Source organism: Stenotrophomonas lacuserhaii, assembly GCF_014836545.1.
GTDB lineage: Bacteria > Pseudomonadota > Gammaproteobacteria > Xanthomonadales > Xanthomonadaceae > Stenotrophomonas > Stenotrophomonas lacuserhaii.
Map to the genome: position 1 here is coordinate 238,928 of NZ_JACSQS010000001.1, position 57,671 is coordinate 296,598.

48 protein-coding genes, 1 tRNA gene and 1 pseudogene (1 of these 50 cut by a window edge) are annotated in these 57,671 nt (G+C 67.9%); 26 read left to right on the forward strand and 24 right to left on the reverse strand.

From position 1 onward, the window contains the following. A tRNA-Ala gene (locus tag H9654_RS01205) sits at window positions 1-76 on the reverse strand. A gap of 228 nt (window positions 77-304) precedes the next feature. Beyond that, window positions 305-388: pseudogene (locus H9654_RS17695) on the reverse strand (heavy metal-responsive transcriptional regulator); the annotation flags it as partial. 196 nt (window positions 389-584) lie between these two features. Between H9654_RS17695 and H9654_RS01210 the strand changes: the two are divergent. The 3 genes from H9654_RS01210 (at window position 585) to dsbG (ending at window position 3,392) form a co-directional block, all read left to right on the forward strand. Beyond that, on the forward strand, window positions 585-1,628 hold the full coding sequence (locus H9654_RS01210; RefSeq protein WP_182655751.1) for a GlxA family transcriptional regulator: 1,044 nt from the start codon (window positions 585-587) through the stop codon (window positions 1,626-1,628). A 100-nt stretch (window positions 1,629-1,728) separates the two neighbouring features. After that, window positions 1,729-2,526: a TlpA family protein disulfide reductase gene (locus H9654_RS01215; protein WP_318241099.1), complete on the forward strand. Its 798-nt coding sequence runs from the start codon at window positions 1,729-1,731 to the stop codon at window positions 2,524-2,526. A gap of 29 nt (window positions 2,527-2,555) precedes the next feature. Further along, window positions 2,556-3,392 (forward strand): thiol:disulfide interchange protein DsbG, encoded by an 837-nt coding sequence (gene dsbG / locus H9654_RS01220; protein ID WP_191768356.1) that lies wholly within the window; start codon window positions 2,556-2,558, stop codon window positions 3,390-3,392. A gap of 482 nt (window positions 3,393-3,874) precedes the next feature. On the opposite strand, the gene H9654_RS01225 is transcribed toward dsbG, so the two are convergent. After that, window positions 3,875-4,381 carry a hypothetical protein gene (locus tag H9654_RS01225; protein WP_191768358.1) on the reverse strand — a complete coding sequence of 169 codons (507 nt, stop codon included), beginning with the start codon at window positions 4,379-4,381 and terminating at the stop codon, window positions 3,875-3,877. A gap of 316 nt (window positions 4,382-4,697) precedes the next feature. Here H9654_RS01225 and H9654_RS01230 point away from each other — a divergent pair, with 316 nt between their 5' ends. Further along, on the forward strand, window positions 4,698-7,484 hold the full coding sequence (locus tag H9654_RS01230) for a beta-glucosidase (protein ID WP_191768360.1): 2,787 nt from the start codon (window positions 4,698-4,700) through the stop codon (window positions 7,482-7,484). A 118-nt stretch (window positions 7,485-7,602) separates the two neighbouring features. On the opposite strand, the gene H9654_RS01235 is transcribed toward H9654_RS01230, so the two are convergent. Further along, on the reverse strand, window positions 7,603-8,688 hold the full coding sequence (locus tag H9654_RS01235; protein ID WP_191768361.1) for an alkene reductase: 1,086 nt from the start codon (window positions 8,686-8,688) through the stop codon (window positions 7,603-7,605). Window positions 8,689-8,881: 193 nt separating this feature from the next. Between H9654_RS01235 and H9654_RS01240 the strand changes: the two genes are divergently transcribed. The 3 genes from H9654_RS01240 to lldD all read left to right on the forward strand — a co-directional run bounded on the left by H9654_RS01240 (window position 8,882) and on the right by lldD (window position 11,359). After that, on the forward strand, window positions 8,882-9,640 hold the full coding sequence (locus H9654_RS01240) for an SDR family NAD(P)-dependent oxidoreductase (RefSeq protein WP_191768363.1): 759 nt from the start codon (window positions 8,882-8,884) through the stop codon (window positions 9,638-9,640). Window positions 9,641-9,709: 69 nt separating this feature from the next. Then, window positions 9,710-10,159, forward strand: a complete 450-nt coding sequence (locus H9654_RS01245) for an MgtC/SapB family protein (RefSeq protein WP_042613935.1) — start codon at window positions 9,710-9,712, stop codon at window positions 10,157-10,159. Window positions 10,160-10,219: 60 nt separating this feature from the next. Continuing rightward, on the forward strand, window positions 10,220-11,359 hold the full coding sequence (gene lldD, locus H9654_RS01250; RefSeq protein ID WP_191768372.1) for an FMN-dependent L-lactate dehydrogenase LldD: 1,140 nt from the start codon (window positions 10,220-10,222) through the stop codon (window positions 11,357-11,359). Between the two features lie 20 nt (window positions 11,360-11,379). Here lldD and H9654_RS01255 read toward each other — a convergent pair whose 3' ends face one another. Together H9654_RS01255 and H9654_RS01260 are read right to left on the reverse strand one after the other, a co-directional pair. Continuing rightward, entirely contained in the window at window positions 11,380-11,682 is a 303-nt protein-coding gene (locus tag H9654_RS01255) for an I78 family peptidase inhibitor (protein ID WP_182655758.1), read from the reverse strand. A gap of 60 nt (window positions 11,683-11,742) precedes the next feature. Continuing rightward, a complete protein-coding gene (locus H9654_RS01260) occupies window positions 11,743-12,372 on the reverse strand; it encodes a hypothetical protein (RefSeq protein WP_191768374.1) in 630 nt (209 codons plus the stop codon). A gap of 80 nt (window positions 12,373-12,452) precedes the next feature. Between H9654_RS01260 and H9654_RS01265 the strand changes: the two genes are divergently transcribed. Beyond that, window positions 12,453-12,734, forward strand: a complete 282-nt coding sequence (locus tag H9654_RS01265; RefSeq protein WP_225211785.1) for an amidohydrolase family protein — start codon at window positions 12,453-12,455, stop codon at window positions 12,732-12,734. Window positions 12,735-12,743: 9 nt separating this feature from the next. Here the strand turns inward: H9654_RS01265 and H9654_RS01270 are convergent, their stop codons facing one another. Next, window positions 12,744-13,616 (reverse strand): LysR substrate-binding domain-containing protein, encoded by an 873-nt coding sequence (locus H9654_RS01270; RefSeq protein WP_191768375.1) that lies wholly within the window; start codon window positions 13,614-13,616, stop codon window positions 12,744-12,746. Between the two features lie 127 nt (window positions 13,617-13,743). On the opposite strand from H9654_RS01270, the gene H9654_RS01275 reads away from it, so the two are divergent. After that, complete coding sequence (locus H9654_RS01275; protein WP_191768377.1) at window positions 13,744-15,216, forward strand: amidohydrolase family protein; 1,473 nt, start codon at window positions 13,744-13,746, stop codon at window positions 15,214-15,216. 15 nt (window positions 15,217-15,231) lie between these two features. Here H9654_RS01275 and H9654_RS01280 read toward each other — a convergent pair whose 3' ends face one another. Continuing rightward, window positions 15,232-15,375, reverse strand: a complete 144-nt coding sequence (locus tag H9654_RS01280) for a hypothetical protein (RefSeq protein ID WP_191768378.1) — start codon at window positions 15,373-15,375, stop codon at window positions 15,232-15,234. 695 nt (window positions 15,376-16,070) lie between these two features. Between H9654_RS01280 and H9654_RS17915 the strand changes: the two genes are divergently transcribed. Both H9654_RS17915 and H9654_RS01290 read left to right on the forward strand, forming a co-directional pair. Further along, window positions 16,071-18,839: an ATP-binding protein gene (locus H9654_RS17915; protein ID WP_191768380.1), complete on the forward strand. Its 2,769-nt coding sequence runs from the start codon at window positions 16,071-16,073 to the stop codon at window positions 18,837-18,839. Between the two features lie 34 nt (window positions 18,840-18,873). Then, window positions 18,874-22,296: a hybrid sensor histidine kinase/response regulator gene (locus tag H9654_RS01290; RefSeq protein ID WP_225211786.1), complete on the forward strand. Its 3,423-nt coding sequence runs from the start codon at window positions 18,874-18,876 to the stop codon at window positions 22,294-22,296. 20 nt (window positions 22,297-22,316) lie between these two features. Here H9654_RS01290 and H9654_RS01295 read toward each other — a convergent pair whose 3' ends face one another. After that, window positions 22,317-22,967: a response regulator gene (locus H9654_RS01295; protein ID WP_191768382.1), complete on the reverse strand. Its 651-nt coding sequence runs from the start codon at window positions 22,965-22,967 to the stop codon at window positions 22,317-22,319. Between the two features lie 120 nt (window positions 22,968-23,087). Between H9654_RS01295 and H9654_RS01300 the strand changes: the two genes are divergently transcribed. Continuing rightward, entirely contained in the window at window positions 23,088-23,762 is a 675-nt protein-coding gene (locus H9654_RS01300) for a response regulator (protein WP_191768384.1), read from the forward strand. A gap of 107 nt (window positions 23,763-23,869) precedes the next feature. Continuing rightward, on the forward strand, window positions 23,870-24,058 hold the full coding sequence (locus tag H9654_RS01305; RefSeq protein WP_191768386.1) for a hypothetical protein: 189 nt from the start codon (window positions 23,870-23,872) through the stop codon (window positions 24,056-24,058). Window positions 24,059-24,106: 48 nt separating this feature from the next. Here the strand turns inward: H9654_RS01305 and H9654_RS01310 are convergent, their stop codons facing one another. The 13 genes from H9654_RS01310 to H9654_RS01370 all read right to left on the reverse strand — a co-directional run bounded on the left by H9654_RS01310 (window position 24,107) and on the right by H9654_RS01370 (window position 36,692). Beyond that, window positions 24,107-24,808, reverse strand: a complete 702-nt coding sequence (locus tag H9654_RS01310; protein ID WP_191768388.1) for a DUF2968 domain-containing protein — start codon at window positions 24,806-24,808, stop codon at window positions 24,107-24,109. Window positions 24,809-24,906: 98 nt separating this feature from the next. Next, window positions 24,907-27,033 carry a TadG family pilus assembly protein gene (locus H9654_RS01315; protein WP_263614975.1) on the reverse strand — a complete coding sequence of 709 codons (2,127 nt, stop codon included), beginning with the start codon at window positions 27,031-27,033 and terminating at the stop codon, window positions 24,907-24,909. Between the two features lie 50 nt (window positions 27,034-27,083). Beyond that, on the reverse strand, window positions 27,084-27,536 hold the full coding sequence (locus H9654_RS01320) for a DUF3613 domain-containing protein (RefSeq protein ID WP_191768391.1): 453 nt from the start codon (window positions 27,534-27,536) through the stop codon (window positions 27,084-27,086). Beyond that, entirely contained in the window at window positions 27,533-28,420 is an 888-nt protein-coding gene (locus tag H9654_RS01325) for a tetratricopeptide repeat protein (protein ID WP_191768393.1), read from the reverse strand. The genes H9654_RS01320 and H9654_RS01325 overlap by 4 nt, the downstream gene beginning before the upstream one ends. Window positions 28,421-28,425: 5 nt before the next feature. Next, entirely contained in the window at window positions 28,426-29,355 is a 930-nt protein-coding gene (locus H9654_RS01330) for a type II secretion system F family protein (protein WP_191768395.1), read from the reverse strand. 31 nt (window positions 29,356-29,386) lie between these two features. Further along, entirely contained in the window at window positions 29,387-30,361 is a 975-nt protein-coding gene (locus H9654_RS01335) for a type II secretion system F family protein (protein WP_318241100.1), read from the reverse strand. Between the two features lie 2 nt (window positions 30,362-30,363). Then, entirely contained in the window at window positions 30,364-31,710 is a 1,347-nt protein-coding gene (locus H9654_RS01340) for a TadA family conjugal transfer-associated ATPase (RefSeq protein ID WP_191768399.1), read from the reverse strand. Next, window positions 31,695-32,939: a P-loop NTPase family protein gene (locus H9654_RS01345; protein ID WP_191768401.1), complete on the reverse strand. Its 1,245-nt coding sequence runs from the start codon at window positions 32,937-32,939 to the stop codon at window positions 31,695-31,697. Before H9654_RS01345 ends, H9654_RS01340 begins: the two co-directional genes overlap by 16 nt. Before the next feature lie 23 nt (window positions 32,940-32,962). Then, entirely contained in the window at window positions 32,963-34,288 is a 1,326-nt protein-coding gene (locus tag H9654_RS01350; RefSeq protein WP_191768403.1) for a type II and III secretion system protein family protein, read from the reverse strand. Between the two features lie 17 nt (window positions 34,289-34,305). Then, window positions 34,306-35,349 (reverse strand): Flp pilus assembly protein CpaB, encoded by a 1,044-nt coding sequence (gene cpaB, locus H9654_RS01355; protein ID WP_191768405.1) that lies wholly within the window; start codon window positions 35,347-35,349, stop codon window positions 34,306-34,308. Between the two features lie 20 nt (window positions 35,350-35,369). Continuing rightward, complete coding sequence (locus H9654_RS01360) at window positions 35,370-35,852, reverse strand: TadE/TadG family type IV pilus assembly protein (protein WP_191768407.1); 483 nt, start codon at window positions 35,850-35,852, stop codon at window positions 35,370-35,372. Continuing rightward, window positions 35,849-36,394 (reverse strand): A24 family peptidase, encoded by a 546-nt coding sequence (locus H9654_RS01365; protein ID WP_191768409.1) that lies wholly within the window; start codon window positions 36,392-36,394, stop codon window positions 35,849-35,851. Before H9654_RS01365 ends, H9654_RS01360 begins: the two co-directional genes overlap by 4 nt. 109 nt (window positions 36,395-36,503) lie before the next feature. Then, window positions 36,504-36,692, reverse strand: a complete 189-nt coding sequence (locus H9654_RS01370) for a Flp family type IVb pilin (RefSeq protein ID WP_191768410.1) — start codon at window positions 36,690-36,692, stop codon at window positions 36,504-36,506. A gap of 585 nt (window positions 36,693-37,277) precedes the next feature. Here H9654_RS01370 and H9654_RS01375 point away from each other — a divergent pair. The 7 genes from H9654_RS01375 (at window position 37,278) to H9654_RS17920 (ending at window position 50,197) form a co-directional block, all read left to right on the forward strand. Next, window positions 37,278-38,267, forward strand: coding sequence for a helix-turn-helix domain-containing protein (locus tag H9654_RS01375; RefSeq protein WP_191768412.1), 990 nt, complete (start codon window positions 37,278-37,280; stop codon window positions 38,265-38,267). Between the two features lie 199 nt (window positions 38,268-38,466). Beyond that, the gene (locus tag H9654_RS01380) at window positions 38,467-43,095 is read left to right on the forward strand and encodes a YadA-like family protein (protein ID WP_191768414.1); all 4,629 of its coding nucleotides are present in this window, start codon (window positions 38,467-38,469) and stop codon (window positions 43,093-43,095) included. A 64-nt stretch (window positions 43,096-43,159) separates the two neighbouring features. After that, a complete protein-coding gene (locus H9654_RS01385) occupies window positions 43,160-44,008 on the forward strand; it encodes an OmpA family protein (RefSeq protein ID WP_191768416.1) in 849 nt (282 codons plus the stop codon). Between the two features lie 131 nt (window positions 44,009-44,139). Continuing rightward, window positions 44,140-44,424, forward strand: a complete 285-nt coding sequence (locus H9654_RS01390) for a DUF6959 family protein (protein WP_042613608.1) — start codon at window positions 44,140-44,142, stop codon at window positions 44,422-44,424. Window positions 44,425-44,486: 62 nt separating this feature from the next. Then, window positions 44,487-45,407, forward strand: coding sequence for a M14 family metallopeptidase (locus H9654_RS01395; protein ID WP_191768418.1), 921 nt, complete (start codon window positions 44,487-44,489; stop codon window positions 45,405-45,407). A 128-nt stretch (window positions 45,408-45,535) separates the two neighbouring features. Next, the gene (gene betT, locus H9654_RS01400; RefSeq protein ID WP_191768873.1) at window positions 45,536-47,515 is read left to right on the forward strand and encodes a choline BCCT transporter BetT; all 1,980 of its coding nucleotides are present in this window, start codon (window positions 45,536-45,538) and stop codon (window positions 47,513-47,515) included. Window positions 47,516-47,653: 138 nt separating this feature from the next. After that, entirely contained in the window at window positions 47,654-50,197 is a 2,544-nt protein-coding gene (locus tag H9654_RS17920) for a methyl-accepting chemotaxis protein (RefSeq protein ID WP_318241101.1), read from the forward strand. A gap of 103 nt (window positions 50,198-50,300) precedes the next feature. Here H9654_RS17920 and H9654_RS01410 read toward each other — a convergent pair whose 3' ends face one another. Both H9654_RS01410 and fabR read right to left on the reverse strand, forming a co-directional pair. After that, entirely contained in the window at window positions 50,301-51,278 is a 978-nt protein-coding gene (locus H9654_RS01410) for a zinc-binding dehydrogenase (protein ID WP_191768420.1), read from the reverse strand. Window positions 51,279-51,407: 129 nt separating this feature from the next. After that, window positions 51,408-52,061, reverse strand: coding sequence for an HTH-type transcriptional repressor FabR (gene fabR / locus H9654_RS01415; protein ID WP_042613603.1), 654 nt, complete (start codon window positions 52,059-52,061; stop codon window positions 51,408-51,410). A gap of 94 nt (window positions 52,062-52,155) precedes the next feature. On the opposite strand from fabR, the gene H9654_RS01420 reads away from it, so the two are divergent. The 6 genes from H9654_RS01420 to H9654_RS01445 all read left to right on the forward strand — a co-directional run. Beyond that, window positions 52,156-53,235 carry a flavin reductase family protein gene (locus H9654_RS01420; protein ID WP_191768422.1) on the forward strand — a complete coding sequence of 360 codons (1,080 nt, stop codon included), beginning with the start codon at window positions 52,156-52,158 and terminating at the stop codon, window positions 53,233-53,235. A gap of 15 nt (window positions 53,236-53,250) precedes the next feature. Further along, window positions 53,251-54,381, forward strand: coding sequence for a fatty acid desaturase family protein (locus H9654_RS01425; protein ID WP_101100623.1), 1,131 nt, complete (start codon window positions 53,251-53,253; stop codon window positions 54,379-54,381). Window positions 54,382-54,463: 82 nt separating this feature from the next. Next, the gene (locus H9654_RS01430) at window positions 54,464-55,492 is read left to right on the forward strand and encodes a glucokinase (RefSeq protein WP_406833441.1); all 1,029 of its coding nucleotides are present in this window, start codon (window positions 54,464-54,466) and stop codon (window positions 55,490-55,492) included. 45 nt (window positions 55,493-55,537) lie between these two features. Continuing rightward, a complete protein-coding gene (locus H9654_RS01435) occupies window positions 55,538-56,542 on the forward strand; it encodes a glycosylasparaginase (protein ID WP_191768424.1) in 1,005 nt (334 codons plus the stop codon). Beyond that, window positions 56,539-57,285 carry a copper homeostasis protein CutC gene (locus H9654_RS01440; protein ID WP_191768878.1) on the forward strand — a complete coding sequence of 249 codons (747 nt, stop codon included), beginning with the start codon at window positions 56,539-56,541 and terminating at the stop codon, window positions 57,283-57,285. The genes H9654_RS01435 and H9654_RS01440 overlap by 4 nt, the downstream gene beginning before the upstream one ends. A gap of 169 nt (window positions 57,286-57,454) precedes the next feature. After that, a protein-coding gene (locus tag H9654_RS01445; RefSeq protein ID WP_101100668.1) for a DUF2975 domain-containing protein crosses the window boundary here: on the forward strand, window positions 57,455-57,671 show its 5' portion. The gene runs 254 nt beyond the window's last position; the window shows 217 of its 471 coding nt (coding positions 1-217); its start codon is at window positions 57,455-57,457; its stop codon lies beyond the right edge, outside the window.

Here is a 57,671-nt window from a genome sequence, read left to right on the forward strand (position 1 = left end):
TGGTGGAGCCAAGCGGGATCGAACCGCTGACCTCCTGCATGCCATGCAGGCGCTCTCCCAGCTGAGCTATGGCCCCACGTCGCTGAGGTGCGAAATCATAGCGATGGGTACTGGGGTTGGCAAGCATTTATTGCAGCTTTCTGCATGCCGATCCAGACACCCGGAAGCCGCTGCGAACGCAGCCGAAGTGCGTTGCTGCTCACCGATACCGAACCCAGGCGCATCGCCACCGCCGCGTACGGCCGAAAGCATCAGCAACACGCCTGTCTTCTCAAGGCAAAAGGCAGCGCAGCGGCGGTCGGTCGGTCGGTAACAGCTGTTGCCGCTCATAACGGCGGACGATATCGATAGGCACGCTGGCACGGCGTGCGGGTTGACCCCTATCCAGAGAGCCCTCCGAATGTGACCACCATCAACTCTTGAGTGAGGTCTAGAGCCCCTAGCCGCTGAAAAGCAAGGCTTCTGACGCAGTTTGCAGCTTTCTTCATAGCCTCGGCCTGTACGCGATTCCTAACCTGCAGCCACCGAAGAGCCACGCCGTCAATGGCGGCGGCTCTGTTCGCGGGAGGCAAGAGGAGGAGCTGATGGACGCAAACAAGAACGAGCTGACAGAAATCGCAGTAGTGGAATACCCGGGTGCTGACCCTTCGGCTGCATCGATGCTGGCCGAGATGGCGCATGTCGGAAACCGGCTGGCGCAGCAACAGGGTCGGCATACGGCCCGCATTCTGGTGTCGCGCTGGATCATGGCCAGCGATGGTGGCGGACCACAGCGGGTAGCCGGCGCGGAGATGCTGGATGCGACCGTGCCTGCGATCATCGCCCTGCCTGGGCAGGTCAGCCAGAACGGACAGATCCGTGATGAGACCGTGCTGCTGGACTGGTTAAGCGCCCACTACGACGGCGGAAGCCTGATGGCGGCGGTGAATGACGGAATCGGCGTGTTGTCACGCGCCGGACTGCTGGCTGGCCGGACGGTTGCCAGCGTGGACGCCACCCGCTTCCCGGGGCTGTCATCGCAGAGCGGAAGCTGGGTTCCCAGTGAACGGTTGCTGGTGGACGATGGCGACCTGCTGACCGTCACCGGATCCCAAGCGTGGCGATTCCTCGCCCTGCGCCTGCTTTACCGGGTGCACGGCCAGGGCGTGATGGCGGCGGTGGCTCACCAGCAGGGCATCGTGGTGCCTGCCGGCATCCAGCAGGACCTGGAGCGCTTCAGTGCCAACTTCGCCCATGGCGATCGCGACGTGCTCAAGGCGCAACGATGGCTGCATACCACGGCCGCGCGCGGTGCCACGCTGGGGGCGATCTGCCAGGCCTCGGGACTGGAGCCGCGCACGCTGCAGCGTCGCTTCCTGAAGGCAACCGGGCTGCGCCCGATCGAGTATTGCCAACGGCTGCGCATCGCCAAGGCACAGCTGCTGCTGCAACTGGGCGGAGCCATCGATGAAGTGGCCTGGGGCGTCGGTTATGCGGACCAAAGCGCATTCCGCCGTCTGTTCCTGCGTATCGTCGGCATGACCCCGGCAACGTACCGGCGCATGGTGGCCGGCAAGCAGCGCGCCGCGCAGTCAGGCCCGTCGCCGATGGGCAGCCCGTTCCGACCCGTCGACCGGCACGCTGCCTGAATGGAAACCTGTCCAGTGGGTTGCTGCGGCCGTGATGGTGAACGACCCTCGTTCCTGCTGAACCTGCCGGACAGGATCCGTTGAAGACACACCTGTGATGATGAGCCTGGGACCAGTGCCACTGCCGGTGGCACTGGCCATCTTTTTCCTGCTGCTGGCGTTGCTGGTGGCGCGCCTGTGGCCGCGCCCGCCCGGCGCGGCATGGCGGCCCGCCACTGCCTTGCTGGTGGACATGTTCCTGCTGGGGCTGCTGGCTGCACGGGGATTGTTCGTGCTGCGCGCCGCACCCTTGTACCTGACCGATCCCGGGTCGATCCTGCGCATCGGTGATGGCGGCTTTGACCCCATTGGATTCTTCGCCTGTGCCGTGGGCTGGGGCGCGTGGAAGCTGCGTCGGCACCGTTCACTGCGCCCGGCCGTCGTTGCCGCCGCGCTGTTCGCCACGGCCGGTTGGTGGGTTGCCACCGCTGGCCTGCAGCATTGGCAGGCAGGGCAGGTCAGCCTGCCGGCGATGGTGCTGCACGACCTGGGTGGCCAACCGGTTGCATTGGCCGCAGGGCAGGGCAGCCCGCTTGTGGTAAACCTGTGGGCCAGTTGGTGTGGGCCGTGCATCCGCGAGATGCCGGTATTGGCAGCGGCACAGCGAGCGCACCCGCAGGTGCGTTTCCTGTTCGTGAACCAGGGCGAGGATGCGGAGACGGTGCAGGACTTCCTGCGCGTGCATGCGCCAGGCCTGCAGGGCGTGCTGCTGGACGAGCCGGCCCGCACGGCTGAGGCGATGGGCGTGCAGGCCTACCCGAGTACCCTGTTCTTCGACCGCGAAGGCGAGCTTCGCGAACTGCACCTGGGCGAACTGACCGCTGCAGGCCTCGAGCACAAACTGCGTCGGCTACGGTAGCCTGCGCGGGCATTCAATCAGGAGTTGTCATGCTTTCCACGTATCTGCGCGCCGCACCAGCGGCGCTGGTGTTGCCGATCCTGCTGGCGGTGTCCGGCTGTGGCCAGGCGCAGGCGCCGAAAACCGCGGCTCAGGCAACGCCTGCCGCTGCGGGTGCCAGTGGGGACGCAACCGGCGTCCCGGCCCCGATCAAGGGCCTGCAGAAGCTCGGTTTCGAAGTGGTTTCAGAGTTCGAAGCGCCTGGCGGCCTGCGCGGGTTTGCCGGTGTGGTCAATGGCCAGCAGCCTGCCGCCGCTTACCTGACTCCCGATGGCAAGCATGTGGTGGTGGGCAGCCTGTTCGATGCGCAGGGCAATGACGTGGCGCGCGATCTGCTGACCGAAAAGGTGGCCGGGCCGATGACCGAGAAGATCTGGTCGCAGCTCCAATCCAGTGCCTGGGTCGCCGACGGCAAGGCCAGCGCGCCGCGCGTGGTGTACACCTTCAGCGATGCCAACTGCCCCTACTGCCACAAGTTCTGGGATGCGGCGCGGCCGTGGGTGGATGCTGGCAAGGTGCAACTGCGCCACATCTTGGTGGGCGTGATCCGCGAAGACAGTCCGGGCAAGGCAGCGGCCATCCTGCAAGCGGCCAATCCGAGCGCTGCCCTGCTGGAGAACGAGCACGCCTTTGACCGCGGTGGCATCAAGCCGGTGGCGATCAGCGCCGATGCGTCGCGCAAGCTGGATGCCAACCAGGCGTTGATGGTCGAGATGGGTTTCCAGGGCACGCCGGGAATCCTGTTCAAGGATGCTGAAGGGCACGTGCAGCGTCGTTCGGGGCTGCCGCAGGGCAACGATCTGGAACTGATGTTCGGGCCGCGCTGATTTTGTGCTGGTTTGCCGGGCCTGCGGCCCGGCACCCGCTTTTCAAGTTGAAGCAACGGCAACGTCAACGGCTGCAGGGCTGGTTGTTGGCGGGGCGGGGTGGCTGTGCAGGACACGGGTCCACGCCATCGCATTCGCGCTGTCGCTCCCTCGCTTTGCTGCGCAAACCGTGGGCCCCTCCTCACCAGCACCCACACCCCGCCGCTTCGCGGCCGCCCCTGACTCAGGGGCTCCCTCCACCCCACACGCTGCAGGGGCCTTCGGCGCTACCGCTTTTCTTCTTCTCTACGCGGGTGGCGGCCACCGGAACCTGTGAGAGGGCCGGGCGGGGAGGCTGTGCGGGGCCTTGAGCGGCAGGAGCCGCGAAGAGCTACATGGACGTACTTGCGCGTGCCCCGCATAGCCTCCCCGCCCGGCCTCAAGCACGTAGCCAGCTGTACGCAGCCACCCGCGAGGGGGTTCCACCCGTTCGACCCACCCGCCTACGGCGCCGAAGGCGTCCCCGGCCGCACGTAGAACGAGCGCCCGGTATCGTCCACGAACATCAGCTCGGGCGCGCCCTGCCACGAAGTCAGCATCGCGCCCGTATTGTTCTGGTGCTTGACCATCAGCGTGGCACCCCGGTCCGGGTTGGCGACCACCTTGAAGACTTCGGTGGCGCCGGTGGCATCGTCCAAGGTCAGGACAGCTTCGCCGCCGACGTCCGCGGTGCCATAGCCGCCGCGTTCGGAGCCGTCCGGGCCGAGCAGTACCAGGCCGGACAACGGGGCGCCACGCGGGCCCAGCGGCTTGCCGCCAGTGGTGGGATCGGGGACCGGGGCGCCCAGGATCAACCGCGCCTGGCCGTTCGCGTCGGTGATGATGAGTCCGCGGGCATGCAGCACCTGGTCGGGCGATTGCGCCCGCTGCTGGCGCCATGCGGTCCAGCCGCAGGCGGCCAGGGCGACCAGGGAGAGCGCGAGGGCGGTGCTGCTCAGGGCACGTGACATGGACGGATTCCTTCCTTGGATCGATCCACGACAATAGCCGATGCACGCGGCGTGCTCCAGTCGTCCATGCGACCTTCGCCGCATGCGACGGAGGTTGACAGCAACAAACCCCCTCGACCACTCTTCACCTGTTGGATTGCCTCGCAGTCCAGGAGCAGGTTGTCACGCCGGACGGAGGGGTCCGTGCGCAGGCCCGCTCCGCCCCGGTCCCTGCAGCATCGCTTCGGCGAGGCCTGTATGCGGGCTAGCGCTGCTCCCTTCGGCGGCACCCTTTCCAGGACCGACTGCGCAGGCATCGGGTTTGAAACGTCTGTCGATGAAAACGATTACAAAGCAGCTCTCCCTTTCCGCCGCCGTTGCGCTGGCGCTCTCCGTTCCGGCCTTCGCTGCCGATACCACGCCTTCCTTCACTGTGTTGGCGCTGGACAAGGCACCGCAGGCCGCCGATGTCGGTTCGCTGGCCACCCAGCTGACGTCGGTGCAGGCCGATGTGGTGACGGTGCTGGACGTGGAGCGTGCGGTCGGGGCGATCGATCCGCTGCAGACGCTGGCTGACCAGCTCGGCTTTGCCTACCGCTTTGTCCAGGCCGAGGTGGATGCCGAAGGCACTGCGCAGGGCCAGGTGATCCTCAGCCGTGTCCCGGTGCAGGCCGAGTCCGGTCCGGACCAGATCGGCCGGGGTTATCTGCGACTGGCCGATGACCGTCATGTGGTGGCGCTGTATGCGCAGGCCGGTGCGGATGCGACGGCGCTGCCGGCCCTGCTGCAGTCCTCGCGCCTGGGGGCGCCGGCGGTGCTGCTGGCGTCGCAGGCGGTGCGGGCCGACGGCTTCGCCGCAACCGCGGTGGACGGCGTGGCCAGCAACGGATTCGCTGAAGGCCGCGCCTCCACGCTTGACCTGCGCGATGGCGCGGGTCGCAAGCTGCAGGCACGGCTGCTGACCTTGCCGTATGCGCAGGGCGCGACGCCGCCGCAGCCGTGGATGGACACCACGCTGGGCGCCGATGAGCGCACCCGCCTGCTGTTGGGTGAGATGACCCAGGACGAAAAATTCCAGATGCTGCGCAGCTACTTCGGGCTGGGCAAGGACGGCGGTCCGCTGCCGAAAGGCGCGGTCGGTTCGGCCGGCTTCGTGCCCGGCGTGGCGCGGCTGGGCATCCCGGCGCAGCAGTCGGCCGATGCCGGCGTAGGCGTGACCAACCCCGGCGGCATCCGCAAGGGCGACTTCGCCACCGCGATGCCGTCCGGTCCATCCACGGCGTCCAGCTGGAACCCGCTGATCGCCTATGTCGGCGGCGCCACGATGGGGCGCGAAGCCTGGCAGCAGCGCTTCAACATCCTGCTCGGTGGCAGCGTCAACCTGCAGCGCGATCCGCGCAACGGGCGCAACTTCGAATACGCCGGTGAAGATCCGCTGCTGGGCGGGGTGATCGTGGGTGAGTCGATCCGCGGCATCCAGAGCCAGCACGTGATCTCCACGATGAAGCACTACGCGCTCAACGACATGGAGACGCGGCGCAACTTCCACAGCGTGCAGATCGGCGACCAGGCGATGCACGAGTCGGACCTGCTGGCCTTCGAGATCGCCATCGAGCTCGGCAAGCCGGGTTCGGCGATGTGTTCCTACAACAAGATCAACGGCATCTACGGCTGCGAACATCCGTACCTGATGAACCAGGTGCTGAAGCAGGAATGGAAGTTCCCCGGTTTCGTGATGTCCGACTGGGGCGGCGTGCACAGCGGCTCGAAGGCGGCGCTGGCCGGCCTGGACCAGCAGTCGGCCGGCGAAGTGTTCGACGCCACCACCTTCTTCGACCAGCCGCTGCGCCTGGCCGTGGCCGGTGGCACGGTGTCGCAGGCGCGGTTGGACGACATGGTGTCGCGCATCCTGCGCACGATGTTCCTGCACGGCAACTTCGACAACCCGCCGCAACACCAGCCGATCGACGTGGAAGCCGGCTATGCCGCGGCCCAGCGCACGGTGGAAGAGGGCAGCGTGCTGCTGCGCAACGAAGGCAACCTGTTGCCGCTGGCCGAGAGCGTGAAGCGCATCGTGATCATCGGCGGTCACGCCGACAAGGGCGTGATCGGAGGCGGTGGTTCGTCGATGGTGGGCATCACCGCCAAGGGCACCAACGCGGTACCGGGCGTGATGCCGACCACCTGGCCGGGTCCGGTGATCTTCCACCCGTCTTCGCCGCTGGAAGCGCTGCGCGCCGAGCGGCCCGATGCCCAGATCACCTATGTGGATGGCCGCAATCCGGCGGCCGCCGCGCGCGCGGCCGCACAGGCCGATGTGGCCCTGGTGTTCGCCACCCAGTGGTCGGCCGAATCGGTCGACTTGCCGGACATGCAGCTGCCCGACCAGCAGGACGCGCTGATCAGTGCGGTGGCCAAGGCCAATCCGAAGACCGTGGTGGTGCTGGAAACCAACGGCCCGGTGCGTACGCCGTGGCTGGCCCAGGTGCCGGCGCTGCTGCAGGCGTGGTATCCGGGCATCCGTGGTGGTGAGGGCATCGCCGCACTGCTCACCGGCAAGGTCAATCCGTCCGGTCGCCTGCCGGTGACGTGGGTGGTGGACGAATCACAGCTGCCGCGCCCGCACGTGCCGGGACTGGGGTTCAACCCGAAGCAGCCGGCGGTGGACATCTTCGATTTCGATATCGAAGGTGCCAACGTGGGTTACAAGTGGGCTGCAGCCAAGGGCCTGGTGCCGACCTTCGCCTTCGGCCATGGCCTGTCCTATTCCAGCTTCGCCTACGAGAACCTGCAGGTGAGCGTGGAAGGCCAGCGCCTGGTCGCCAGCGTGGACGTACGCAACACCGGCGCGCGTGCCGGCGCCGATGTTGCCCAGCTGTACCTGAAGCTGCCACAGGGCCACACCACGCCGATCCGCCTGGTCGGTTTCGACAAGGTCAGCCTGCAGCCGGGTGAGCAGCGCCGGATCCGCATCGAAGCCGAGCCAAAGACCCTGGCTGATTTCGATCCGACCGCGCGGGAGTGGAAGATTGCCGCTGGTGACTACCAGCTGCAGCTGGGTCGCAACGCGGCCGAGCCGCTGCAGGTGGTGGATGTGACGCTGCAGGACACCGTGGTTCGCTGATTGCGGTCAGGGAGGTGACGACCAACGGTCGTCACCCATCTGGAGGTCGTCACCCACTTGGAGGTCGTGACCCACCGGGCGGTCGTCACCCGCCCGGTTGCATGTCAGCCCGTGTTGTTCACAGCGGCGGGTAATCGGTGTAGCCCTTTGCACCGCCGCCATACAGGGTGGCCTGGTCGAGTTCGGCCAGCGGTGCGTCGCGGCGCAGGCGTTCGACCAGGTCCGGGTTGGCGATGAACGCACGACCGAACGCCACCGCATCGGCATAGCCCGATGCCAGCGCGGCTTCGGCCCGCGTCTTGTCGTAACCGTTGTTGGCGATCCATGCGCCGCCGAAACGCGAACGCAGGGCCGCGTAGTCGAACGGGATATTGTCCCGGTCACCGCCGGTGGACCCTTCGATGACGTGCACGAAGGCCAGCCCCTCGATAGCGTCCAGGCGTTCCACGGCGCGTTCGAACAACGGCTGCGGATCGCTGTCGTGGGCATCACCGGCCGGGGTAGTGGGGGACAGCCGCACGCCGGTGCGCGCCGCACCGATCGTGTCGGCCACTGCGCTGACCACTTCGAACAACAGGCGGGTACGGTTCTGGATGCTGCCGCCGTAGGCGTCCTCGCGCTTGTTGCTGCCATCGCGCAGGAACTGATCGATCAGGTAGCCGTTGGCCGCATGGACTTCCACACCGTCGAAGCCGGCTTCGATGGCGTTGTGCGCGGCCTTGCGGTAGTCCTCGATCAATGCCGGGATCTCGTCCAGGGCGAGCGCGCGCGGCGTGGACACGTCTTCGAAACCGTTGGCGGTAAAGGTCTTCGCATCGGCGCGGATGGCACTGGGCGCGACCGGCACCTCACCTTCCGGCAGCAGGCTGGTGTGCGAGATGCGGCCGACGTGCCACAGCTGCAGCACGATCTTTCCGCCGCGGGCGTGGACCTGGTCGGTCACGGCCTTCCAGCCCTGCACCTGTGCGCTGCTGTAGATGCCCGGTGTGTCCAGGTAACCCTGGCCCAGCGGACTGATCTGTGTCGCTTCGGCGATGATCAGCCCGGCGCTGGCGCGCTGCCCGTAGTACTCGACCGCCAGCGGCGTAGGGACGCGGTCCGGCAGGGCGCGATTGCGGGTGAGCGGGGCCATCACCACCCGGTTGGCGAGGGCGATCGCGCCCAGGCGTGTAGCAGAAAACAGCACATTGTCATCGGTTGGCATCAAGCATCCTTCGTTGGGGGAGGAAGGGCCGCATCAGGGCCCGTGCGCCGAGCATAGGACCTGGGTTGTTGCAGCGATGGGAAGGCCTGTTGCACGCGCCGTGGACGCATGTTGCGGGCGCGTCACGAGGCGCGGCGTAACGTTGCCGGTGATGGCTGGACCCCATCCAGACCAACGCAACAGGAGTCGAGCAGTGATTGATTACCAACTCAAGGGCAAGACCGCGATCGTGACCGGCGGCGTTTCCGGGATCGGGCTGGCCGTGGCGGAAATGCTGGCCGCGTCCGGTGCTGCGATTTCGGTATGGGACCTCAGGCAGGAGGCGGTTGACGCCACTGCCGAAGCGCTGCGTGGCAAGGGCGCAAAGGCGCTCGGCATCGCACTGGACGTTACCGACGAGACCGCCGTGGAAGCGGCCGTGGCAAGCACCGTGGCCGAACTTGGCAGCGTGGATATCGCGGTCAACAACGCCGGCATCGGCGGTCCGGCCGCGATCAGTGGGGACTACCCGGTGGAGGGCTGGCGCAAGGTCATCGACGTGAACCTGACCAGCGTGTTCCTGTGCCAGCGCGCGCAGATCCAGGCCATGCGCAAGGCCGGCCGTGGCGGCAGCATCATCAACATGGCCTCGATCCTGGGCCAGGTGGGGTATGCCGGTTCGGTGGCCTACGCGGCGGCCAAGCATGGCGTGGTGGGTCTGACCCAGACCGCGGCCTGGGAGCATGCCGCCGACCAGATCCGCATCAACGCGGTCGGACCCGGTTTCATCAGCACCCCGTTGCTGGAACAGATGGATCCGAAGGTACGGGCCACGCTGGAAGGCCGGCACGCGCTCAAGCGCCTGGGTACGCCTGAAGAGGTCGCCGCGCTGGTGGCCTGGCTGGCCAGCGATGCCGCATCGTTCGCTACCGGCACCTACTACGCCATCGATGGCGGCTACTTGGCACAGTAACCATCGGCTTTCACGGTCCTCGCACGGCATTCCGGCGACCTTCACGATTTGACCAAGGGAAGACGTGCGATGGATTTCAGCCAGGATATCTCCCTGCTGCTGCGGGTAGCCGCGGCCATGCTGTTCGGCGGGGTCATCGGGTTCGAGCGCGAACTGGGCAAGCATGCGGCGGGACTGCGCACGCACATGCTGCTGGCCGGCGCGGCGGCGCTGATCGTCGGGCTTGGCGATTCAGTGGCCGAGCATTTCCAGCAGGACCAGTATCGGGACCTGCTGCAGGTCGATCCGATCCGCCTGATCGAGGCGGTGGTGGCGTGCGTGGGCTTCATCGCCGCCGGCACCATCATCCGCGGTACGCGCGATGGCGAAGTCAGCGGCCTGACCACCGCCAGTTCGCTGATCATGTCCGCCGCGGTCGGCATCGCAGTCGGTATCGGCGCGTATGTGATCGCCAGCGGGGTGACGCTGATGTGCGTGGTGGTGCTGACCGTGATGCGCCGAGTCGAGAAAAAACTGTAAACCGGCGCATTCGCCGAAAGGCGAATTGCCTGGCGGCCCCGTTTGCGCTCACAGTCGGACATGATCATTTCCGCCTCCACCGACTACCGGGCAGCGGCGCAGCGCCGGTTGCCGCCGTTCCTGTTCCATTACGTGGACGGGGGTGCCTACGCCGAGCACACGTTGCGGCGCAACGTGGAGGACCTGGCCGGGATCGCGCTGCGCCAGCGCGTGCTGCGCGACATGTCCGAACTGGACCTGCAGACCGACCTGTTCGGCGAGACGCTGGCGATGCCGGTTGCGTTGGCGCCGGTCGGCCTGACCGGCATGTTCGCGCGGCGTGGCGAGGTCCAGGCCGCACGTGCGGCAGCCAGCCGGGGGATCCCGTTCACGCTGTCCACGGTATCGGTGTGCCCGATCGAAGAGGTGGCCCCGGCGATCAGCCGGCCGATGTGGTTCCAGCTGTATGTCCTGCGTGATCGTGGCTTCATGCGCAATGCGCTGGAACGCGCACAAGCGGCCGGGGTGACCACGTTGGTGTTCACCGTGGACATGCCGGTGCCCGGTGCGCGCTACCGCGACATGCATTCGGGGATGAGCGGGCCGAATGCTGCGCTGCGTCGCGCCGGACAGGTGCTGGCGCATCCGCGCTGGGCCTGGGACGTCGGCGTGCGCGGGCGCCCGCACGATCTGGGCAACGTCTCGGCTTACCGCGGCGATGCCACTGGGCTGGCCGACTATATCGGTTGGCTGGGCAGCAACTTCGATCCGTCGATCAGTTGGAAGGACCTGGAATGGATCCGCGAATTCTGGAAGGGATCGATGGTGATCAAGGGCATCCTCGACGCTGATGACGCGCGCGATGCGGTGCGTTTCGGTGCCGATGGCATCGTGGTGTCCAACCATGGCGGGCGCCAGCTGGATGGGGTGCTGTCGACCGCGCGCGCCTTGCCGGCCATTGCCGATGCGGTAAAGGGCGAGCTGAAGATCCTCGCCGATTCGGGCATCCGTAGTGGCCTGGACGTGGTGCGCATGCTGGCGCTGGGCGCCGATGCGGTACTGCTCGGACGCGCCTTCGTGTACGCCCTGGCCACCCATGGAGAAGCCGGGGTGGCCAACCTGCTGGACCTGGTGGCGAGGGAGATGCGGGTAGCGATGACCCTCACCGGGGCGCGTTGCATCGCCGACATCAGTCCCGACCTGCTGGTCCGCGCGGACTGAAGGCTGCCCCGGTGCTGCGATTACTCGCAGCGCACGGCGGTGATCACGTCCTGCTTGTCGATGAAGACGCGCAGGCGATCGGTTCGCAGGTCTTTGGTGGTGATCGTGCCGGGGCCGATCGGGTTGACCAGCCCGGCGCCGCTTTCGCGCGACAGCCGCCGCATGTTCGCCTCGTTCGCAGGCTGGCCCACGGCCCATCCCAGCGCGCTGGCCTGGCACTGGCCACTGCCGCGCACCTGCGGGCCCGGGCTGCTGGCACAGCCGTTCAGGGCCAGCGTGCCGAGCAGGGCGAGGGGGATCATCATGCCGTGGCGGGTATCCATCAGTGCGCTTCCACAGGGGCGGTGGAAGCACCATAGCACTGCCTGGCGTGATGGCCATGGTCAGTGTGGCAGCGCGCCCTGCAGGTAGCTTTCGATGACATAACTGAAAGGCCGCTGCGCGCTGTCGCGCAGCAGGGCACGCACTTCCAGCACGGTGGCGCCGGCACCCTCGCCGCGAGCGGGCCAGTAGGTTTGATCACGCAGGGTCTGGCGCTTGAAGCCGAGCGCTGCGACCACCCGGCCGAACGGTTCGTCACTGCCATCGAGCACGCTGTTCATCGCAGGCGTCAGCAGCGCGGGCACGTACCAGTTGTCCGCTTCGGACAGCACCCGCGGACCGCAGGCCAACTGCACGCGGCGGTAGCGCAGCGGCGTGCTGGCGTCGACCTGCAGCGCCCTGCGTACGTCGTCGGGCGCATCGCGCTGTACGCCCTGGACCCGTACCGCGCGGACCCGCCCCTTGTCGGCCAGGCCATGTTCGGCGCACCAGGCTTCCAGGGCCGCCGTGGCGCTGCGGCCGGCCAGCACACGCTGGTGCAGTTCCTCCACGCGCTGTTGCGGCGTTGCGGACGCCGTCGGGGCGTTCTGCCCGGTCTGCGCATCGGCCGCGGCCAAGGCGGCAACCGGCGCTGCCGCCAGCAGCGAGGCGGCCTGCCAGCGAAGGCGGTCGGTGCGGTCGAACGGGCCCATGGATCCTGCTGTGGTGGTTGCGTCAGCGCTAGTTTACCCGCTCCTGCGGTCGACCCGCTGCCGGGGCACCGGGCAGTGGCGTGGTGGATGCCACCGGCAACGGCGACCTGCTGCAGCGCGCGATGTTGATCGGCTACCTGTCCGGCTTCCATACCGACGCCGGGCTGCTGCTGGCGCTGGCCATGGTCACCACCCACGCCGCTGCGGTGCTCGGCTTGCTGGAACATGGGCTGCGGGAGGGCTTGCCGGCGACCTTCGTGGCGGTACGCGCCGATCACGGACCGGCAGCGGTGGCGGGCGTGCCGTCGGACCGCGTTTCGATGCGCCGGGGACGCTGGATCCTGCCCCCGCGCAGCGCCTGAGCAGGCCGGTCACCGCGTTTCGCTGTCGACCTGGCGCTTCAGCTCCAGCGCAAGTGCGCGCACGCCGTCGTCGGCGTTGTCACGGTAGAGGATGCCGATTTCGTAGCTGTCGATCACCGGCAGTCCGTGTTCGCCATCGATGATGCGATGGTCGGCGGTCACCGCACGACGTGGCAGCAGGCTGATGCCGATGCCATCGGCCACCGCGCCCTGGATGCCGCTCAGCGAGGAACTGGTGAAGGTGATCCGCCAGCGCCTGCCGAGCGTTTCGATCGCATGGATCATCTCATCGCGGTACAGCCCACGGGGGGGGAAGGTCACCAGCGGCAGCACGTCCTGGCCAGCGCTGGGCGCGGCCCTGCCGTCGATCCAGTGCATCGGTTCGGGCCAGCAATGCACGGCGGGCCGGCTGTTGCGGCGTTGCTTGACCAGCACCAGGTCCAGCTCACCGTGGTCGAAGCCCTGCGCCAGGTCCCGGCTCAGGCCGCTGCTGATTTCCAGTCGGACCTGCGGATTGCTCCGGTTGAAGGCGGCCAGCATGCGCGTGGTGGTCGGGTTGACGAAATCCTCGGGCACGCCGAGGCGCAGCGTCGTGGCCACCGTTGCACCCGCCAGCGCCTGCAGCAGTTCGTCGTTCAAGCCGAGCATGCGGCGCGCGTAGCCCAGCAGCGTCTGGCCGGCGTCGGTAGGCTGCACGTCGCGGTGACCGCGTTCCAGCAGGCGATGGCCGGCCAGCTGTTCCAGGCGGCGCACCTTCTGGCTGATGGTGGACTGGGTGGAGTGCAGTCGGCTGGCGGCCGCGGTGAAACTGCCGCAGTCGGCGACCATGACCAGGGCGCGCAGCAGATCCAGTTCAAACAATGATCTATTCGCCTGGTTCATCGCTGATATTCAGTTATTTTGTTTCCGCATGGATGAAGCGACTTCTACCATGCGCTGACGCGGTGTGCCAGCGCGCATACCCGACTTGATTCCCACGGCCTGCGCGCCGTGCAACCGGATGCCGCCCATGTCTGCTCGAACCGTCTGCCTGCTTGCCTTCGCCCTTGCCGGGGCCGGCGTCCCCGCTGTCCCGCTGGCCTCGCCGAAGGTCGCCGACGTGCTGATCCAGCACGCCACGATCGTCGACGTCGAAGCGGCCACGACCCGTCCCGGACAGAGCGTGGCACTGCGTGGCGAGGACATCGTCGCCGTCGGTGACGATGCCTCCATGGCCTCCCGATGGTCCGCCGCGCGGCGGATCGATGCGGGCAACCGGTACCTGGTTCCAGGGCTATGGGACATGCACGTGCACTTCGGCGGTGGCCCGGCCCTGATCGAGGAGAACAAGGCCTTGCTTCCGCTCTACGTCGCGCATGGCATTACCACCGTACGCGATGCGTCCGGCGACCTGCCGCAGCAGGTACTGCAGTGGCGCGGGCAGATCGCCAGCGGTGCGCTCGAGGGGCCGCGGCTGCTGACTTCCGGGGCCAAGATCGAAGGCCTCGAACCGGTCTGGAAAGGCACGCTGGAAGTGGGCAGCGAGGCGGACGTGGATGCGGCGATCGCGCAGCTGCGTCGCGACCGGGTGGACTTCGTCAAGATCACCGACAGTACGTTGAAGCCCGAGCTGTTCCTGTATGCGGCCAGCGCGGCGCGCAAGGCCGGACTCAAGGCCTCCGGGCACATCCCGATGGCCTTGACGGTGGAGCAGGCCGTCGATGCCGGCCTGGCGTCCATCGAGCACCTGGATTACGCGTTCAAGGCCGGCAGTCGGGAACAGGCCGCCATCGCCGCGGATTTCGGCGCCGGGCGGATCGACCGCGCGCAAGCCAACCAGCGCCTGGATGCCAGCTTTGATCGGGACACTGCGATGTCGGCCTACCGTGACTTCGCCCGTCGCGGCGTCTTTGTCACGCCCACGCTCAACGGCGGACGCATCCTGGATTTCCTCGACCAGGACGACCATCGCCACAATCCCTACCTGGCCTACATCGGGCCCGGGCTGCGCGCCACCTATGCATGGCGCGTGGATCGCGCCGCCAAGGCCACGCCGGCGCAGGTGCAGGCGCGCCACCGGCAGTACCACCAGGTGGCTGCGGTGCTGCCGATGCTGCAGCAGGCCGGGGTGACGATCATTGCCGGTACCGATGCCGGGTTCCTCAACGCATTCAACTATCCCGGCATCGGGCTGCACCAGGAACTGCAGTTGTTCGTGCGCGAAGGACTGACGCCGCCGCAGGCACTGGCGGCAGCTACCCGCGCCGGTCCGGCCTGGTTCGGCCAGATGGACCGTTACGGTTCGGTGGAAGCGGGCAAGGCCGCCGACCTGGTGCTGCTGGACGCCAATCCGCTACAGGACATCAGCGCCACCGAGTCGATCAACACGGTGGTGCTGCGTGGCAAGGTGCACGACCGCGCCGCGCTGGACGCGATGTTGCAGCAGGTGCGCAGCAAGGTGAAAGCCTGGGACGCGGCGCAGGGCGGCGCGCGCGTCGATTGAACCGCGTACCGCGGTTCACTTCGGGTGTTCAACCGCGATGAAGACGATGCTCAGCAGGCGGCCGTGCGGTCGATGGATGTCCGCCACGCTGTCGAGCATGAGCACCAGGACGTTGAGCACGATCACCAGCATCACCGCTGCTTCCAGACGGCGTGCCACGCGGCCACGCTCGGCGATGCGGCGCGCTGCATGCCGGAGGTGCGGGAGCGCGGGATTTGGCGGTCAGGACGGGCAGGGAGGGCAGGGCGGGCAGCTTGGTGGGTTGCGGCAGGGTGCGGAATACAAGAAACACGAAAAGGTGAATCCGCCGCCTTCGCCTCTTGGCCGGCGTTCATCATTGCCGCAGCGTGGAGGCAAGGAGGATCGCCATGCACGCTTCAGCCTGGTGGTTGGCGGTCGGCATCGGTGTCTGCTCGGCTGCCTTTGCAGGCCCGGTCCATCGGTGTGGCAGCGGCGCCGCAGTGCGTTACCAGGACGCAGCGTGCGCGGCGGGCGAGCCGGCGGTGCGGTGGACGCTCCCGGACAGCGCGGCAAGCGGGGAAACCGCGGCCGCAATGCCCGTTGCCCAGCCACGGCCGCCGCCCGTCAGCCGCAGGACGCGTCAGCAACGGCCGGGTCGGCTTGTGTTGATCCCCCTGCAACGCGATCCGCAGGCCTGCAGCCGCGCGCAGCGTGCACGCAGGAACGCCCTGCAGCGGCGACGCCGACGCGAATCCTTCGTCCAACAACGGCACTGGGACGATCGGCTGCGCGATGCCTGTCGATGAAGGTCCAGCGCGCTCGCCGTTTCAGTCGCGTCCTATGGGGATCGAGGACGGGTCCGACTAACGTGCAGGTCATCTCCAAGGAACCCTGTGGCAACCAGGAACGCCGCGCGCTGCGTGGATCCTGCCTGCCTGCACGCCCCCAGCATGATTGCCTGCCTGCGGCCCTTCATCTACCTGTCGCGCCTGCGTGGACGTGATCGACCTGGCGGTGACCTGCGCGTGGTCCATCGGCATACGCGGCGCCTGCTGCTGGCGGCGGGGATACTGCTCAGCATGCTGTCGTGCATCGCACTGGCGATCACCGTGGCGTCCTGCGTGCGTGCCAGGCAGCAGGACCATCTGCACGATTTCCTGCGCGCACGCGCAGCAGTGGACGCGCACCTGCTCCATGACCACGACCACTACGCCAAGCTTGCCCGCTTGACCGCCTACGCATGGCGACGGGGTACGGAAAGGGATCCTGCGCTGCAGGCAGCGGATCTGCGGCGTTACTTCGCCGATGGCCAGACGCTGCGGGTCAAGCAGGGAGCGGGTGCAGCCGTGCAGCTGGTGATTGGACGGGATACGCAGCGATGGCCCGCAACACGGCTGAGGCGCTACCTGGCGCTGTCGCGATCGATGTCGCTTCTTTCGCAGCTGGAGACCGATGGTGCAGCGGCTGCGAGCGTGGCTTACTTCCTCGATCCCAGCGGACACTTTGCCGTGCTCGACGACGGCCTGCAGGACAGTGCGCTGGCCCGTGCGCTGTCCGGCGCGGACCGTGATGCGCCATTCGGCCAGCTGCGCGCGTATGTAAGATCGAGCCTGCCTGGGCCTTTGGGCGGCAGCGTGGCGACACCGGGCCCGACCCACGGCGATCACCGCAACCGCATCGGCATGGCTGCCCATCCCCTCAGCGGAAGGCCGTCGCGGATCACCGCGTTTCCGGTCCATGACGGCACGCGCGCGGTGGGTGTGCTGGTGGCCTTCGAACCCGTCGCAGCGCTTGCCGGCCTGCTTCGCCAGGCAACGGCCGACAATCTGCTGGTGGTTGGCCCCGATGGCGAAGTCATCGTGGGTTCGCGCACGGACGCGCCCGTCGACCTGCTGCACGAATTGAAGGATATCCGCCGATGGCCACGAGCCGGCTCGGGCATCAGCGAGTACCTGCACGAAGGCAGGCTGGGGTTCGCTGCGCCGCTGGCGGGAACCGGCTGGTCGCTGGTCAGCCTGCTGGACGGGCGTGAACTGCTGGCCGAGGCACGGCGCGAGCTGGGCATCGCCGTGGCCGTGTGGGCGCTGGGCATGGCCACGCTCTGGATCCTCCTGGGATGGTTGGACCGACGCGTGCTCGCGCCGGCAGCGCATCGGTCGCGGCAGGTGCATGCCGATGAACAGCTGTTCCGCTCGCTGATCCAGATGACGCCGGCCGGGCTGTGCCTGATAGACACCGAAGGGGCGCAGGCGGTGGTCCAGAATGAGCTGATGCTTCGTTACGCGGCCGCGGCCGAGCGATGCGGCATGGACCTGTATGCCGCCCTGGTGGAGGGCCACACCCGCGCGCGCGGGGTGGGCGGTGAGGGCGATCCGGCGATCGCCGAATTCGAACTGTCTCATCCTGCAGCGGGCCGGGTCGCCGCGCGTCACTTGCTGGTCAGTGCGACCCAGGTCGTCCACGAGCAGCGCAGCGTACTGTTGTGCGTGCTGCAGGACCTGACCGCCCGGGTTGAACTGCAGGACCAGAAGGACCTGCTGCATGACCAGGCAGAATCCGCGCACCGCGCCAGATCGCGCTTCCTGGCCGCGATGAGCCATGAGATACGCACGCCACTGCATGGCATCCTGGGCCATCTGGAGCTGTTTGCGCGCTCGCGGCTGGACAACGAGCAGCACGCGCGCCTGCGTCGCATCACCCAGTCCGCCGATTCGTTGCTGCTCATCATCAGTGACGTGCTTGATCTGGAGCGCGCCGAGGCGAACCAGCTCGGGCTGCAGGTGGTGCGCTTCGAGCCAGCGGTGCTGATCGAAGGCGTAGCCCTGCTGTATGCGCCATTGGCGCTGGGCAAGGGGGTGGACCTGGACCTGCTGGTCGATCCGCTGCTGCCCAGCCACTGCACCGGCCCGATGGCACGCATCGAGCAGGTGCTGCGCAACCTGGTCGGCAATGCCATCAAGTTCACGCCTTCCGGCAGGATCGAGATCCGGCTGCTGCCATCGGCGCAGCCGGGAGCGCTGCGCTGGGAGGTCGCCGATTCGGGAATCGGGCTGACCGAAAGGCAGCAGGAGAATCTGTTCGAGCCTTTCATCCAGGCCGACGACTCCATTGCCGGCCGCTTCGGCGGTTCCGGCCTTGGCCTGTCGCTGTGCCGGCAGTTGTGCCGGCTGATGGGCGGGGACATCGATGTGCACAGCACGCCGGGGGTGGGCAGCGTGTTCGGTTTCGATGTCCCGCTGCTGCCTGCCGAACGTCCCTGCGAGGGAGGGCGGGGTGTGCTCTCAGGTCGCCGGGTGCTGCTGCATTCGACGGTGACCAGTTGGCGCGAAGAGCTGGCGCGGCGGCTGCGCCGATGGGGCGCCGAGGTCCTGGTGCTGGACACGTTGGGGCAGGCGGACAAGGCCGATGACAGCGGACCGTTGCCGCTGGTGATGTTCGAACGCAACCAGCGCGCTACCGGTCCAGCGCGGCACGCCGGGGTCGAGCGTATCGTCCGTGTGCGCAGTGACGGGCCGCTGCGGGCCGCGCTGCGCGAAGGGGTCTGGCAGGTGTCGGCTTATTCGGCCGCATCGCTGCTGGAAGCACTGCTGGAACCGGGACACACGGAGGACGGGTCGGTCGCGATGGATGGGTCGATGGCAACCCCGGCAGCGATCGGCTAGATTCGAGCCGCGCAGGTGCGCAAAGGGAATCGGCTTGGATACGTTGCCAACCAGTGTTGCATCGACCGTGCGGGGACGCTCACTGTTGCCGTCGCTACGCCGCCACCAGCGCAGGCTGTTGTTCGGCGGCGGGGGCGTGGTCAGCCTGTTGATCCTGGCGACCCTGCTGGTGGCCCTGTTGTCCGACGTGGGCGCGTTCCATGCAGCGCAGCAGCAGCGGTTCGCCGAAGCGCGCGCCTCGGTCGACTATTTCCTGTTCCAGCGCGACCGTGCCTATGCCGCCAACATCAACGGCAGCGAGGCCATGTGGAACGGGCAACAGGCACAGCTGCAGGCGCAGGGACGGCCGCTGGCAGACCGCTTCCTCGCCGCTGGCGGCCAATGGGTGGTGCGCGCGGAGGGACGTACCGCCGTGCCGTGGCTGGTACTGGGGGCGAAGGACAACCCGCTGCCACGGCCGCAGCTGGATGCCTACCTTGGCATCATGGTCGAGTACTCGGCCTATACCGCCGCTACCGTGACCGCCTTGCGTGCCTCTGGTCCGGTCACGATGTATCTGTACGAACCGCAGGGACGCCTGTTGGCGGTTGCCGGGGTTGCCGACGAGGCCCAGCTGCTGCGCGCGCTTGGGGTTGCCAATCGTGAAGAAGCCTTCGCCCGGTTGATGGTCGATGAAGAAAGGGCCCGGGCCATGCGGCCGCAGGTGGGTCCAGTGGAAAGTGCCGCCTCCGGCGGCCGCTTGATCTCGCGCTTCGATACCAACCCGATTACCGGCCAGCCGTCGCTGGTCGGCGTGCAGACCCTGCTGCAGGGGCGGGATCCGGCGTTCCGACGCATCGCCTTCGAGCCGGTCGAGACCATCAAGACGCGGCTGGATGAGCGCGTTTCCGGTGCCTACGCCGTGGTCACCCGCGACGGGCGCACGGTGCTGCGCAGTGCCGGCCTGGCGCGTGATGTCAGCCCCGCGCTGGCGCGGCGGATCGCCGGTGCCGTCCCGACGGGGGACGGCCGGCTGCATGTGGGGGGGCAGTTCATCGTGCATGGGCCGGTATATGGGGTGGACTGGACCGTCCTGCACCTCTATGACTGGGTTGATCTGTGGCACGAGAAAGGCACGCGGCTGCTGGGGCAGGCGCTGGCTGCGGCGGTGATCCTGCTGGCGTTGTGGCTGCTGCTGCTGCGGCTGGACCGTCGCGTGTTCACCCCCGCGCTGGCAGACGCCTCCCGCGTGTACGAAAGCGAGGCGTTGAGCAGGGTGATCATCGATACTTCGCCGGTCGGGCTGGTGCTGATCGACCCGTCCAGCGGTGAGCCGCTGGTGGAAAACGAGCCGGCCCGGCAAATGGCCGCACAGGGCGTGGCCGCGGACGGCCAAGCGCTTTACGCGGTGTTGTCCGGGCGCGCGCGTGACGCCGTTGCGGCCGACGGCGATAGCGCCCATGAGTTCCAGTTGAACGCCGAGGGACCTGCCCGGCATGCGCTGAAACTACAGGTGGCGATGGCCCCGGCCATGTTCCGCGACCGTCCCGTGTGGGTCTGTGCGTTGCGCGATGTCACCGCGCAGGCAGAGCTGGAACAGACGCTGCGGGTTGCGCGCAGCGATGCCGATCGCGCGCGCGCGGCGGCCGAGTCGGCATCGCAGGCGAAATCCGCCTTCGTTGCCACCATGAGCCACGAGATCCGCACCCCGCTCAATGGGGTGCTGGGCCACCTGGAGTTGCTGGCGCGTTCGCCGATGCAACCAGCGCAGCAGGAGCGCGTAGAACGCATCCGGCTGTCGGCCGACGCCTTGCTCGGCATCATCAGCGATGTGCTGGATTTCTCCAAGATCGAAGCAGGCCAGCTGGACATCGACCCGGTGGCGTTCGAGCCGCGGCCGCTGATCGAACAGGCTGCGCTGTTGTTTTCCGCACAGGCCCAGCGCAAGGGGGTGAAACTGTACTACGCGCTGGATCCGGCGCTGGACAGCGTGTTCCTGGCCGATGTGCAGCGCATCCGCCAGGTGCTCAACAACCTGCTGGGCAATGCAGTGAAGTTCACCGAGTCCGGCAGGATCGTGGTCAGGGCCGCGCTGGTGGAGCGCCCCACCGCGCCGGATCCTCTACTGCGGCTGCAGGTGGTGGATTCAGGCATCGGGCTCGCCGAAGACCAGCTGGGGCAGTTGTTCCAGCCCTTCCAGCAGGCCGATGCGAGCGTCTCGCGTCGCTACGGCGGCAGCGGGCTCGGGCTGGCGCTGTGCCAGCAGCTGGCGCGCCTGCTGGGCGGCAGCATCGGCGCGGAAAGCACGCTGGGCGTGGGCAGTGTGTTCACCCTGGAGGTACCGGTGCAGCGTGCCGGGGTGCCCGTCCGTCCCGCTGCAGTGCTTGCCGGCCAGCGCATCACGCTGCTGTCGGCCGCGGCGGAATGGCGGCTGGAAATCGGCGGGCTGTTGCAGCGGGTGGGGGCGGACGTGACGGTGCTGGAGCAGCCGCCACTGGAGCCGGTGGCCAGCGAGGGCGCCACGCTGCTGCTGTTCGGCGAGCGGCGCGCGTGGAGCGCCGATGACGAGGCGGCACTGGTCGCACGCCACCGCTATGTGGTGCGTGCCTACGCCAATGGACCCCTCTCGCCGCAGCAGATGGCCGATGGGGTGCATGTCAGCTGCTATGCAGGACAGTCGCTGCTGCGTGCGCTGGGCGCGCTGCACGGCGCTGTTTCGCCCCTGCCGCCCGCACCGCCGGCGGCGGCCGTCAGCGCGCGCGGCAGGGTGTTGCTGGTGGAAGACAATCCGATCAACCGCGAATTGATCCAGCAGCAGCTGGAAACACTTGGATTTACCGTGGACACCGCAGAGGACGGCAAGGAAGGGCTGCTGGCGTGGCGCCAGCATGAGCACCTGGCCGTGCTGACCGACATCAACATGCCGGTGATGGATGGTTACGCGCTGGCGCGTGCGCTGCGGGAACGCGCGGCTTCGCTGCCGATCCTGGCGATAACCGCCACCGCACTTGCCAGCGAGCGCGAGCGCTGCCGCCAGGCCGGCATCACCGACCTGTTGCTCAAGCCGCTCAATCTGGAGACGCTGGGTCGCGTGCTGCTGCAGCATCTCGGTCCGATGCCCGGCATTGCCGTGGAGGCTGCCGTGCGGCCTGCCAGGCCGGCCGACGTCGCCCCGCCGGGCGGCGGGATGGTACTCCCGGACCACCTGCGCCGCACGTTCGTCAACAGCTCCAGGGACGACCTGCAGCGCATCGCGCGTGCCCGCGCCGATCAGGATCAACCCGCCCTGCTGGATCGGGTACACGCGCTCAAGGGCGTGCTGATGATGCTGGGGCAGCGCGGGTTGGGGGAGCGCTTCAGCGAGATCGAAGCGCAGTTGCGCGAGGGCGGACCGGTGGACGCCGCCGCGCTGGATGGGGTGATCGAAGCGCTGCAGGTGCTGGTGGACCAGCAGGCGGCGCAGCTTGGCGCAGGCTGAAGCGGCCTGCGCGGATCGGCTCAGCTGGCGGCCCCCGACAGGCCCAGTTCGACGGCGTATTTGAACAGGTCCGCATCGCGCTCGATGCCCAGTTTGGCCATTCCGTTGACCTTCTGCGTGCTGACGGTCTGCTTGCGGCGGCCGAGTTTTTCGGCAATGGCGTTGACGCTCCAGCCGGCCACGAACAGGGTCAGTACCTCACGCTCGCGTGGCGACAGTGCCAGAGGGGGGCGCTGGGTGCCGCGCGAGGGCAGCAGGGGGGCGATGCTGGGCGAAAGATACCGGCGCCCTACGTGGGCGGCGGTGATCGCAGCGGCGATGTGGCTTACGTCATCGGCCTTGCTCAGGATATGGCTGATTCCCGCTTCGAACAGCGTCTGCACGATCGCGGCCTGGTCCAGGCCCGTGAACACCACGATCTGCAGTTCCGGATAGCGCTCGCGCAACAATTGCAGCAACGGCAGGCCATCGCCATGGGCGCCGCCCGGCATGGCGTAATCGGTGACCAGTACGTCACAGGCTTGTGCATCGAGCAGCGCTATCAGTTCGGTAGAATCGGCGGCGGATCCCACATGGACCAGGGCCGGGATCGAATCAAGGGCGGACTCGACGGCCATCCGGATCAGCGGGTGATCGTCTGCCACGACGACGTGGATCGAATTATCGGCCATTCAGGACTCCAGCTTTCGTGGTCAGCCCCTGCAGATAGGGGGCGCGGCGCAACTATATGACAGCTTCGATTGAAGGTGGCATATAGTTCCCGGAATACCCTCAACCCATGGGCCGATGACGTGCCACTTCGCATAGCGATCGCCGATGACCACCCCGTGCTGCTGGCCGGGATCACCCATCTGCTCCAGTCCGAGGCCGACATTGAGGTCGTGGGCGTGGTGAAGGACTCCACCGCCCTGGTGGCGCTGGTCAGCGGGCACGGGGTGGATGTGGTGGTCACCGATTTTTCGATGCCGCATGGGCAGTACGGTGACGGCATCGCCATGCTGCGGTTCCTGCATCGCCGGTTCCCGCAGACCCGGCTGGTGGTGCTGACCGGGATGGAGAGCCCACTGGTGCTGAACAATATCCTGGCGGCGGGCGTGGAATGCATCGTCAGCAAGAGCGATCCGATCGAGGAAGTGTTGCCGGCGCTGCGGATGGCGTGGGCGCAGCGCGGCTATCTGTCGCCGCAGGTGCGGGCGCGCCTGGTGCCGGAAGCCGGGGCGGATGACGAGGGCCAGCAGTTGTCCAAGCGCGAGAAGGAAGTGCTGCGCATGTATGCCGAAGGGCTTTCGGTGATCGAGATCGCTGCCCGCATCGGACGCTCGCGCAAGACCATCAGCACGCAGAAGGTGTCGGCGATGCGCAAGCTGGGGCTGGCGACTGACGCCGATGTGTTCCAGTACGCCATTGCCCATGGCCTGGTGAATGCCTCGCAGCAGGCCCGGGCGAATGCGGCCGAAGCGGAGTAGCGTTTAGTCCGGGTCCGATACGCGGCGCGTGCGCATGCCTCTATGGTGGCATGCAATGTCGTGGATCAACCGGTGCCGATGTGCTGCCCCTTCCACCCGCCCCTGTCGTGCTGATGCTGGCCCGGTTTTCCGATCTCGACGCGAAAGGGCAGGCTGCCTTCCTTGATGCGCTCAATGCGTATCTGTATGCCTCGCCGCAACAGCGCAGGCGCCTGCGCGATGCCTGGCGCCTGCACGACTACGGTGCATCCTGCGCGGACGACCCGCCCTGCAACGACCCGCCCGGCCTCGGCTGACCCTCGATGGCGCCGTGCAGCGCCATCGTACGGGCCAGCACGGTCGGATCAGTCGACCTGCGGGGCCGACGTCGGCGACGGCGGCGGGGTCGGCGTGGGCAGCGTGGTTTCCGGATTGCCCTGTTGCAGCTGCAACTGCTGGATGCGCTGCTGCAACGTGCCGAGCTGGCTGTTGCTGCTCTGCAGTTCGGTGCTCAGGCTGACCGCCTGCTGCTGTGCCTGCTGCAGCGCGGTGCTTACCTGCAGCGACTGCGCGCGTTCCTGTTCCACCTGCGCCTGCAGGGTGCGCAGGCGCTCTTCGTTGAAGCTGACCAGGCGCTCGGTGTAGCGCTTGCCCGCATCCAGGCGGATGGTGTCGATGTTGACCTGCGCCAGCTGCTCGGTCTGCTGCACGAACGTGCGGTAGACGTGGTCGGCATTCTCCACCGAATCGGTCTTGATCACGCGCCAGAAATTCTTTTCCTGGAACAGCGCCACGTAGTAGTTCAGCGTGCTGGGATTGAACAGCAGGCTGGCACCGTAGTTGCCGTTGTAGGTGGTGCGCAGCTCGGTCAGCTGCTTGGCGTCCATGAGCTGGCGCAGTTCGTCGACCGAATTGCGCGCTACCGGCGCGGTGCGTTCGGTATCCGGCATCGGCGTGCGCTCTGCGCGCGCGGCATGCGCTGCCGGCACCGAAAGGATCATCGCCAGTGCAGCCGCCACGACGCGCGTGCGTCGAATGGGCGCTGCCGTCCCTGAGTCATGTCGCATGTATGGACCACCCACGAGTGGATTGTTGTTGATGTCGATAGTTCCCCGAACGCAGTCTAGCATGCGCGATTCCGTCGCCAATGCCACCGGTGTCGCATTCAGTACACCAGCTGCGCGCTGTTGCACTGGATAGACTGCACGTGCACATCGGTGCGCCCCAGTTCCAGCCCGAGCACAGTGGCCAGGGTGGTGGTGAGCAAGGTGCCGATGCCATTGAGGGCAGGCTTCAGTACGTCCAGCACCGGCTTGAGCAGCGTGCACAGAAGGCCCCTGCAGCTGACCTGGTTGCCCGGCGCGGTGACGCCGCTGCCGAGGTAGGCATCGAGCACGCCTTCCGGTGCGGTCTGCAGATAGGAGGCCAGGTTCTTCTGCACGCAGCTGTTGTAGCCGACCAGGTTGCTGATCAGGCTGTCGCAGCGGTTGATCAACAGGCCGCCGGTGAGCGATCCCAGCAGGCCGTTGAGCACGCCCAGTCCCTCGCCGGTGACGGTGGCCTTGAAGCCGTCCCAGACCGGGCCGGTCCTGAAGCAGGTGTTGAGGCCGAGAAGGTTGCATGCATAGGGGACGCCGTTGGCCAGCTGCCACTCGGCGAACGGTTCGATGCCATTGTGGGGTTGGGTGCGGCGCAGGAAGGTCACGGTGTCGTTGACGTTGTAGCGCCCGCCGCCTGGATTGGCTGCCTTCAGCAGCTGGTCGGCCAGGTTGTCGGCGGCCTGGCTGGTGTTCATGCCGCTGTTGGCCGGGCTGAGCAGGTTGGACAGCACCCGCAGCAGCTCCTCGACGATGCGGCTGACGGCATCGCCGATCAGCAGCGGATTGATCCGGGTGGAGGCGGTCTCGCCCGCGGCGAGGGTGACCTGTTGGCTGTCCTGCAGCGCGTCCAGGCTGAGTTTGTCATTGATCAGTGACGCGCCGAGCAGGGTGATCATCTGCTCGTTCTGCAAGCTGGTGCCGCACACGTTGCGGGTGGAGAAGCGCTCCGCTTCGGCGACCTTGCCCACGCAGCTGCGCAGTACCGAGGAATCCACCCGGATGGTCGCGGTAGGACGTTCGGTGGTGCACTGGAGCGACACCAGCGTGCCCATCGCGTTGGTCACATCGGCGTGCACCGGCAGCTTGACCCGGATGCCGAGGTTGCCGAGCAGCTGGCCCAGTCCCAGGCCCAGGATGCGGATGCCGTTGGTGTCCACGTCGGCGACCACGCGCACCTGCGCGTTGTAAGCCGTCGCGCCCACCCCGCCGATGCCGATCGACGGCGGTTCGACCACGCCGGTTCGCACGCTGACCGCATCGCCGAGCAGGTTCAACTGGTTGATCGACACGCCGCGGCCGTCACTGGCGATGGTGATGCCGGTGGTCAGCAGGTCCAATGCGCTGACATCGGCCTGCAGTGCACTGGAGGCTGACCCATCCGGTGCAGTGACCTTGGCGAACAGGCCGCTGCCGCTGGCGTCACTGCCCAGCTGCACGGCCAGTGCGTCCAGATCAAGTTTCGTGGCGAGCGCGTTTCGCAGCAGGCGGAGGTCGGCGCCGGCCACGCCACTGCGTGCGAGGACGCTGGCGGTGGCATCGACCAGCCGTCCGAGCGAGACCTTGTGCGCAGCCAGCAACGCGTTGAAATCGCCGATGCTGATGTTGGCATCCACCGGGATGCCCAGCGCCTGCAGCAGCCCGCCAGGGGTAACGCGTGCCTGGGCCAGCCCGTCATAGCCGAGCAGGGTGGTCTGGTCCAGGTCCACGCCGACCAGTTTCAGCGTGCTGCCCAGCGGGGTGTTGCCATCGACCCGCAGCAGTTGCGAGCCGACGCTGAACACCGCCGTGGGCGCGCTGCGCTTGGCCACGGCCTGTGCACTGATCTGCGGCAGCGATGCGTTCTGGCCGAAGAACGGGACCACGCTGCGGCTGGCGGACACCTTGACGGCGTTGAGCGGATGGCTCGCCGAGACGCCCGCCACGAAATGATCGAGGGCAGGATGATTGGTGTTCCAACTACCACACTGGATGGCCAGGGTGCCGGCAAAGCGGTTCTGTCGTTCGGCGTTGTTGCGTGCCGCGCTGTTGTCGCTGTAGCTGGCGTTGCACAGGTCCAGGCGTTGCGCACCGGCGATCGCCGAAAGGTCGGCGACCTTCTGCGCGTCGCGCTTTGCCCAGTACAGGTAGCCGATCTCCACCAGGCCGAGCATCGCCACCAGGCCGATCATCACCAGCAGCATCGTCACCGACATGGCGCCGCGCTGCCGGTGTGGGAAGCCGGGCGTGCACGGACGCGGCATGCTCAGTTGCTCCCGCCCGGTGTGCTCTGGCCGACCGTGTTCTCGAAGAACTCGGGGATGTCATGTTCGAAGCTTTTCAGGTAGCGCGCATAGCTGGCGTGGGCCTGGTCACCGAGCACCGGCAGGCCGCGTCCGCCCTGTGCGCCCGATGCCTGCAACCGCAGCAGGTGGCGGGTGGCATCGCCGGGTTCGGGACGCGCTGCGCGCTGCGCCAGGGGCGCGGCGGGGGCATCGACGTAGCGCGGTGGCGGTGGCGGTGCGGCATGCTGCAGGCCGGGTTGCGGCGCAGCGCGGGTCGGGGCGGGGCCGAGCGCTGCAGGGCGGGCTGGCGCCGGCGCGGGTGAGGTGCCGCCGAGCATGCGTCCGGTGACCGGCGCCTGCTGCGCGTGGGCGAGGCCAGCGGCCAGCAGCAGCGACATGGCCAGCCCGCGTGCAAGGATCAGGGAACAGGTCATCGGGTGCTCTCCGTGGCTGGGGTGGGATGGCCGAAGCGTTCGAGCATGGTGGCCGGCAGCGTTGGATCGCCGCGCTCGGCACTGCCTTGGACAACGGCCGAAACCGCGCGGGGATCAACAGGTACGCGGCGCGGCACGCTGTCGGCACGCCCGGCAGCCGCTGCGGGGGCGGGTGGGGTCTGCGCGGGCGCTGCGGCTGCGGTCGCGACGACCGGTCTGCGCTGGCGCAACGCAATGGCCTGCCGTTGCACTTCGGTGCGGGTGGTCTCGCTGACCTTGCCCTGCTGCATTAGGCGTTCGGCGGTGCCGGTGTCGCCGCGCAGCAGCGCCCACACCGCCAGGTTGGCGACCGCGCGGGCATCGTCCGGGGCCAGCTCCAATGCCTGTGCGAGCGGGGCGCGGGCCTGCTCCAGCTGGCCGGCACGCAGCCGCGCATAGCCCAGGTCGCCCAGCACGGAGGTGTCCAGTGGGGTCAGCTGGGCGGCGCGTGCCAGTGCGGCTTCGGCCACCGCATCCTCGTCGCGCTGGGCGGCAATCAGGCCCAGGCCGTGCCACGCCGCTGCGGCCTGCTCGCCACGGGTCAGTCCGTCATAGAGTGTGCCGGCGGCATCCAGCTGGCCGGTGTGGCGCAGCGCATCGGCCTGTAGCAGGCGCAGCGCGGCACTATCGCCGTGGCGCTGGCGGAATGCCTCGATGTGCGCCAGAGAAGCGTAGTACGCGCCCTGTTTCTGCATGCGCCGGATCAGGTCGAGGTAGGTGCCGCGGGTATCCACCGCGTCGGCACCGGGTTCGGCGAGGCTGGGTGCAGCCTGGCGATAGCCGCCCACGGTCTGCGAGCAGGCGGCGAGGGCGAAACAGCAGACAAGGATCAAAGGCCGCAACATGGGCGTTACATCCGGGTAAGGGTTGAGGCCAGCGCCATCAGCGCCGGACCGGAAAGCACCAGCATCAATGCCGGCAGCAGGGTCACCATCATCACCACGGTCATCTTCACCGAGAGCTTGCCGACCTTTTCCTTCAGCGCGTGCCGACGCTGTTCGCGCAGCCGCACGCTGAACTGCTTCAACGGTTCCTGCACCGCGCCGCCGTGCGCATGGACCTGCACGATCAGCTGCACCAGGCTGCGCAGGTCTTCGTCGTCATAGGCTTCGGACAGGCGCCGCAGCGACTGCGGACGGCTGCGGCCCAGGCTGTAATTGACATTGGCATCGTGGATTTCCTGGCCGAGCACCGGCAGCGCCGGACGCAGTTTGTCGCCCAGCGTCTGCAGGCTCTGGTCCATGCTGAAGCCCACGCCCTGCAGCAGGCGCAGCAGGTCGATCAGCATCGGCAGTTCGTTGCCGACGCGCCTGCGCCGTCGTCCGGCCCAGACGCCCAGCACGACCTTCGGCAGCAGCAGCCCGGCAGCCAGTGCGCCGAAGCAGGTCAGCAGGCCGGCCATGCCCTCGACAGGGGCAAGCGCCAGGACCAGCAGCAGTACCGACAGCGCCAGCAGCAGCCGCAGTGCCAGGTACATGGCGGTGCCGCTGCGGGTGTTCCAGCCGCCCAGGTCAAGCAGCATGCGGTCCTCGCTGGCCAGCAGTGCGCCTTCGATGCGGCTGCCGCTGAACTGCGCACCGAATGCTTCCAGCCATGCCCATCGGCTGCGTGCGGCGGGCGGCGCGGCTGGCGTGGCCGCACCGCGCGGTTGCAGAGCCGTTTCCAGGGTGGCTTCGCTACGCTGCAGGCGCGCGCCCTGCACCCAGTACGCCACGCCGAACAGCGCGATACCGGCAGCAAGCAGCACAAGCGCCAGGATCCACAGCATGGCCGGGCTCATCGGTCTGGTCCTGCGGCGTCCGGGGTGCGGTTCATATGGATTTGGCCAGCCGATACAGCAGGAAGCCGCCGACCAGCTCCAGTCCCAGCGCCGCCAGCAGGATCTTGTGGCCCTGCGGCTCGCGCAGCATCGGTTCGAAGAAGCCCGGGCTGACCAGCGCCATCATCAGTGCGCTGATCGGCGGCAGCAGGGCCAGCACCCAGGCGGACATCCGGGTTTCAGACGTGGTCGCCTTGAGCTCCTGCTGGGCCTGGTCCAGGTCTCGCATGAAATCGCTGAGCCGCTGCAGGACCTGGTCGGAGCGGCCGCCGATGCGCACGCACACGCCCAACACCACCGACAGCACCTCCAGCGCTTCCACCCGCCATGGCGCGGCCGCCTGGGCCAGTGCACGGTCCAGATCCATGCCCCCGCGCGCGTTGCGCAGGGTGGTGTCGAGCAGCTCGCGCAGCGGTGCCACGGTCTGCACCGAGGCGGTCTGGAAGGACATCTGCAGGCTGTTGCCCAGTGCGGTGAGACGCACCAGGTTGTCGAGGAAATCCGGCAGCTGGCGGATCAGCTTCTGCTGCAGCTTGCCGATGCGCCGCTGCAACAGCAGCCATGCGACCAGCATGTACAGCAGCAGGGTCAGCGGGAAGGCCCAGCCGGTGCCCAGCCGCATCGCCGCAAAGCCGGCCAAGGCCAGTCCCGGCACCAGCGCCAGCACCGGCGCACGCCAGCCGGGTTTCATCCCGGCGCGCAGCAGGGCGGCATCCCACGGCAGGGAGGGGCGGCCGGCCGCCGTTGCCTTGCCATCGACGGCGGCAGGACCGGCGAGCGCGGCCGGCGCCGCTGAGGGCGCCGCCGCGGTCGTAGCTGCCATCGACACGGCGCTGCGCTGCAGGCGCTGTTCCGCATGGCCGAGCGTGGCCTGCGCACGTGCGCGCCGCTGCGCGCTGCCCAGCAGCAGCATTGCGCCGGCACCGAGCAGCGCGGCAAGGCTCAGCAGCAGCAGGACGCTACCCACCGTCACCACGCCCCGGGGCTGAAGGAGTCGCGCAGCGCCTGCCGGAACGGCTCGAGCTTGTGCGAATGTGGATGGAAGCCGAGACCAATCCAGCGATCGGTTTCACGGCCTGCTTCGTCGATCTGCACCTCGTGGCGGAACATCTCCTGGGTGGAGATCATGTTGTCGCTGACGCCGGTGATTTCCGTGATGGAGACGAGCACGCGGCGTCCGCTGCCGAGGCGCGAGATCTGCACGATGAAATCGATCGCACTGGCGATCTGCCGGCGCAGGCTGTCCTCGCTGCCCTGGAACCCTGCAAAGCCGGCCAGCATCTCGATCCGGTACAGGCAGTCGCGCGGTGAATTGGCGTGGATGGTCGCCATGGAGCCGTCATGCCCGGTGTTCATCGCCTGCAGCATCTCCAGCACTTCGGCGCCACGCACCTCGCCGACCACGATGCGGTCCGGACGCATGCGCAGACTGTTGCGGACCAGGTCGCGGATGCTGACCGCGCCTTGTCCATCGGCACCGCCAAGCCGGCTTTCCAGACGCACCACGTGCGGATGGTTGAGCGAGAGTTCGGCGGTATCCTCCACCGTCAGCACGCGCTCGTTTTCGGGGATGTAATGCGCCAGTGCGTTGAGCAGCGAGGTCTTGCCCGAGCTGGTGCCGCCGGACACCAGTATGTTGCAGCGACCCAGCACCATGGCCTGCAGCAGCGCCTGCATCGGCTTGTCGAAGGTGCCCATCTGCAGCAGCTCCTCCGGCGTGTAGGGATCCTTGCGGAACTTGCGGATCGACACCATCGGACCGTCCACGGCCAGTGGCGCGATGATTGCGTTGAGGCGGCCGCCATTGGGCAGGCGCGCATCCACCATCGGATTGGAGTCATCCAGGCGGCGGCCGAGCGGGGCGATGATCCGGCGCAGGATGCGCAGCAGGTGGGTGTCATCGGTGAAGCGCTGGGTGGCGCGTTGCAGCCGGCCGCCCTGCGAGACGTGCACGTCCTTGTAGCCGTTGATCAGGATGTCTTCGATGGCCGGGTCGCGCAGCAGGTCGTCCAGCGGCCCGAAGCCGGTCAATTCCTTGACCAGTCCGGCAGCGACGTCCTGCATTTCCTGCTCGTTGATGGGGATGCGCCACTCCTGCACGAACGCTGCCGTTTCGCCCTGGGCCCAGCGGCTGACCGTGTCCGGCGCCCACGCGTCGATGTCGATCCGCTCATCCTCGATCCGGTTCAGCAGGTGCTCGTGCGCGGCCGACAGCACCTTCTGGTACTGGTCGGTCTGCGCGAACGGCGTCGCGGCAGGTTCGGCCGGCACCTCGCGGAACGGTGCATTCGGGAAGGGCATCACTTTGTCTTCCATTGCAGGCTACTCAGGGCGGAGGCGAACCGGTCGCGCAGTCCCTGCGCCTCCGGTGGGCTGGTGGTCGGGTCAAAACGGGCAAGCAGCGGCGCAAGCGCCCGCAGGTACGGATCGCGCGGTGCGTCATCGAGCAGCAGGCGGCCCTGGCTGGCACTGGCGCGCAGACGCGGGCGCTCGGGCAGGGTGGCCAGCAACGGCAGCCCGAAGCGTCCGGCAATCTGGGCGGCCGCCATGCCGGCCTCTTCATCGTTGCGGTTGACGATCAGCTTCAGCCGATCGCCTTCGCGCACGCCTGGCGGCAACTGCTTGAGCACCTGGTCCATCGATACCAGGCTGGCGATGGCACCATCGGTGACCAGCCAGATCTCATCTGCATGTTCCAGCAGTGCGCCGGGAATCTGCCGCAACGGCGTACCGCCCAGTTCGCACAGGACGCTGCAGAACAGGCCGCACAGCCGCTTGAGCAACAGGCCCGGATCGCTGGGCGGCAGCGATTCACTGCCCACGGCGCGATCCAGCAGTACCAGCCCACCTGGATGGCGGGCCATCGCGGTGCGCACCAGGGTGGCATCGAGCCGGCTGGCGCTGCGCAGGGCTTCGTCGTAGTGGAAGCGGCTTTCGATGTTGAGGTACAAGGCCACATCGCCCGCCGGTTGGCCCATGTCCAGCAGCAGCACGTCCTGGCTGTTGCCGGCCGCGCGCATCTGCTGCGCCAGCACGCACAGGTGCGCAGCCAGCGTGCTGGTTCCCATGCCGGGGCGCACGCCCAGCATCAGCGTCAGCGGAGCCTTGCGAGCCGCTACCGGGATCGGGGCTGCGGCAGGCGCGGTGGCGCGCCTGAGCACGGCCTGCACCTCTTCGGTATCGGCATCCAGGTCGACGAAGTCGCGCAGCCCGACGCGCAGGGCGGTGACCACGCCCTCGACCTGGTTGACGCTGGTGGCACCCACCGCGACCATCGCCAGTTCCGGGCGCAACTGGCGTATCTGCCGTACCAGTTCGGCCGACGCCGCCGCGCGCGCGGCATGGAAATCCAGCAGCACCAGCGTCTGGGGGCCGACCCGCAACTGCTGCACCGCGCCGGGGAAACCGGCGTCGTGGTAGGTCAACGGCCAATGCGGCGGCAACTTCGCCGCCAGCCGTGACAGCAGCTCCCGATCACTGGCGAACACGACCAGGTTCATCGGCAATCCCGACGAAGGCAGCTGGCGTGCAGTGGCGAAGGGCATGTGCTGGGTGCTCCGGTCATGGATCAGCGCGAGAAGCCGGGGACGGCGTCAGGCCCGGCCGGCCCGATCAGCCAGGATCCCCATACCGGCAGGTTGGCGCGCGCTTCGCGGTCACCTGGCAGCGGCAGTTCGGTATTGCGGGCCAGTGGCTTGACCAGCCGCGGCGTCACGATGATCACCAGTTCCTTGTCCTGGCGCTTGTAGTCCAGGTTGCGGAAGAACGAACCGATGATGGGAAGGTCGCCCAGCAGCGGCAGCTTGTTGACGGTGGAGGCCACGGTGCTGCTGACCAGCCCGCCGATGACGAAACTTTCGCCATCGCCGAGCTCCACCGTGGTATCGGCACGTCGGGTACTGATCGAAGGCACCTGGACGCCGTTGAGGGTCAGCGCGTTGCTGTAGTCCAGGTCGCTCGCTTCGGGCGCCACCTTCAAGGCGATGCGGTCGGCCGACAGCACCGTCGGCGATACCGTCAAGCCGATGCCGAACGGCTTGTAGGTGATGGTGGTGGTGCCCAGTCCCTGTGGCTCCAGCAGCGGCAGTTCACCGCCGGCCAGGAAGCTGGCGCTCTGGCCGGACAGCGCGACCAGCGTCGGTTCGGCCAGCACGCGCGCCATGCCATTGCTCTGCAGCAGGTCGATGTCGGCGCTCCACAGGTCCTTGCTGGAACCGAATACCAGCTTGAACGCCGACTGCAGCGGGGTGCTGCCGCTGTCCCCATCGCCGCTGGCCACGCCACCCGGGCGCGCGATGCCGTACGAGAAGGCGCCGTTCTGGTTCTGGAAGTTGATCCCGATCCGGCGCAGTACGCTGCGGTTGAACTCGACTACTTTCACTTCCACCTGGACCACGCCGCCGATGCCCACGGTGGATACATCGGCAACCCGGCCGTCGGCACCGGTCGCCGCCTCGGCGGCCTTGCGCGCCTGCGCATGATCCAGCAGTGACGGGCTGCTGCCGCTGAGCAGCGCGTCGTTGCCCTGCACGGTCAACGCGGGCCCGCCCTCGATGGCCAAGCCGCCCTGTACCGCGCTGCGCACGTCCACCTGCAAGCGTTGCGGTTCGGACTGGCCGCGCTGCCACAACAGCAGGGTGGTGGTGCCCGGTGCCTTGCCGACCAGCAGCGCCTGGCGGTTGCCGCGCAGCATCACCACGTCGGCCACGCCGGGGTCGGCGATGGCCACCCGTTCCAGGTTGGCCGGCAGCGTCCACGGCCGTTGTTCTCGGGTCTGCAGGACGAAATCCGGCTGGGGCTGGGCCTCCAGGCCGGGAGGGCAGGCCAGTGCGACGGCCAGCAGGGCCAGCAGCAGCGGGCGGCGGAACAGGCGAGGGGTGCAGCGATACGTCATGGTCGGTCTCGTCTCGTTCAGGGGGTGCCGCTACCACGGATGATTTCAATGCCGGCCGGCGCGCGCGGGACGCTGCTGCGGCGTGACGGTGCGGCGGTAGCTGCGACCGGCGCTGCACCGGCACGCACGCTGTTGCGGCCTGCCAGCGCATCGCCGTCCAGCCCGGCGTAGGCATCGTTTTCCGGTTGCGCCAGCGCGGCGGCGCGTTCGCCTTCCAGGCCACGTGCCGCGGCCAGTACCGGCCGGGGCAGGGGGAACAGCGAGGGGTCCGCGATGCCGGTATCGGCAGGATTGCGCAGGGCAAGGAACAACTTGCCCTGCTGCGCGCCGAGCAGCAGGCGGTTGGCATCGGCAACCGGCACGGCCAGCACCGCACTGCGCGCAGGCGCCTCCGGCGTGCCTGACGACGACGCGCTGCCGGCCGCGCTGGAGCCGCGGATGTCGGCTGCACGCGGATCGCCTTCGGTGCTGGCAGTGGCCCCGCCTTCGCCCTGTGGCGATGGCGGCGGCGGGCGCAGATCGTGTGCGCCGTAGCTCAGCACCCGCAGCCGCGACAACAGCAGGCGTGCCTGCGCGGCCTCCTGCTCGCCGTAGCCCTGGCTGCCCTTCAGGTTGAGGAACACATCGACGAAATCGCCGGGCAGGATCCGGTTGCCGGCGGCCGCCAGTTCATCCACCGGCACCGCCAGCGCGCGCTCGCCCGGACGCAGCTGCAGCGAGAAGCCCTGCGCCAACAGGCCCTGCTGCAGCACCGTGCCTTCAGGTACGTCCTGGGTCGGTACAAGCCCGACTACGCTGACCACGTCCAGGTAGGCACCTGCCGGTGGCTGCGCGCGGCGGGCCATGCGCACCTGGCCTGGCTCGATCGGAACGCCTGCGGCCAAGCGGCCGCCGGCCTTCACCACCATGACGCCCTGCGGTGTTTCGCTGGCAGTCAGGGCAGGCGCGGCATTGGGTGCCTGCGTTGTCGCGGCACGACGGCCGATCACGAAGGCAACCACGGCCAGCAGCACGGCGAGGGCGATCAAGGCGATGGCGGCGATGCGGGTGAACTTGAGCATTGAACGTCTCCTTGCGCCTTTCAGTTGCTGCCCAGGTCGAGCTGGGCGACGGCGGTGCTGCTGATGGGTCGATCCAGCACCCAGCCGTACAATTGGCCGGTGCCTGGAAGGAACGGGGTGGCGCGGTAATCGAAGCTCACAGACACCTGCATGCACTGCGCATCTGCCAGCCCGGAACACGGCGCCGCCGGGGAGACCACGATCGGTGCGCTGCTGGCGCTGCTGCAGTCCGGTGTCTGCGCGGCATAGGTCAGCAGCCATTGCATGGAGCGCCGCGCGGCTTCACAGGCCGCCACCCGGCGCTGCTCCAGCGGGGCGAAGCGCAGTGAGGCACGCGCGCCTTCCGAAGAGGCGGTGGCCAGGGTCTGCTGCACCGCCATCAGCATCACCCCGGTGTAGGTGAGCAGCAGCAGTGGGATCAGGCCGAACATCAGCATGAAGGCATATTCGATGGTGACCACGCCGCGTTGCGTGTTGCGCGTTGCGCGTCCGATGCGTTTCATGGCGCGGTCCCCCACAGGGTCCAACCGGTCCAGCCGATGCTGGTCAGGCCAAGATACGCGGCATACGGAATGCCTTGCCGGCCGCCGCGCGCCTGTTGCACCTGATGCAGGGCAGGGGCCAGCACGCGGTGCTGGGTGAGGTTGTGCTGCAGCAGCGTCAGCGGCAGCGGAAGATGCAGGCGCAGGCTGCGCCAGCCGTATACCGCCACCGCGTGCACGCCGGCCAGCAGGCTGGCGCCGATCCAGACCGGCAGCAGCGCCTGCCACCCGAGCAGGAAACCGAGCACGGCGAAGAACTTGACGTCACCGGCGCCCATCCAGCGGATGACGTAGAAGGGAAGCAGGCTGCACAGGCCCAGCAGCAGTCCGGCGGCATGCGGCGCGGCATGGGCGATGCCGTGGTGCATGGCCTGCCAGGCCAGCAGCAGCGTGCCCAGCAGCAGTGCGCCCAGCAGCCAGCGGTTGGGTACGCGTCGTGCGTACAGATCGCTGGCGATGACCCGCATGCTCAACGTGGTTGCCAGCATAGCGAACAGCAACATGTGGCCTCCCTTTCCCTGGAAACGATGCGGGCTTGCAGCTAGCCGCCGCCCCACGCTGCAGGCCGGAGCGTGCAGCGATGGGCTCCACCACCCCGCGAATGGCGGGGAGTCAGGCGGGCGGGGTGGTCGCGGTGGTGACCATGCCCGTCAGGGCGTCGAAAAGGGTTTCGAAGAAGTCCCGGATCGCCGGGCCGGCGACGGCGACCAGGGCGCCGGCGACGAGCGCCGCCAGCAGGCCGTATTCCAGCGCGGTGACGCCGTCTTCTTCTTTCAGGAACGTGCGGATCGATGCATTCATGACGGTTTTCTCCTTATACCTGTCAACGGTTGCATGGCAGTTCCTCTGGATTAACCGGACGTGGCCGGGGTGATAATCAAAAGGCCATGCGAGGGCGCGGCCGACTTAATGCGGCCGTGGATACAGGTGGCAGGTTCCAAGGATCAAACACCGCGCCGCCGCCACCGGCGCCGTCGCTTCCATAGATAGTGGGATGTGCGTCACATCGCCACGTTTCCCCCGGGTAGCCAGATGTCCCCCGGCCAACCACCGTGTTCGTACTGTGCCGTAGTTTCACCCAGCGGCTACATCAATCAATACGCAAATTCGGCACGAATTCGAAATCGGCCGGCCTGCGGTGGCCGTTACCGTGATCATTTCCGTTTGGATCGTATTAAACCAAGCCGGGCATTCGATGGGCGACGGAAAATTGACGCCCGCCACTTAACCGTTAATGTGACGACCGCCACGGAGTTTAGGCAGGTTTACGGCCAGAGATAATCAGGCATACTCGGCGGCAAGAAATGCAAAGGGCTGCAGCAACCGCAGGAATGTTGCTTTCGCAGGCCGCCGTACGGAACCAGGAAAAGGGGGGTCGTCACTGTCATGGCAGATGGTGTGGGAAGCGAGAGCACGGATGGGTTGAGGCCGATGGACCTGGCCACGCTGGGCAACGTGCTGCGCGTGTGCGAGGTGGAACTGGTGCTGCTGGATGGCAACGGACCGCGCGCTGCAGTGGATGCGCGGGTACAGGATGAAGCGTTGTTCTGCCACGCGGTCACCGGCTTCCAGGCACGTGGCCGGTTCATGCTGCCTACCGACTGGGCCCTGCTGGGCTACGTGCATGCATCGGACCCGGCCCTGAGCTGGTGCCACGGTGTGCCACTGACCGCAGGCACGGTGTTGACCGTGTTGCCGGATGGCATCAGCGAGTTCGCGCTCGGCGCAGGCACGCGCCTGACCCTGGTGATGGTGTCCGCGGCGCGGCTGCAACGCAAGCTGGCCGAACTCAGCCTGCGCAGCATGCCACCGTCCGGCCAGGCACTGAATCTGTTCTCGATGGCAGAACATTCGCCGCTCGCCAGCCACTATCGCCAGCTGCAGGATGCACTGGCGGCAGGCGACACTGCGGCAATGGCGGCCGAGGGCAGCGAGCGACTGCTGCACGAGCACGTGCAGGCACTGCTGGCGGCCGGACCGGGCGAGCAGGCGATGAACACCCGTGCGCGGCGTACCCATTACCTGATCGTGCAACGGGCCGAGAACTTCATGCGCCTCAACCTGCGGCGCAACATCTACATGAACGAGATCTGTGACGCGGCGGGGGTCAGTGAGCGTGGCCTGCGCTATGCGTTCGAGGATCTGTTCGGGATCTCGCCCAACCGCTACCTGTCGATGCTGCGGTTGTGCGCGGCGTGCCGCGGATTGTCGATGGCCGACGGTGGCCGGCGGTCAGTCAAGTCGATCGCGCTCAGCTGCGGCCTGTGGGATCTTTCGCGTTTCGCCGACAACTATCGCAAGGTGTTCGGCGAACTGCCACGCGACACGCTGATGCGCGCACCCGGTGCGCCAGGGATCGTCGGGCAACCTGCCTGATACCTGTGCGCGACGCGCGCAGGACCCGCTTGCCGAATTGGTGCATCGCGCTGCCGAATCTGGTCGAGGTCTTGCCGGAATGCGCGCTTGCCCTGCCGGAATGAAGTGCCCCGCCACCATTGCACGCGCTGAAATAGGAGTCACCTGCCAGCAGGCAGATCTCTGACTCACGAAGCGTCGTCCACGGGGGACTGAACTCATGAATCGTATTTTCCGCTTGGTGTGGAGCAGGCAGCTGCGCGCCATGGTCGTGGCCTCTGAACTGGCCACCGGCGCCCACGGCGCCTCCTCGCTCATCGATCAACGTGCCGCGCTGCCGGCCCCCGCGCTCCTGGCCGTTGCCCTGGCACTTGCCTTGTGCGCCGGTACCGCAACCGCTTCGGAGAACAACCAGACCCTGCGCGACCTGCAGGCACTCGCGGCCAAGTACACCCAGCAGGCCCCGGTCAAGGTGGACGCGGACGTGGCGCTGGCCGCCATCGCCGGGCAGCCTGCGGGCAATGCCTTGGCCAACGTCGATGCCAGCGTTTCGTTGGGGGTTGCCCGCCGCCTGCCGGTGGTTCGGCATGTACTGCCGGCGAAGGTGGACGTCGTAGCTGCTGTGCGCACGCCGAACGTCGCCAAGCCTGCACCGTCAGTTGCCGCACAGCTGGGCGTCAATGCGGCAGTGGGCGCAGCGGATGCGCCTTCGGGCACGCTTGCTGCGATCAACGCCTCGGTCGATGCCGGCATCGCCGTCGCACCGACCCCGGCCTCGCTGGTGCAGGCAAAGCTGGCTACCGCAGTGGACGCGGAGGTCGCGGGCAGCCACGCACTGGATGCGAAGGTTGCTGCCGAAGCAGCCGTCCGCCTGGCTGCCAAGGACGAAGAACGGATCGCCACCGATGCCGCGGTCAGCGCCGCGCTGGATACCGGCGTGGCCGGTGGCGTGGGCGTGGGGGGTGAAGCCCACCTGCTGGCGGTGGCCGACCGCAATCCGAAGCTGGCCACCCAGGCGACCGCCGCAGCGCAGGCCAGCGGGCTCAATCTGGGCAGCGTGGTCGGGGGTGTCGGATCGCTGCTGGATGGCGTCGGCAACGCGGTCGGCGGCCTGGTCCAGGGCGACCTGGGCGGGGTCGTCGGCGGGGTCGTGGGGGGCGTAGGCGGACTGGTCGGTGGCGTAACCGATGGCCTCGGCCTGTCATCGCCCTCGGCCATCCCCCCGACCAGCCCGAAGGCGCCGCGCCCGGCCGATCCCAATTCCGGCCTGATCATCGGCAGCGGTGGCCTGGTCGGCACCCTGTCCACGCTGGTCGGCCCGACCGCGCAGGGCCTGCTCGGCGGCGATGGCTACGTCCGCAACGGCAACCTGGCCGTCAACAGTGCCAACGTGCAGCAGACCTATTCGGTCACCAACGTGCTCGGCCTGCCGGTGGTCAACCTGACCCCGGTCGGCACCCTGCTCAACGGATTGGGCGGTGCCACCACCGGCGGCAGTTCGCACCTGACCCTGATCGGCGGAGTGACCTCGGACAGCTACATCTACAACATCAACAACGGCGACCCCAATGGCCTGCTCGGCCTGGTGCTGCCGGGCCAGGCGCCGGACTGGGCCGCCTCGTGCCTGAATGTGCTGGGCGCCGTATCGATCGATTGCTGGGCGGTCAACCCGGCCCAGGACTACCAGGTGCTGGTGGGCGATGGTGCGTATGCCAATGGCTCGCGTGAAGTGGTGATCGGCGCCAACGCCAGCCACCGGCTGCCGATGCAGGATGCCAACCTCGCGTTCCCGGGCATTGACGAGAACGATCCGACCGATCCGACCGGGGTGCCGACCGCCGACTATGCCGCACGCATGGGCCATTCGGTGATCGTCGGCGACAGCGCCAGCGGCACCGCCAACGGCCAGGTGCTGCTGGGTGCCGAAGCCACGTCCGACAAGGCCAACAGCGTGGCGCTGGGCTACCGTTCCAGCGCGCTGCGTGGCGCACAGGCCAGCTACAACGCGTATGGCCTGGACACCGCGCAGGTATCCAGCGGCGAAGTGTCGGTGGGCTTTGCTGGCGGAGAGCGGCAGATCAGCAACGTGGCCGCCGGCAGCCTGGGCACCGATGCGGTCAACGTCGCGCAGCTGCAGGGTGCGGTCGAGCTGATCAACGATGTCGGTGTGATGGCGATCACCTACGACGACGATGGCACCGGCGCGCCGGACTATCGTCGTGCCACCCTGGGCGGCGGCACCGGTACCACCACGCTGGCCAATGTGGCCGATGGCGTGGATGCCAATGATGCGGTCAACGTGGGTCAACTGCAGGCGGTGGAGCAGGGTGCCGTGCGCTACGACGTGGCCGCCGACAACAGCATCGATTACCGCAACGCGACGCTCGGCAATGGCAGTGGCACCACCCGGCTGGGCAACCTCAGCAATGGGCTGGTCGCGGCAGGCAGCACCGAGGCCATCACCGGCGCCCAGTTGTCGTCCACCAATGAAGCGCTGGTGGCCTATTTCGGTGGCACCACCGCGTTCGATCCGGCCACCGCGCTGTTCACCGCGCCGGCCTTTGCGATCACCTCGGTCGCGGCCGACGGCGTGCTGGCCCCGGGTGTCTATGACAACGCCAGCGATGCCTTCGCAGCGGTGGATGGCTCTCTGGTCAACCTCAACACCCAGATCAACGACATCCGCAACGGCGAAGCATCGCGCTTCTTCAAGGTCAACTCGGCCGGCGTGGATGCTGCTGCCGGCGGCCTGGAATCGATCGCCATCGGCGGTGGCGCCAGCGCTACGGCGGCCGACGCGGTGGCGATCGGCTCGGGCAGCATCGCCGACCGCGATGGCACGGTGTCCATCGGCGCCGCCGGTGCCGAGCGCCAGCTGGCCAACGTCGCCGATGCGACAGCGGCCACCGATGCGGTGAACCTGGGCCAGCTGCAGGCTTCCGAACAAGGCGCGCTGCGCTATGACATCGCCGCCGATGGCAGCGTGGATTACAGCAGCGCCACGTTGGGCAGCGGCACCACCGCGACCACGCTGAGCAACCTTGGGGCAGGCGAGGTATCGGCCACCAGCAGCGAGGCGATCAACGGCGCGCAGCTGTTCGGCAGCAGCCAGTCCGTGGCCACCCATCTGGGGGGCGGTGCCGGCGTGGATGCCGGCGGCGCGATCACTGCGCCGACCTACACGCTCAACAACGTCGCCGTGGATGGCAGCCTCAGCAGTGGCGACTACAACGACGTGGGCAGCGCCTTCGATGCCGTCAGCACCTCGCTGGCCAACGTCGCCGACAAGACCGATACGGTCGACCGCCTGGCAGTGAAGTACGACGCCGACATGGCAGGCAACGCGAGCAACCGCATCACCCTGGCCGGTGACGGCACGGGCACTGCGGTGGTGCTGGACAACCTGGCCGACGGCAGCGTGACCGCCGGCAGCCGCCAAGCGGTCACCGGCAACCAGCTGTCGGCGACCCACCAGACCGTGGCGAGCTACTTCGGAGGGACCACAATGTACGACGGCGGAAGCAACACCTGGACCGCGCCGACCTTCCGGGTCTCCTCCATCGCCACCGATGGCACCGTGACCGGCAACGACTACGGCAACGTGACGGTCGCATTCTCGGCCGTGGATTCCTCGCTGCTCAACATCAACCAGCGCATCGACAACATCGCCGGTGGCAACCCGTTCCTGGCAGTGAATTCGGCCAAGGCCGGCGCCACCGCCAGTGGTGTCGATGCGGTGGCGGTCGGGCCTGAAGCCAGCGCAGCCGGAGCGGCCAGCGTGGCGATCGGCGATGGCGCCGATGCGTCGGCCGACAACAGCGTGGCGCTGGGCGCAGGCTCGGTTGCCGATACCGGGGCGCAATCCGGCTACACCGGCGCCTATGGGCTGGCCGGATCCAGCAGTTCGGCAGGCGAAGTGTCGGTGGGCAGCAGCGGCAGCGAGCGCAAGGTCACCCACGTGGCAGACGGTTCGGAGCGCTACGACGCGGTCAATGTCGGCCAGCTGCAGAACGGGGTGAACTACGCCATCGACGAATCCAAGAGCTACACCGACCAGCAGATCAACAACATCAACAACGGCACTTCGGGCATGTTCCAGGTGAACAACTCGCAGGGGCTGGCCAACCCGTCGGCCAGCGGGGCCAACGCGGCCGCCGGTGGTGCCGGTTCCAGTGCAGCGGGCGCCAATGCCACCGCGCTGGGCAATGGCGCGCAGGCACAGGCCGACAACACGGTGGCATTGGGTGCCGGCTCGGTCGCCGACCGTGACAACACGGTGTCGGTGGGCAGCGCAGGGGCGGAGCGGCAGATCGCCAACGTGGCCGATGGCAGCCAGGCCACCGACGCGGTCAATGTCCGCCAGCTGCAGGCCTCGCAGCAAGGAACGCTGCGCTATGACAACAACACCAACGGCACCACCAACTTCAGCAGCGTCACCCTCGGGCAGGCGGGCAGTGGGCCGACCCAGGTACGCAATGTCGCTGCCGGTACCGCCGGCACCGACGCGGTCAACGTGGACCAGCTGCGCAGCGGCATGGCGCAGACCCTGGACTGGTCCAAGGCCTACACCGATGAGCGCATGGACGGCTTCGACCGCAACCTGAAGCGGACCGATGACCGCGCTTCGGCCGGTATCGCCTCGGCGATGGCAGTGGCCTCCCTGCCACAGCCCAGCGAAGCCGGCCGCAGCATGGCGTCGTTCGCGGCGGGCAGTTTCAACGGCGAATCGGGCATGGCGGTCGGTCTTTCCGGCGTCTCCGATGGCGGGCGCTGGATCTACAAGTTCAGCGGTTCGACCAATACCCGCGGTGATGGCGGGGTGGCCGTAGGTGCCGGCATCCAGTGGTAAGCACGCCGGAGGGGCCGGTGCGATGCCGGCCCGTGCTGGCTCCAGCAATGACAGGGGGAACCTGATGGACACGACGAATACGCATTACCGGGCGCTGCGCGGCGTGCTGCTGCCCGCCCTGCTGGCCTGCATCACGCTGGCCGGCTGCCGCAGCCATGGCGCGGCGGGCGAGGCACCGGTTGCCGGCAGCCCCGCCGGCGAAGCGGTGAGCTTCCCGGAGCCCGGCAAGGCCGCGCTGAAGGAAGGCGTGTTCGCCGACCCGGCCGACCTGCGCCGCTTCGCACCGGGCATGAGCAAGCGCCAGCTCTACGCGTTGCTGGGCACGCCACACTTCAACGAAGGCATGTGGGGCGTGCGTGAGTGGAACTACCTGTTCAACTTCCGCACCCCGCAGCGCAGTGAGTACTTCACCTGCCAGTTCCAGGTGCGGTTCGATGGCAAGGGCATCGCGCAGGGCGGGTACTGGAAGCCGCAGTCGTGCGCTGCGCTGGTGGAACCGCCGCCGCCGCCCACTGCTGGTTTGCCCGCAGCGTTACCGCAGGAGCCGCTGCGGCTGGCTGCTGATGCCCTGTTCGCCTTCGACAGTGCCGAGCTGAGTGCCGCCGGCCGCCGTGCAGTGGACGGGGTGCTTGGCCAGGTGCAACGGGCCAGCGAGGTGCAGCGGATCGAGGTGGTCGGTCATACCGATCGCATCGGTAGCCCGTCCTACAACCAGACGCTGTCCACGCGTCGTGCCGAGGCCGTGCGCAGTGCGCTGGTGGAAGGCGGAGTGGCCAGCGGGACGATCCGTGCCGAGGGCCGCGGCGCTGCCGAACCGCTGGTGCAGTGCGACCAGCGCAGCCAGCCGGCGTTGATCGCCTGCCTTGCGCCGAACCGCCGGGTGCAGATATCCGGGCGTGCCCGGATCGACTGACGTTCTCTTTCGTGGGCAGCCTGCGGGCCGGCCCATTTCCCGTGTCCCCCTGGTTCCCCGGCACGCGCGGCAGCGTCTCCCCCGTCCAGCCCGCGCGTGCCGGTGAACCAGTTCTCTCCAGGCAGCATTGCATGAACGCCCAACTGGCGATGAAGACCTACACCACGATCAGCCTGTATGGACAGCTCGGCAACCATGCCGTGGTGCGTCTGCCGGGGCGCCGCCATCCCGGCCTGATCGTGCAGTCCGACACCGTGGCCGGCTTCATCGCGCAGCTGCAGGAAGCGCAGGTGTCACTCCGTGCTGGCCGCCTTCCACGCGCCGATGCGGAAATGGACCTGTTGATCGAGGTGCTGCAGGATTGGTATGCGCAGATCGAAGAGCGCCTGGCCGATGCCGGCGAGGCGATGGGCTGAGTCCAGCCGTGCGTGGCTGCGGTGCTAAAATGCGCGCTGATTTCCGTTGCCGCGAGACCGCCATGAGCCCTGTTGCCTTCTATCCCGTGGGATCCCCCGGCCAGCCCTGGGGCGAGGCCGAGCGCACGCAGTGGCGGGCACGGCAGCAGCGGCTGCGTCGCTTCGACCAGGACGTGTTGCCGCGCATCGAAGCGCTCGCTGGTTCCTTTGAGCCGGTGCAGTACGGTGCGCTGGACTACGCCGGCGAGACCTATCCGCTGCTGGCGCTGCGCAGCCCCGACTGGAATCCGGCGCTGCCGGCGGCACTGGTGACCGGCGGCGTGCACGGCTATGAGACCAGCGGCGTGATGGGCGCGCTGGAGTTCCTGGAACAGCATGCCGCCGCCTATGCAGGGCGCATCAACCTGCTGGTGGTGCCGTGCGTGAACCCTTGGGGCTATGAGCGCATCAACCGCTGGAATTTCGATGCCATCGACCCGAACCGCAACTTCCGCCAGGGCGCTCCGGCACGCGAGTCGACCGCGCTGATCGAGCTGGTGGCCCGGTCGAAGTCGCAGTTCGTGCTGCACATCGATCTGCACGAGACCACCGACAGCGATGAAAGCGAGTTCCGCCCGGCGGTGGCTGCACGCGACGGCAAGCCGTTCGTGCCCGGCCTGATTCCGGATGGGTTCTACCTGGTGGATGACACCGAAAACCCGCAGCCGGCGTTCCAGCAGGCGGTGGTGGCGGCGGTGGAGCAGGTGACCCACATCGCACCGGCCGACGAGGCCGGGGAGATCATCGGGTCGAAGGTGGTCTCGCGCGGGGTGATCGAGTACCCGCTGGTGGCGCTGGGCCTGTGCGCCGGCATCACCGGGGCCCGCTACACCACCACCACCGAGGTCTACCCGGACAGCCCGCGCGCCACCCCGGCCCAGTGCAACCGGGCCCAGGTCGTGGCGGTGACCGCTGCGCTGGACTACGTATTGGCTGCTGCGTGACGTAATCGACTGTCGGCTTCCGCCAGAAATCACGCTAAATGCTTGGTTTCTGGTGGCCTTCATCACGAATCGATGATGGGACCGTCATGATGGTACGGATACCCCCTGATTCGGAGCAGGTCGCTTTCATGGAAGCCCTGGAGCCTCAACATAACCCGGTGCGGACGCTGCGGCCTGTCTTTGCCATCGCCTCGCTCATCGTCGTGGCGTTCGCCGTGTTCGTCAGCGTCTACCCGCTGGGTGCCGGGCGGATGCTCATGCAGGCGCAGGACTGGGCCTCGTCCAACGTGGGCTGGTACTACCTGCTGGCGATGACGCTGTACCTGGTATTCGTGGTGGTCGCCGCGCTGTCGCCGTATGGCAGCATCAAGCTGGGCGCCGACCACGACGAGCCGGAGTTCAGTTATCTGTCCTGGGCCGGCATGCTGTTCGCCGCCGGCATCAGCATCACCCTGTTCTTCTTCTGCGTGTCCGAGCCGCTGACCCACTTCATGCAGCCGCCGCAGGGTGACCCGGCGGCAGGCGAAGCGGGGGCGCGCCAGGCCATGCAGCTGTTGTTCCTGCACTGGGGCCTGCACGGCTGGGGCGTGTTCGCGTTGGCGGCGATGGCGATGGCCTACTTCGCCTACCGGCACAACCTGCCGCTGGCGCTGCGTTCGGCTCTTTACCCGCTGATCGGCAATCGCATCAACGGACCGATCGGTTACACCGTGGATGCCCTCGGTATCGTCGCCACCGTGTTCGGGCTCGGCGCGGACATGGGCTTTGGCGTGCTGCATCTCAACGCCGGCCTGGCCAATCTGTTCAACGTGCCGCATACCCACGGCGTGCAGATCACGCTGATCGTGCTGATGATGGGCGCGGCGGTGGCGGTGGCGGTGACCGGCGTGGAAAAGGGCGTGCGCTGGATGTCCAACATCAACATGCTGCTGGCCATCGCGCTGGTGCTGTTCATGCTGTTCGCCGGCCCCACCCAGTACCTGCTTGGCACGCTGATGCAGAATGCAGGTGACTACCTGGGCAGCGTGGTGGGCAAGAGTTTCGATGTCTATGCCTACGGCGGGAAGCCGGGCTGGATGGGAAGCTGGACGGTGTTCTACTGGGCGTGGTGGATCGGCTGGTCTCCGTTCGTGGGACTGTTCATCGCGCGCATCTCGCGCGGCCGCACCATCCGCCAGTTCGTGTTCGGCGTGTTGCTGATCCCGCTGGGGTTCACCCTGGCGTGGCTGTCGATCTTCGGCAACAGCGCGCTGGACCAGGTGCTGCACCATGGGCAAACGCAGCTGGCGCAGCTGGCCATCGATGACCCTCCCACCGTGCTGTACGCCTTGCTGGAAAGCTATCCGTGGAGTCGGGCGGTGATCGCGGTGACGGTGCTGGTGAGTTTCGTGTTCTTCGTGACCTCCGCCGATTCCGGTGCGGTGGTACTGTCCACGCTGTCATCGCATGGCGGGGCGCCCGAAGACGACGGTCCGCGTTGGCTGCGGGTGTTCTGGGGCACGGTGACCGCGGTGGTCACCGCCGGGCTGCTGCTGGCCGGCAACATGGATGCGTTGAAATCCGCGGTGGTGCTGGCCTCGCTGCCGTTCTCGGCGGTGCTGCTGCTGATGGCGTGGGGGCTGATGCGGTCCTTCGCCGATGAGTCGCATCGCAAGCGGGCGCTGCAGTACCGGGCCTCGCCATTGGTGGGGGCCAGCCGGCACCACCAGGGCTGGCGCCAGCGGCTGGGGCGGGCGGTCAATTTCCCGGTGCGCGACCAGGTGTACCGCTTCATGGATACCGACGTGAAGCCGGCGATGGAGGCGGTGGCCGAGCAGCTGCGCGGGGATGGCTGGGAGGTTTCCACGCGGCTGGAAGCGGGTGACATGGAGCTGTCGGTCAATCATGGGGAGCAGCAGGATTTCCTGTACCGGGTGATCCTGACCGGCTACCGGGTGCCGTCGTTCGCCTCGCACCAGGCGCGCAACAGCCGCTACTACCGGGCCGAGGTGCATCTGTACGAGGGCAGCCAGGATTACGATCTGGTCGATTACAGCTGCGAGCAGATCATCAACGACATCATCAGCCAGTACGAGCGCCACGTGCAGTTCCTGCACCTTAGCCGCTGATTTTCGTGTGACGGCCAACGGTCGTCACCCACCGGGGCGGGAAGCGGACGGCCAGCGGCCGTGGTCGCCGCCGGTGATGGTCAAGAAACCGTCATACGGGTCGATAGAGAGGCTGTCCGCCCCCTTCCGAGTTCCGTGATGCGTACCGCTTTCCTTTCTTCACGCTCCACGCGTCCGCCCAGCGTGGCCCGGCGCCTGATGCTCGGCACCGGCCTGCTGGCCCTGGCCTGCTTCGGTTTCACCGCCGTGATCAGTTATTGGCGCAGCAGCGATGCATTGCTGGACAGCGCGCAGGCGCGGCTGCAGGACCTGGCCGGGCAGGAGGCCCAGCGGATCGCGGCGGAGATCGCGGTGGCCGCCGACACCGGCACGGCGCTGGCCAACAGTTTCAGCGTGCAGCGATCGCTGGGCAGCCTGGACCGGACGGCGGCCAACGAAATCATCCGCGCCCAGTTGCAGGCGCACCCGCAGTGGCTGGGCATGGGCACTTTGTGGGAGCCCGATGCCTTCGATGGCAAGGACGCTGCGTTCGTGGACAGCGAGGGCCATGATGGAAGCGGCCGCTTCATGACCTGGTGGGCCTGGCAGGACGGTACGCTGGTGCGCGAGGCGCTGCGCGATTACGAAAAGCCCGGTGAGGGCGATTGGAACCTCAAGCCGCGGGAGACCCTCGCCCAGGCCGTGGTGGAACCGTACTACTACCCGGTGGCCGGCAAGGACACCCTTATGACCACCGTGGCCACCCCGATCCTCGAAGACGGGCGCTACCAGGGCGTGATCACGGTCGACTTCACCTTGGCGGCGCTGCAGGCGCGCATCGCGGCGATGCGGCCGATGGAGGTCGGCCATGCGACCCTGCTGTCGCCTGCCGGTTCGGTGATGGCCAGCCGTAATGCGGATGAGGTCGGCAAGCTGCGTGACGATACCGGTACCCAGGCGATGCTGGCCGCCGTCGCCAAGGGCGAGACGATCGGCAGCCAAGCCCGCTTCAATGGCGAGGAGGAGCTGCAGGTGTTCGTGCCGTTGCGGGTAGGCTCGGCGCCGCAGGTGTTCGCCTTGGGCATCGCGGTGCCGAAGGCCCACGTGATGGCGCAGGCGCGTACGCTGCTGTGGGTGATCGTGGCAGTGGGCCTGTTCTCGGCCGTGCTGCTGAGCGCGGCCTTGTTCGTGCTGCTGCGGGCGCTGGTGCTGAAGCCCTTGGCCGAGGCCGAACGGGTGTCCGCGGCGGTGGCCGAGGGGCGCCTGGACAGCCGTATCAGCGTATCGCGCAATGACGAAGTGGGCCGCCTGTTGACCTCGATGGGGGCAATGCAGGACCAGCTGCGCGCGGTGATCGCCGCGCAGGCGGACATGGCCGGGCGGCATGACGAAGGGCAGATGAGCTATCGGCTGGATGATCGCGCCTTCCCCGGCGAGTATGGCCGCATGGTGGCCGGCACCAACATGCTGGTGGCTGGGCACGTGGACGTGCAGCGTCGGCTGGTGGAGGTCATGGCCTGCTACGCGGTGGGCGACATGAGTGCGGACATGGAGGAGCTGCCCGGTGAGAAGGCGATGATCAGCGCGGCGATGCGCGACACCAAGGCCAACCTGCAGGCGATCAACGCGCAGATCCTGCAGCTGGCACACGCTGCGGCAGCCGGTGATTTCACCCAGCGCGGTGATGCGACGCGCTTCACCCACGATTTCCGCAGCATGGTGGAGGGTCTGAACACACTGATGCACACAACCGACGGCAACCTGGCCGAGCTGTCCCGGCTGCTGCAGGCGATCGCCCGGGGCGACCTCACCGCGCGCATGCAGGGTGACTTCCACGGCGTTTTCGCCCGGATGCGGCGCGATGCCGATACCACGGTGGAGCAGCTGACGCGCATCGTCGGCGGCATCCAGCAGGCCAGCGCGATGATCAACAGTGCGGCAGGCGAGATCGCCGCGGGCAACGAGGACCTGTCGCAGCGTACCGAACAACAGGCCGCCAGCCTGGAAGAAACCGCTGCGTCGATGGAAGAGCTGACCTCCACCGTGCGCCAGAATGCCGACCACGCACGCCAGGCCAACCAGCTGGTGCAGGGTACCGCCGCGGTGGCGTCACAAGGGGGGGAGGTCGTCGCGCAGGTGGTGCAGACCATGACCGGCATCGAAGGATCGTCGCGGCGCATCGCCGAGATCATCACGGTGATCGACGGCATCGCGTTCCAGACCAACATCCTGGCGTTGAATGCCGCGGTGGAAGCCGCGCGTGCCGGTGAGCAGGGTCGCGGTTTCGCCGTGGTGGCCACCGAAGTACGCGCATTGGCACAGCGTTCGGCCACTGCCGCGCGCGAGATCAAAGGCCTGATCGATGATTCGGTCGGGCAGGTGGAGCAGGGCGCCCAGCTGGTGCGCCAGGCCGGCAGCACCATGCAGGACATCGTCACTTCGGTGCACCGGGTAACCGACATCATGGCCGAGATCTCCGCTGCCTCGCAGGAGCAGAGCGCGGGCATCGAGCAGGTCAGCCAGACCGTGGTGCAGATGGACGAGGCGACCCAGCAGAATGCCGCGCTGGTGGAAGAGGCCAACGCCGCGGCGCGCTCGCTGGAAGAGCAGTCACACGAACTGCAGCAGGCAGTGGCGATCTTCCGCCTGCGCGAAACTTCCACCCTTACGCAGCACGCCGCGCTCACCGCCGAGCCTGCGTGACGTCCCGGCGGTAGCGCCGAGCCATGCTCGGCGGAATCCTTGCGGCGTCACGGGCAAGAGCCGCCGAGCACGACGCGGCGCCAGCGGTCGCGGGATGCCGCGTTTACGGACGCAGCAGCACCTTGCCGGTGCGCCCACCGGCCAGGCTGGCTGCGGCCGCGTCGGCGATCTGCGCGAGCAGATAGACCGCCTGCACCGGCAGCTGCAGGCCACCGGCAGCGGCACGCTCAAACAGCTCGCCCACCAGGCGGCGCTTGTCCTCCACGGCCATCGCCTGGCTGACCTTGCTGCCCCAGAAGCCCTTCACCGTGGCCTGCTTGAAGATCACGTCACCGGACGGAATCTGCATCGGTTCGCCGGTCATCGAACCGAACGACACCAGCGTGCCGCCCTCGCCAAGCAACCCCACCAGATCGCCGCTGGCGCTGCCGCCGATCGAGTCCACTGCGGCGCGCGCCAGCCGGTCGCCGAGCGCGGTGCGCACCGCCTGCTGCCAGTTTTCGGAGGCGGTGGAGAACACGTTGGCGATGCCCAGTGCTTCCAGTTCGGCGACGCCGTCGTCGCGGCGGACCAGGTTGGCGACGTTGACCCCGCGTGCGCTGGCCAGCATCGCCAGCGTCTTGCCCACCGCACCGTTCGCGGTGTTCTGCACGATCCAGTCGCCCTTTTCCACGTGCAGGAATTCCAGCAGCATCAGCGCGCTGAGCGGCATTGCGATCAGCTGCGCTGCGGTCTCATCGTCGATCGCATCCGGCATCGGGATCACCATCCGAACCGGTGCGATGAAGGCTTCGGCCCAGGTTCCATGCACCGAAGCGGCGGCCACCCGCTGGCCTGGCGCGAGTCCTTCCACACCTTCGCCGAGGGCATCGATGATGCCCAGTCCCTCGCTGCCACCGACAGCCGGAAGGGTCGGCTTGTAACCATACTGCCCGCGTACCGTCCACAGGTCGTGGTTGTGGATCGGGGCGAGCACGGTGCGGATGCGCACTTCGCCGGGACCGGGCTCGGGCAGGTTCGTCTGGCCTTCGGAGAGAACAGAGGCGGGGTCGCCAAAGCTGGCGTGGAGGGCGGCGCGCATGCGGAATCCTGGTGGGGGGGGTGAGGTCCACAGGGTGCCACCGCGCGCGGTAACGGCAGGTCAACGGCATGGGGCAGCGGGGGCCGGTGGGTGACGGCCAGCGGCCGTCACTACCGGGTCGTACCCGGGTCAGCGCTTGCGGCGGAAGGCGGCCGGGGTGCGGGCGCCGACGATGATCATGCGCACCATCGTGGAAATCTCTTCGATCAGCTCGGCATCCTTTTCCGGCGGCTGGTCCATCGCGCTGGCGCCCATCGCGAACACCAGCCGGGTGATCGCCTTGGCGGCCAACTGCGGGGCGTGCAGGCGCACCCCGTCCATCGCGGCCAGCCTGACCAGGTCGACCTGCAGCTCGTCTTCGAAGTACTGCAGCTCGCGTTCAACCGCGTGCTTGAAGTCGTCCGAGCCGACCGCGCCTTCGCGCAGCAGCACGTGCAGCAGCTTGTCGTCGGCGCGCAGCTGTTCCATGAAGGTTTCCACCGACACCCAGACCACGCTGGTGGCCGACACCGTGGCACGGCGGCGGGCCTGGCCGATGATGGTGCGCAGCGAGCGCCCGGCCAGGTCGATCAGCGCGATGGACAGTTCGTCCATGTCACGGAACTGGCGGTAGAAGCTGTTAGGTGCGATGCCCGCCTCGCGCGCCACTTCACGCAGGCTGAGGGTGGACAGGCTGCGGTGCGGCCCGATCAGCGCCAGCGCCGCGATGATCAGATCCTCGCGGGTCACCGTACGGCGGACCGGCGTGGCGTCTTCGGGCGGAGGCGTGAGGATGGGGGGCATGGGGCAACCGGGTGGACCAAGCGTGAATCATACCTGATCCGGTTCGATATACACCTGTATACACAGCTGTGTGCGCGCACGTATAGTTGGATCCATGAACACTGCCGTCCGCCCTGCCATGGTTGATCGTCCGTCGCTGCTCTCGCCGCATCGCTGGCTGTCGCCGGCGCTTTTTGATTACTGGGCGGGGCAGGTCAACCGTCTGTGGACGCTGCGCCAGCCGCTGGCACGCCTGCTGCGGCGTGAGCCGGCCGGCGAGGGCGCCTGCACCCTCGTACTGCAAACCAACCGCCACTGGCGCGGTATGCAGCCGGGCCAGCACGTGACCCTCGGCATCGAAATCGACGGCCGTCTGCTGCATCGCAGCTACAGCCCGACGTTGCTCGGGCGCAACCTGCTGGCGATCACCGTCAAGGCCGTCGATGGCGGCCGGGTCAGCCAGTATCTGGTGTCGCAGGCCCGCCGCGGCAGTGTTTTCCACATCGGTGAAGCGTTCGGTGAGTTTTCGGTGCCGACTGCGGCTCCGCTGCTGCTGCTGGCCGCAGGCAGTGGCATCACCCCGATGCGCAGTCTGCTGCGCGCCCTGTCCGCGCGTCCGCTCGGTGCGCCGGTGGATGTTTATTACTGGGAGCGCAGCCACGCCGGCTTCAGCTTCCGCGAGGAGCTGCTGGCGATGGCGGCCGCCGATCCGCAACTGCAGGTGCGCCTGCTGGCCACGCGCGATGCGCAGGCGCCGGCGGCACGCATCGACAGCGTGGCCTTCGACAGCCTCGGCGATGTGCCGCTGGCGCAGCGCCACGTGCTGGTCTGTGGTCCGGATGGCTTCGTCGCTGCCGCGCGCAACCGCCTGCTGCATCACGTGGCAGGTTTCCAGGCCGAAGCCTTCACGGCGCCTGCGCCGCCAGCCGATGACCAGGGCGAGGTCCAGCTGACCCTGGCCCGAAGTGGCCGCACGCTGACCGTGCCACGCGGCAGGGCACTGCTCGAAAGCCTGGAAGCCCAGGGGCTCAAGCCGAAGCATGGCTGTCGCATGGGCATCTGCAATACCTGCACCTGCGTGCGCGCCAGTGGCGCCACGCGGCACCTGCGTACCGGCCAGGACCAGGATGAACCGGCGATGCCGGTGCGTATCTGCGTCAGTGCCCCGACCACCGACCTGGTCCTGGATCTTTAAAGGAAGCCTTTGCTGATGAGCCGCCCTGATCGTGCCCTGACCCCTGCTGAGCTGAACGCCTTCGGCGCCGAACTGGACGCGATCCGCGACCGCGTGATCGGCGAGCTGGGCGCCAAAGACACCCGCTACATCCGTCGCGTCGCCGCCGCCGTGCGCTGGTCCGGCGTGCTCGGCCGCCTGCTGCTGTTCGTTGGTGCGTTCTCGCCGCTGTTCTGGTCGCCACTGCTGTGGCCGGCGTGCATCGCCGGTACGCTGCTGCTGGCGCTGTCCAAGATCCTGGAGAACATGGAGCTGGGCCACAACGTGATGCACGGCCAGTACGACTGGACCGGAGACCCCAAGCTGGACGGCAACAGCTACGAGTGGGACATCGTGGCCACCAGTGACAACTGGCGCAAGACCCATAACTTCAAGCACCACACCTATACCAACGTGCGCGGCATGGACGATGACATCGGCTACGGCCTGCTGCGCATCTTCCCCGAGCAGCGCTGGCGCCCGTTCTACCTGCTGCAGCCGATCATCGCGCCGGTCTTCGCGCTGCTGTTCCAGTGGGGCGTGGCGATCCAGGACCTGCGGATCGGCCGTTGGCTGAAGGGCCGCATGACCGCCCGCCAACTGTGGAAGGAGACCCGTCCGGTGGGTGCCAAGATGGCGCGCCAGCTGGGCAAGGACTACATCCTGTTCCCGGCGCTGGCCGGCCCGTTCTTCCTGCCGGTGATGCTGGGCAACCTGGTGGCCAACGGCATGCGCAACATCTGGACCTACGTGATCATCTTCTGCGGTCATTTCACCGCCGATGCGGAAACCTTCCCCAAGGACTGCCTGCGCAATGAATCGCGCGGCCACTGGTACCTGCGCCAGCTGCGCGGCTCCTCCAACCTCAGGGGCGGCTGGGTGATCAACGTGCTGTCGGGCAACCTGAGCCACCAGATCGAGCACCATTTCTACCCGGACCTGCCGGCCAACCGCTATTCACGCATCGCCGTGGAAGTGAAGGACATCTGCCGCCGCTATGGCCAGCACTACAACACCGGCTCGCTGCCGAGCCAGTTCGGCCAGGTCGTCTGGCGCATCCTGCGGCATGCGTTCCCCAGCCGTCCGGCGCGCATGAGCTCCCGCGAGCCGGTGGCGGGCGCAGCCTGAACGGCCAGGGCCCGCGCTATGCAAAGCGCGGGCAATCGCTGAGAATTGCACGCATTGCGTTGTTTTCCGTAAAGGCGTGCGAGTGAACGTTGCGGTATCGTCCCCGGTCTCCATCGAGAGCCCATCCCCCTCGCCGCAGCCCTTGCCCGAGTCCCATGCCGCACAGATCGTCGCGGATGTCGGCGGGACCTTCGCCCGCCTGGCCTGGTCGTGCGGCGATGGGCGCACGCCACGCATCGAGGGCTTCCGGCGCTACCGCTGTGCCGACCATGCGAGCCTGTCTTCCATCCTGGCCGACTTCGCCGGCGAACGTGCAGGGCCGGGTTGTGGCGCGGTAGTGGCCATCGCCGGGCTGCTGCGCGGCGATGTGCTGGTCAACGCGAACCTGCCCTGGCCGGTGGCCGTCGAATCCACGCGCCAACAGGCAGGATTGCATTCGCTGCAGCTGATCAACGATTTCGAAGCGGTCGCGCTGGCGATCCCGCACGTGCGCGCCGATGCACTGGTCGCGCTGCATGGCAGCGGCGATCCGACCACGGCGTGGCCGGCGCTGGTGCTCGGGCCCGGTACCGGACTGGGTGCTGCGCTGCGCTTTGCCGATGGCGCGCGTCCGGTGCTGGCCAGTGAAGTCGGTCATTCGGCGCTGTCGGCCGGTACCGCACTGGAGCTGGACGTGCTGCGCCTGCTGCTGCAGCGCTGGGACCACGTCGACAACGAACGCGTATTGTCCGGCACCGGCATGCTCAATCTCTACCAGTGCTTGTGCCAACTGCGTGGCGCGAGCGCGCACTGGGACGACACCGAAGCGCTGCTCGCTGCCGCGCATCGGGGCGATGATCCGCTGGCGCATGAGACCGTCCACATGTTCTGCGGCTGGCTGGGCAGCTTCGTCGGTGACCTGGCGATTGCGTTCGGTGCACGCGCGGTCTACCTGGCCGGCGGCGTGTCGGCGCATATCGCGCCGTTCCTGCCGGACAGCCCGTTCGTGGCACGCTTCCTCAACAAGGGCGTACTGGCCAGCGTGCTGCAGCAGGTGCCGGTGTGGCGGGTTGAACATGGCGAACTGGGCGTACTCGGTGCAGCGGCGTGGAACGCCTCGGTGGCCCGGTAAAACGAGGCCACGGCGCCCGGTGGCACAACCTACAGAGGGATTCGCATGACCGATCGTAGAAGCTTCCTGCAGGCCGGCGCGTTGGCGGTCGGCGCTCTCGGACTGCCACGCAGCGCACGCGCGGCCGCGGCCGATGCCGGGCCCCGGGTGGTGTCGACCTGGGACTTCGGCGTGGGTGCCAACCAGGTGGCCTGGAAGACCCTGACAGCGGGCGGCAGCGCGCTGGATGCGGTGGAGCAGGGCGCACGCTGGGCGGAGAGCGAACTCTGCAACCCGACCGTGGGGCGCTGTGGCAACCCCGACCGCGACGGCAACCTCAGCCTGGATGCCAGCATCATGGACGGCGACGGTCGCTGTGGCTCGGTCGCTGCGCTGATCGACATCCTGCATCCGGTATCGGTTGCGCGCCGGGTGATGGAACAGACCCCGCACGTGATGCTGGTCGGGCAGGGCGCACAGGCTTTCGCGGTCGAGCAGGGTTTCCCGCGCGGCAAGCTGCTCACCCCCGCTGCCGAAAAGGCCTGGAGGGCGTGGTTGCAGACCGCAGAGTACGCACCGCAGATCAATGCCGAACGCCGCACCCTTCCTGGCGACAGCAGCAACCATGACACCCTGGGTATCCTGGCACGCGACGCACAGGGTCGGCTGGCCGGGGCGTGCACCACCAGCGGCATGGCGTGGAAAATGCAGGGCCGGGTGGGTGACAGCCCGATCATCGGCGCTGGCCTGTACGTGGACAACGAGGTGGGCGCGGCGACCGCATCAGGGGTCGGCGAGGAGATGATCCGCAACGTGGCCTCGTTCCTGGTGGTGGAGCTGATGCGCCAGGGCCGCAGTCCGGCCGAGGCCTGCCGCGAGGCGATCGCACGGGTGGTGCGCAAACGCCCCGAAGCCAGCCGCACACTGCAGGTGTGCTTCCTGGCGATGAATCGCGACGGCGAGGTCGGCGCCTACGCCCTGCATCGTGGATTCGTCTACGCGGTGTGCGATGCGCAACGCCAGGACGGGCTGCACGATGCCGACTCGGTGTACCGCACGGAGCAGGCCTGAGCATGCGCCGGCTGCTGGAGATCGCCGCTGATGGGGTCGGATCGGCGCTGGCCGCGCAGGCCGGCGGAGCGGACCGCGTGGAACTGTTCGCCGACCTCGCCTCTGGCGGCCTGACGCCCTCGCATGCAACGCTCGCGGTCAGCCGCGACCGGGTGCGCCTGCCCCTGTTCGTGCTGATCCGGCCGCGCGCCGGGGACTTCCTGTATGGCGGTTGGGAAGCGGACGTCATGCTGCGCGACATCCAGCATTGCCGTGCACTGGGCATGGACGGCGTGGTGCTCGGCGCGTTGACGGCCGAGGGCGACGTCGATGTCGCGCTGTGCCGCGAGCTGGTGGCGGCGGCAGGCGGCCTGCCGGTCACTTTCCATCGCGCCTTCGACGCGGCGCGCGACCTGCCCGAGGCGCTGGAGACGGTGATCGGGCTGGGCTGCGCGCGGGTGCTGAGCTCCGGGGGCCACGGCTCGGCGCTGGAAGGCGTGGATGTGCTGGCGGGCATGGTCCAGCGGTCTGCGGGGCGCATCGGGATCATCGCCGGGGCGGGCCTTGCCGCCTCCAACATCGCCGATGTCGCCCAGCGCAGTGGCTGCACCGAACTGCATGCCTCGGCGAAGGCGCTCAAGCGCAGTGCGATGCAGCACCACAACCGCGCTCTGTCCGGCCTGGCGCTGGATCATCAGCAGAGTGACGCCACGCAGGTCGCCGCGTTGCGTGCCGCGCTGGATGCGTTGCCGGACCGGCGCTGACGACGGCGTCACGGGCTGGACACTACGGTGTTTATCGTTTATCAATAAACACAGGGCGCTCTTCCGGCGCCTGTCTGCTGGAGGCCCCGTGCCAAGCCGTACCCGCCGCGCGCCTGATCCGCGTGGCATCTTCAAGCTGACCCATGCCGCCATCCACGCTGTCGTGGCGATGTGCTGGCTCGGCATCCTGGCCGCCCTGTGCGCGGTGCCGCTGGTGTTGCAGCGGCCGGCGCGGCTGCTCGATGCGGTCGACGCGTCGGTGGTGGCCGACCATGGCGATGCGCCGCACCTGCTGCTGCACTTCAGTGCCGGCCTGCTGGCCATCGTTGTGCTGCTGGCGCTTGGCCTGGTGTTCCTGCGCCACCTGCAGCGCCTGGTGCGTTCGG

What these genes read in the sequence shown, in the direction of transcription:
- H9654_RS01230 (WP_191768360.1), top strand. Translation starts at nt 4,698, where the DNA reads ATGAAAACGATTACAAAGCAGCTCTCCCTTTCCGCCGCCGTTGCGCTG.
- H9654_RS01235 (WP_191768361.1), bottom strand. Translation starts at nt 8,688, where the DNA reads ATGCCAACCGATGACAATGTGCTGTTTTCTGCTACACGCCTGGGCGCG.
- fabR (WP_042613603.1), bottom strand. Translation starts at nt 52,061, where the DNA reads ATGCCCCCCATCCTCACGCCTCCGCCCGAAGACGCCACGCCGGTCCGC.
- H9654_RS01385 (WP_191768416.1), top strand. Translation starts at nt 43,160, where the DNA reads ATGGACACGACGAATACGCATTACCGGGCGCTGCGCGGCGTGCTGCTG.
- H9654_RS17920 (WP_318241101.1), top strand. Translation starts at nt 47,654, where the DNA reads ATGCGTACCGCTTTCCTTTCTTCACGCTCCACGCGTCCGCCCAGCGTG.
- H9654_RS01270 (WP_191768375.1), bottom strand. Translation starts at nt 13,616, where the DNA reads ATGAACCAGGCGAATAGATCATTGTTTGAACTGGATCTGCTGCGCGCC.
- H9654_RS01375 (WP_191768412.1), top strand. Translation starts at nt 37,278, where the DNA reads ATGGCAGATGGTGTGGGAAGCGAGAGCACGGATGGGTTGAGGCCGATG.
- H9654_RS01360 (WP_191768407.1), bottom strand. Translation starts at nt 35,852, where the DNA reads ATGAAACGCATCGGACGCGCAACGCGCAACACGCAACGCGGCGTGGTC.
- H9654_RS01215 (WP_318241099.1), top strand. Translation starts at nt 1,729, where the DNA reads ATGAGCCTGGGACCAGTGCCACTGCCGGTGGCACTGGCCATCTTTTTC.
- H9654_RS01350 (WP_191768403.1), bottom strand. Translation starts at nt 34,288, where the DNA reads ATGACGTATCGCTGCACCCCTCGCCTGTTCCGCCGCCCGCTGCTGCTG.
- H9654_RS01325 (WP_191768393.1), bottom strand. Translation starts at nt 28,420, where the DNA reads ATGTTGCGGCCTTTGATCCTTGTCTGCTGTTTCGCCCTCGCCGCCTGC.
- dsbG (WP_191768356.1), top strand. Translation starts at nt 2,556, where the DNA reads ATGCTTTCCACGTATCTGCGCGCCGCACCAGCGGCGCTGGTGTTGCCG.
- H9654_RS01295 (WP_191768382.1), bottom strand. Translation starts at nt 22,967, where the DNA reads ATGGCCGATAATTCGATCCACGTCGTCGTGGCAGACGATCACCCGCTG.
- H9654_RS01310 (WP_191768388.1), bottom strand. Translation starts at nt 24,808, where the DNA reads ATGCGACATGACTCAGGGACGGCAGCGCCCATTCGACGCACGCGCGTC.
- H9654_RS01345 (WP_191768401.1), bottom strand. Translation starts at nt 32,939, where the DNA reads ATGCCCTTCGCCACTGCACGCCAGCTGCCTTCGTCGGGATTGCCGATG.
- H9654_RS01255 (WP_182655758.1), bottom strand. Translation starts at nt 11,682, where the DNA reads ATGGATACCCGCCACGGCATGATGATCCCCCTCGCCCTGCTCGGCACG.
- cpaB (WP_191768405.1), bottom strand. Translation starts at nt 35,349, where the DNA reads ATGCTCAAGTTCACCCGCATCGCCGCCATCGCCTTGATCGCCCTCGCC.
- H9654_RS01340 (WP_191768399.1), bottom strand. Translation starts at nt 31,710, where the DNA reads ATGGAAGACAAAGTGATGCCCTTCCCGAATGCACCGTTCCGCGAGGTG.
- H9654_RS01330 (WP_191768395.1), bottom strand. Translation starts at nt 29,355, where the DNA reads ATGAGCCCGGCCATGCTGTGGATCCTGGCGCTTGTGCTGCTTGCTGCC.
- H9654_RS01425 (WP_101100623.1), top strand. Translation starts at nt 53,251, where the DNA reads ATGAGCCGCCCTGATCGTGCCCTGACCCCTGCTGAGCTGAACGCCTTC.
- H9654_RS01320 (WP_191768391.1), bottom strand. Translation starts at nt 27,536, where the DNA reads ATGACCTGTTCCCTGATCCTTGCACGCGGGCTGGCCATGTCGCTGCTG.
- H9654_RS01390 (WP_042613608.1), top strand. Translation starts at nt 44,140, where the DNA reads ATGAACGCCCAACTGGCGATGAAGACCTACACCACGATCAGCCTGTAT.
- H9654_RS01370 (WP_191768410.1), bottom strand. Translation starts at nt 36,692, where the DNA reads ATGAATGCATCGATCCGCACGTTCCTGAAAGAAGAAGACGGCGTCACC.
- H9654_RS01410 (WP_191768420.1), bottom strand. Translation starts at nt 51,278, where the DNA reads ATGCGCGCCGCCCTCCACGCCAGCTTTGGCGACCCCGCCTCTGTTCTC.
- H9654_RS01380 (WP_191768414.1), top strand. Translation starts at nt 38,467, where the DNA reads ATGAATCGTATTTTCCGCTTGGTGTGGAGCAGGCAGCTGCGCGCCATG.
- betT (WP_191768873.1), top strand. Translation starts at nt 45,536, where the DNA reads ATGGAAGCCCTGGAGCCTCAACATAACCCGGTGCGGACGCTGCGGCCT.
- H9654_RS01225 (WP_191768358.1), bottom strand. Translation starts at nt 4,381, where the DNA reads ATGTCACGTGCCCTGAGCAGCACCGCCCTCGCGCTCTCCCTGGTCGCC.
- H9654_RS01395 (WP_191768418.1), top strand. Translation starts at nt 44,487, where the DNA reads ATGAGCCCTGTTGCCTTCTATCCCGTGGGATCCCCCGGCCAGCCCTGG.
- H9654_RS01245 (WP_042613935.1), top strand. Translation starts at nt 9,710, where the DNA reads ATGGATTTCAGCCAGGATATCTCCCTGCTGCTGCGGGTAGCCGCGGCC.
- H9654_RS01435 (WP_191768424.1), top strand. Translation starts at nt 55,538, where the DNA reads ATGACCGATCGTAGAAGCTTCCTGCAGGCCGGCGCGTTGGCGGTCGGC.
- H9654_RS01365 (WP_191768409.1), bottom strand. Translation starts at nt 36,394, where the DNA reads ATGTTGCTGTTCGCTATGCTGGCAACCACGTTGAGCATGCGGGTCATC.
- H9654_RS01210 (WP_182655751.1), top strand. Translation starts at nt 585, where the DNA reads ATGGACGCAAACAAGAACGAGCTGACAGAAATCGCAGTAGTGGAATAC.
- H9654_RS01315 (WP_263614975.1), bottom strand. Translation starts at nt 27,033, where the DNA reads ATGTCGGTGACGATGCTGCTGGTGATGATCGGCCTGGTGGCGATGCTC.
- lldD (WP_191768372.1), top strand. Translation starts at nt 10,220, where the DNA reads ATGATCATTTCCGCCTCCACCGACTACCGGGCAGCGGCGCAGCGCCGG.
- H9654_RS01260 (WP_191768374.1), bottom strand. Translation starts at nt 12,372, where the DNA reads ATGGGCCCGTTCGACCGCACCGACCGCCTTCGCTGGCAGGCCGCCTCG.
- H9654_RS01420 (WP_191768422.1), top strand. Translation starts at nt 52,156, where the DNA reads ATGAACACTGCCGTCCGCCCTGCCATGGTTGATCGTCCGTCGCTGCTC.
- H9654_RS01275 (WP_191768377.1), top strand. Translation starts at nt 13,744, where the DNA reads ATGTCTGCTCGAACCGTCTGCCTGCTTGCCTTCGCCCTTGCCGGGGCC.